General features: G+C 68.0%; 53 protein-coding genes, 2 tRNA genes and 1 riboswitch. Of the genes, 22 read left to right on the top strand and 33 right to left on the bottom strand.

The window, feature by feature from the left end:
* Positions 1–309, bottom strand: a 309-nt coding sequence (locus tag AC07XS_RS09365) for a retropepsin-like aspartic protease (RefSeq protein ID WP_182714218.1), incomplete at its 3' end; no start/stop codon positions are given.
* 211 nt (positions 310–520) lie between these two features.
* Between AC07XS_RS09365 and thrC the strand changes: the two genes are divergently transcribed.
* The gene (thrC, locus tag AC07XS_RS09360) at positions 521–1900 is read left to right on the top strand and encodes a threonine synthase (protein ID WP_182714219.1); all 1380 of its coding nucleotides are present in this window, start codon (positions 521–523) and stop codon (positions 1898–1900) included.
* Here the strand turns inward: thrC and AC07XS_RS09355 are convergent.
* Both AC07XS_RS09355 and AC07XS_RS09350 read right to left on the bottom strand, forming a co-directional pair.
* Complete coding sequence (locus AC07XS_RS09355; protein WP_182714220.1) at positions 1897–2535, bottom strand: hypothetical protein; 639 nt, start codon at positions 2533–2535, stop codon at positions 1897–1899. The genes thrC and AC07XS_RS09355 overlap by 4 nt on opposite strands.
* 68 nt (positions 2536–2603) lie before the next feature.
* Complete coding sequence (locus AC07XS_RS09350) at positions 2604–2918, bottom strand: CsbD family protein (protein ID WP_182714221.1); 315 nt, start codon at positions 2916–2918, stop codon at positions 2604–2606.
* 215 nt (positions 2919–3133) lie between these two features.
* Here AC07XS_RS09350 and AC07XS_RS09345 point away from each other — a divergent pair, with 215 nt between their 5' ends.
* A complete protein-coding gene (locus AC07XS_RS09345) occupies positions 3134–3898 on the top strand; it encodes an SDR family oxidoreductase (protein WP_054766621.1) in 765 nt (254 codons plus the stop codon).
* Positions 3899–4007: 109 nt separating this feature from the next.
* On the opposite strand, the gene AC07XS_RS09340 is transcribed toward AC07XS_RS09345, so the two are convergent.
* The 4 genes from AC07XS_RS09340 to AC07XS_RS09325 all read right to left on the bottom strand — a co-directional run bounded on the left by AC07XS_RS09340 (position 4008) and on the right by AC07XS_RS09325 (position 7513).
* On the bottom strand, positions 4008–4283 hold the full coding sequence (locus AC07XS_RS09340) for a hypothetical protein (protein WP_054766622.1): 276 nt from the start codon (positions 4281–4283) through the stop codon (positions 4008–4010).
* Positions 4284–4570: 287 nt separating this feature from the next.
* Positions 4571–5527, bottom strand: coding sequence for a homoserine kinase (gene thrB / locus AC07XS_RS09335; protein WP_182714222.1), 957 nt, complete (start codon positions 5525–5527; stop codon positions 4571–4573).
* Between the two features lie 3 nt (positions 5528–5530).
* Positions 5531–7267, bottom strand: a complete 1737-nt coding sequence (locus AC07XS_RS09330) for an amino acid kinase family protein (RefSeq protein WP_182714223.1) — start codon at positions 7265–7267, stop codon at positions 5531–5533.
* Between the two features lie 102 nt (positions 7268–7369).
* The gene (locus AC07XS_RS09325) at positions 7370–7513 is read right to left on the bottom strand and encodes a hypothetical protein (RefSeq protein ID WP_182714224.1); all 144 of its coding nucleotides are present in this window, start codon (positions 7511–7513) and stop codon (positions 7370–7372) included.
* Between the two features lie 187 nt (positions 7514–7700).
* Positions 7701–7814: riboswitch (SAM riboswitch) on the top strand.
* A 78-nt stretch (positions 7815–7892) separates the two neighbouring features.
* Between AC07XS_RS09325 and metX the strand changes: the two genes are divergently transcribed.
* The 4 genes from metX (at position 7893) to AC07XS_RS09305 (ending at position 10721) form a co-directional block, all read left to right on the top strand.
* Positions 7893–8933 (top strand): homoserine O-succinyltransferase MetX, encoded by a 1041-nt coding sequence (gene metX, locus AC07XS_RS09320; protein ID WP_182714225.1) that lies wholly within the window; start codon positions 7893–7895, stop codon positions 8931–8933.
* On the top strand, positions 8930–10114 hold the full coding sequence (gene metB, locus AC07XS_RS09315) for a cystathionine gamma-synthase (RefSeq protein ID WP_182714226.1): 1185 nt from the start codon (positions 8930–8932) through the stop codon (positions 10112–10114). The genes metX and metB overlap by 4 nt, the downstream gene beginning before the upstream one ends.
* 52 nt (positions 10115–10166) lie before the next feature.
* Positions 10167–10241 (top strand) — tRNA-Glu (locus AC07XS_RS09310).
* 213 nt (positions 10242–10454) lie between these two features.
* Complete coding sequence (locus tag AC07XS_RS09305) at positions 10455–10721, top strand: hypothetical protein (protein ID WP_152950948.1); 267 nt, start codon at positions 10455–10457, stop codon at positions 10719–10721.
* A 25-nt stretch (positions 10722–10746) separates the two neighbouring features.
* On the opposite strand, the gene AC07XS_RS09300 is transcribed toward AC07XS_RS09305, so the two are convergent.
* From AC07XS_RS09300 to AC07XS_RS09285, 4 genes are all read right to left on the bottom strand, one after another.
* Entirely contained in the window at positions 10747–11691 is a 945-nt protein-coding gene (locus AC07XS_RS09300; RefSeq protein WP_182714227.1) for a hypothetical protein, read from the bottom strand.
* Positions 11692–11695: 4 nt separating this feature from the next.
* Positions 11696–12856: a glutamine-hydrolyzing carbamoyl-phosphate synthase small subunit gene (gene carA / locus AC07XS_RS09295; protein ID WP_182714228.1), complete on the bottom strand. Its 1161-nt coding sequence runs from the start codon at positions 12854–12856 to the stop codon at positions 11696–11698.
* 97 nt (positions 12857–12953) lie between these two features.
* Positions 12954–15173, bottom strand: coding sequence for a glycoside hydrolase family 3 N-terminal domain-containing protein (locus tag AC07XS_RS09290; RefSeq protein ID WP_182714229.1), 2220 nt, complete (start codon positions 15171–15173; stop codon positions 12954–12956).
* 234 nt (positions 15174–15407) lie between these two features.
* A complete protein-coding gene (locus tag AC07XS_RS09285) occupies positions 15408–16187 on the bottom strand; it encodes a ZIP family metal transporter (protein WP_182714230.1) in 780 nt (259 codons plus the stop codon).
* Positions 16188–16254: 67 nt separating this feature from the next.
* Between AC07XS_RS09285 and proB the strand changes: the two genes are divergently transcribed.
* From proB to AC07XS_RS09265, 4 genes are read left to right on the top strand one after another with little or no spacing between them, the layout of a single operon-like run.
* Complete coding sequence (gene proB / locus AC07XS_RS09280; protein WP_182714231.1) at positions 16255–17412, top strand: glutamate 5-kinase; 1158 nt, start codon at positions 16255–16257, stop codon at positions 17410–17412.
* Positions 17409–18680, top strand: a complete 1272-nt coding sequence (locus AC07XS_RS09275) for a glutamate-5-semialdehyde dehydrogenase (RefSeq protein ID WP_182714232.1) — start codon at positions 17409–17411, stop codon at positions 18678–18680. The genes proB and AC07XS_RS09275 overlap by 4 nt, the downstream gene beginning before the upstream one ends.
* A 46-nt stretch (positions 18681–18726) precedes the next feature.
* Positions 18727–18942 (top strand): AbrB/MazE/SpoVT family DNA-binding domain-containing protein, encoded by a 216-nt coding sequence (locus AC07XS_RS09270; RefSeq protein WP_182714233.1) that lies wholly within the window; start codon positions 18727–18729, stop codon positions 18940–18942.
* Positions 18929–19264, top strand: a complete 336-nt coding sequence (locus tag AC07XS_RS09265; RefSeq protein WP_152950956.1) for a type II toxin-antitoxin system PemK/MazF family toxin — start codon at positions 18929–18931, stop codon at positions 19262–19264. Before AC07XS_RS09270 ends, AC07XS_RS09265 begins: the two co-directional genes overlap by 14 nt.
* A gap of 56 nt (positions 19265–19320) precedes the next feature.
* On the opposite strand, the gene AC07XS_RS09260 is transcribed toward AC07XS_RS09265, so the two are convergent.
* Positions 19321–21744 carry a membrane-bound PQQ-dependent dehydrogenase, glucose/quinate/shikimate family gene (locus AC07XS_RS09260; RefSeq protein WP_182714234.1) on the bottom strand — a complete coding sequence of 808 codons (2424 nt, stop codon included), beginning with the start codon at positions 21742–21744 and terminating at the stop codon, positions 19321–19323.
* A 229-nt stretch (positions 21745–21973) separates the two neighbouring features.
* Here AC07XS_RS09260 and AC07XS_RS09255 point away from each other — a divergent pair, with 229 nt between their 5' ends.
* The 5 genes from AC07XS_RS09255 (at position 21974) to AC07XS_RS09235 (ending at position 30113) form a co-directional block, all read left to right on the top strand.
* On the top strand, positions 21974–23401 hold the full coding sequence (locus AC07XS_RS09255; RefSeq protein ID WP_182714235.1) for an NAD(P)-dependent oxidoreductase: 1428 nt from the start codon (positions 21974–21976) through the stop codon (positions 23399–23401).
* A complete protein-coding gene (gltB, locus tag AC07XS_RS09250) occupies positions 23398–27909 on the top strand; it encodes a glutamate synthase large subunit (protein ID WP_182714236.1) in 4512 nt (1503 codons plus the stop codon). Before AC07XS_RS09255 ends, gltB begins: the two co-directional genes overlap by 4 nt.
* Before the next feature lie 44 nt (positions 27910–27953).
* Entirely contained in the window at positions 27954–29267 is a 1314-nt protein-coding gene (locus AC07XS_RS09245; protein WP_182714237.1) for an ammonium transporter, read from the top strand.
* 112 nt (positions 29268–29379) lie between these two features.
* Entirely contained in the window at positions 29380–29802 is a 423-nt protein-coding gene (locus AC07XS_RS09240) for an Hsp20 family protein (RefSeq protein ID WP_182714238.1), read from the top strand.
* Positions 29803–29864: 62 nt separating this feature from the next.
* Positions 29865–30113: a DUF1150 family protein gene (locus AC07XS_RS09235; RefSeq protein WP_054766640.1), complete on the top strand. Its 249-nt coding sequence runs from the start codon at positions 29865–29867 to the stop codon at positions 30111–30113.
* 29 nt (positions 30114–30142) lie between these two features.
* Here the strand turns inward: AC07XS_RS09235 and ptsN are convergent, their stop codons facing one another.
* From ptsN to AC07XS_RS09195, 8 genes are all read right to left on the bottom strand, one after another.
* The gene (gene ptsN, locus AC07XS_RS09230; protein ID WP_054766641.1) at positions 30143–30610 is read right to left on the bottom strand and encodes a PTS IIA-like nitrogen regulatory protein PtsN; all 468 of its coding nucleotides are present in this window, start codon (positions 30608–30610) and stop codon (positions 30143–30145) included.
* Between the two features lie 82 nt (positions 30611–30692).
* Positions 30693–31331 carry a ribosome hibernation-promoting factor, HPF/YfiA family gene (hpf, locus tag AC07XS_RS09225; protein ID WP_054766642.1) on the bottom strand — a complete coding sequence of 213 codons (639 nt, stop codon included), beginning with the start codon at positions 31329–31331 and terminating at the stop codon, positions 30693–30695.
* A gap of 64 nt (positions 31332–31395) precedes the next feature.
* On the bottom strand, positions 31396–32898 hold the full coding sequence (gene rpoN, locus AC07XS_RS09220; RefSeq protein ID WP_054766643.1) for an RNA polymerase factor sigma-54: 1503 nt from the start codon (positions 32896–32898) through the stop codon (positions 31396–31398).
* A gap of 154 nt (positions 32899–33052) precedes the next feature.
* Complete coding sequence (gene lptB / locus AC07XS_RS09215) at positions 33053–33847, bottom strand: LPS export ABC transporter ATP-binding protein (RefSeq protein WP_182714239.1); 795 nt, start codon at positions 33845–33847, stop codon at positions 33053–33055.
* Between the two features lie 33 nt (positions 33848–33880).
* Positions 33881–34390: an LptA/OstA family protein gene (locus AC07XS_RS09210; RefSeq protein ID WP_224762147.1), complete on the bottom strand. Its 510-nt coding sequence runs from the start codon at positions 34388–34390 to the stop codon at positions 33881–33883.
* A gap of 5 nt (positions 34391–34395) precedes the next feature.
* The gene (gene lptC, locus AC07XS_RS09205) at positions 34396–35055 is read right to left on the bottom strand and encodes an LPS export ABC transporter periplasmic protein LptC (protein WP_182714241.1); all 660 of its coding nucleotides are present in this window, start codon (positions 35053–35055) and stop codon (positions 34396–34398) included.
* A 7-nt stretch (positions 35056–35062) separates the two neighbouring features.
* Positions 35063–35677 carry a ribonuclease D gene (locus tag AC07XS_RS09200; protein WP_182714242.1) on the bottom strand — a complete coding sequence of 205 codons (615 nt, stop codon included), beginning with the start codon at positions 35675–35677 and terminating at the stop codon, positions 35063–35065.
* Positions 35678–35790: 113 nt separating this feature from the next.
* Positions 35791–35877, bottom strand: a tRNA-Leu gene (locus tag AC07XS_RS09195).
* A gap of 192 nt (positions 35878–36069) precedes the next feature.
* Between AC07XS_RS09195 and AC07XS_RS09190 the strand changes: the two genes are divergently transcribed.
* Both AC07XS_RS09190 and AC07XS_RS09185 read left to right on the top strand, forming a co-directional pair.
* Positions 36070–36930, top strand: a complete 861-nt coding sequence (locus AC07XS_RS09190) for a WecB/TagA/CpsF family glycosyltransferase (RefSeq protein WP_182714243.1) — start codon at positions 36070–36072, stop codon at positions 36928–36930.
* Between the two features lie 105 nt (positions 36931–37035).
* The gene (locus tag AC07XS_RS09185; RefSeq protein ID WP_182714244.1) at positions 37036–38412 is read left to right on the top strand and encodes an FAD-dependent oxidoreductase; all 1377 of its coding nucleotides are present in this window, start codon (positions 37036–37038) and stop codon (positions 38410–38412) included.
* On the opposite strand, the gene fliE is transcribed toward AC07XS_RS09185, so the two are convergent.
* From fliE to flgB, 3 genes are read right to left on the bottom strand one after another with little or no spacing between them, the layout of a single operon-like run.
* Entirely contained in the window at positions 38393–38695 is a 303-nt protein-coding gene (fliE, locus tag AC07XS_RS09180) for a flagellar hook-basal body complex protein FliE (protein ID WP_054766650.1), read from the bottom strand. The genes AC07XS_RS09185 and fliE overlap by 20 nt on opposite strands.
* 11 nt (positions 38696–38706) lie before the next feature.
* Entirely contained in the window at positions 38707–39093 is a 387-nt protein-coding gene (gene flgC, locus AC07XS_RS09175; protein WP_054766651.1) for a flagellar basal body rod protein FlgC, read from the bottom strand.
* Positions 39094–39142: 49 nt separating this feature from the next.
* Entirely contained in the window at positions 39143–39550 is a 408-nt protein-coding gene (gene flgB, locus AC07XS_RS09170) for a flagellar basal body rod protein FlgB (protein WP_054766652.1), read from the bottom strand.
* A 143-nt stretch (positions 39551–39693) separates the two neighbouring features.
* On the opposite strand from flgB, the gene AC07XS_RS09165 reads away from it, so the two are divergent.
* The 3 genes from AC07XS_RS09165 to AC07XS_RS09155 all read left to right on the top strand — a co-directional run bounded on the left by AC07XS_RS09165 (position 39694) and on the right by AC07XS_RS09155 (position 41203).
* Positions 39694–39969, top strand: coding sequence for a flagellar biosynthetic protein FliO (locus AC07XS_RS09165; protein WP_152950966.1), 276 nt, complete (start codon positions 39694–39696; stop codon positions 39967–39969).
* A 59-nt stretch (positions 39970–40028) separates the two neighbouring features.
* Positions 40029–40811, top strand: a complete 783-nt coding sequence (fliP, locus tag AC07XS_RS09160) for a flagellar type III secretion system pore protein FliP (protein WP_182714251.1) — start codon at positions 40029–40031, stop codon at positions 40809–40811.
* A 113-nt stretch (positions 40812–40924) separates the two neighbouring features.
* Positions 40925–41203, top strand: a complete 279-nt coding sequence (locus tag AC07XS_RS09155; protein WP_054766654.1) for an HU family DNA-binding protein — start codon at positions 40925–40927, stop codon at positions 41201–41203.
* Positions 41204–41239: 36 nt separating this feature from the next.
* On the opposite strand, the gene AC07XS_RS09150 is transcribed toward AC07XS_RS09155, so the two are convergent.
* Entirely contained in the window at positions 41240–44092 is a 2853-nt protein-coding gene (locus AC07XS_RS09150) for a hypothetical protein (protein WP_182714245.1), read from the bottom strand.
* A gap of 119 nt (positions 44093–44211) precedes the next feature.
* On the opposite strand from AC07XS_RS09150, the gene AC07XS_RS09145 reads away from it, so the two are divergent.
* Positions 44212–44598 (top strand): DUF983 domain-containing protein, encoded by a 387-nt coding sequence (locus tag AC07XS_RS09145; protein WP_054766656.1) that lies wholly within the window; start codon positions 44212–44214, stop codon positions 44596–44598.
* Between the two features lie 25 nt (positions 44599–44623).
* Here AC07XS_RS09145 and AC07XS_RS09140 read toward each other — a convergent pair whose 3' ends face one another.
* The 9 genes from AC07XS_RS09140 to AC07XS_RS09100 all read right to left on the bottom strand — a co-directional run bounded on the left by AC07XS_RS09140 (position 44624) and on the right by AC07XS_RS09100 (position 53142).
* Positions 44624–44983: a hypothetical protein gene (locus AC07XS_RS09140; protein ID WP_182714246.1), complete on the bottom strand. Its 360-nt coding sequence runs from the start codon at positions 44981–44983 to the stop codon at positions 44624–44626.
* On the bottom strand, positions 44980–46278 hold the full coding sequence (gene hmgA / locus AC07XS_RS09135) for a homogentisate 1,2-dioxygenase (protein ID WP_321208049.1): 1299 nt from the start codon (positions 46276–46278) through the stop codon (positions 44980–44982). The genes AC07XS_RS09140 and hmgA overlap by 4 nt, the downstream gene beginning before the upstream one ends.
* 87 nt (positions 46279–46365) lie before the next feature.
* On the bottom strand, positions 46366–47529 hold the full coding sequence (locus AC07XS_RS09130) for an acyl-CoA dehydrogenase family protein (RefSeq protein ID WP_182714248.1): 1164 nt from the start codon (positions 47527–47529) through the stop codon (positions 46366–46368).
* Between the two features lie 239 nt (positions 47530–47768).
* The gene (locus AC07XS_RS09125) at positions 47769–49553 is read right to left on the bottom strand and encodes an acyl-CoA dehydrogenase C-terminal domain-containing protein (RefSeq protein WP_054766659.1); all 1785 of its coding nucleotides are present in this window, start codon (positions 49551–49553) and stop codon (positions 47769–47771) included.
* A 3-nt stretch (positions 49554–49556) separates the two neighbouring features.
* Positions 49557–50039, bottom strand: a complete 483-nt coding sequence (locus AC07XS_RS09120; RefSeq protein ID WP_054766660.1) for a MerR family transcriptional regulator — start codon at positions 50037–50039, stop codon at positions 49557–49559.
* Between the two features lie 181 nt (positions 50040–50220).
* Entirely contained in the window at positions 50221–50637 is a 417-nt protein-coding gene (locus AC07XS_RS09115) for a DoxX family protein (protein WP_054766661.1), read from the bottom strand.
* A gap of 181 nt (positions 50638–50818) precedes the next feature.
* The gene (locus AC07XS_RS09110) at positions 50819–51040 is read right to left on the bottom strand and encodes a helix-turn-helix domain-containing protein (protein WP_152950972.1); all 222 of its coding nucleotides are present in this window, start codon (positions 51038–51040) and stop codon (positions 50819–50821) included.
* An 8-nt stretch (positions 51041–51048) separates the two neighbouring features.
* Positions 51049–51576 carry a DUF2975 domain-containing protein gene (locus tag AC07XS_RS09105; protein WP_182714249.1) on the bottom strand — a complete coding sequence of 176 codons (528 nt, stop codon included), beginning with the start codon at positions 51574–51576 and terminating at the stop codon, positions 51049–51051.
* Positions 51577–51699: 123 nt separating this feature from the next.
* Complete coding sequence (locus AC07XS_RS09100; protein ID WP_182714250.1) at positions 51700–53142, bottom strand: protein adenylyltransferase SelO; 1443 nt, start codon at positions 53140–53142, stop codon at positions 51700–51702.
* 283 nt (positions 53143–53425) lie between these two features.
* Between AC07XS_RS09100 and AC07XS_RS09095 the strand changes: the two genes are divergently transcribed.
* A complete protein-coding gene (locus tag AC07XS_RS09095) occupies positions 53426–56068 on the top strand; it encodes a TonB-dependent receptor domain-containing protein (RefSeq protein WP_321208050.1) in 2643 nt (880 codons plus the stop codon).
* Positions 56069–56373 lie beyond the last annotated feature (305 nt).

Here is a 56373-nt window from a genome sequence, read left to right as displayed (position 1 = left end):
CCCGACCCCATAGGCGACCATCGGCAGGGGAAGGCCCTCGCCCAGCCCCAGCCGATCCACCAGGGCGCGATCAATCACCGAATACTGGGCGCCGGAATCGACCAGGGCCCGGACCGGCGTCCCGTTCAGCAGAACCTCCACCGTCGGCGTCGCCGCGCGCGGCTGAGCATAGCCCAGCCAGCCCGAAGACCCGTCCGGTCCAAACCCCGCCTGGGGCTGTCGCCACAGCACATGGTCCCTCAGCCACCAAGCCCCGGCCACGCCGCCGGCGACCAGGCCCAGCCGGATCAGGAGATCGCGTCTTCTCATGTCTGATCACATGGACCGTCCGGCGCTTGGACGCCAGCGGGGACGATGGTCGCAGGGCCGTCCGCCACTGCGGTTTCGCGCGAGCGGCCCTCGAAAATCAGCACGAAATTGTCGCAAACCGGCTCGCCCGCCGCCCATCCGACAATTTCCTCCCGCGCATCGCCAGAAACCGGGTGACGCCGCCGCCCCGTCTGGCTAGGACCAGACCACTATGAGCACCTCCAGCGCCCGTTACGTCTCCACCCGCGGCCAGGCCCCCGAGACCGACTTCGCCGACGCCCTGCTGCGCGGCATCGCCCCCGACGGCGGCCTCTATATGCCGACCGCCTGGCCGAGGTTGTCGCCCTCGGCCTGGGACGCGAGCGCCGACTACAAGTCCATCGCCCTGCAAGCCGTCGCCCCCTTCATCGGCGACGCCCTGCCGGCGGGCGCGCTCGACCGCGCCCTGGACCGGCTGACGGCCGGCTTCGCCCATCCCGCCGTCACCCCCCTGGTGGAGCTTGAGCCCGGCCTGTTCGTGCTGGAGCTGTTCCACGGCCCCACCGCCGCCTTCAAGGATCTGGCGATGCAGCTGGTCGCCGCCCTGACGGACGAGGCCCTGGCGGCGTCCGGCGAGCGTCTGACCATTCTCACCGCCACCTCCGGCGACACCGGCGCCGCCGCCGTGCGCGCCTTCGCCGGCGCCCAGTCCGTCGATCTGATCGTGCTGCACCCGCTGGACCGCGTCTCGCCGGTGCAGCGCAAGCAGATGACCACGGTCCAGGCCGACAATGTGCTGAATCTGGCCGTGCGCGGCGACTTCGACGACTGCCAGCGTCTGGTGAAGGGCCTGCTGGCTGAGGAATCCCTACGCGAACGCGGCCGCCTGTCCTCGGTCAACTCCATCAACTGGGCCCGGCTGGCGGGCCAGATTCCCTATTATGTCTCGGCCACCGCCCAACTGGGCGGCCCGGCCACCTTCGTCGTTCCCACCGGCAATTTCGGCGACGCCTTCGCCGGCATCGCCGCCGCCCATATGGGCCTGCCGTCCAACGGCTTCGTCGCGGCGGTGAACCAGAACGACGCCCTGGCCCGCGCCGTCAACGACGGCCTCTATTCGCGCCGTCCCGCGATCGAGAGCGGCAGCGTCTCGATGGACGTCCAGGCCCCGTCCAACTTCGAACGCCTGGTCTATGAGGCGACCGGCCGCGACGGGGACCGCACCCGCGCCGTGTTCGAAACCTTCGCCCGCGACGGCGCCGTGGCCTTCGATCCGGATCTGCTGGCCGCCCTGCGCGCCGCCGTCTCGGCCGTCTCCATCGACGAGACCGAGACCCGCGCCGAGATCGCCCACGCCCACGAAACCTGGGGCCGGGTCGTCTGCCCCCACACCGCCGTGGCCCTCGCCGCCGCCCGCCGCCTCGACCGCTCGACCGGCCCCGTCGTCGCCCTGTCCACCGCCCACCCGTCCAAGTTCGGCGCCTTCGTCTCCGACGTCCTGGGCTTCGAACCCGAGCCCGCGCCGGTCATCGCCGCCCTGGGCGATCAGGCCGAGCGGATGACGATCGTAGACGCCGACCTGACGGCCGTCCTGGCGGAAATCAAAGCTTAGGACGAGGACGAAATCGCCTGGCTCAACCGGCCCAGGCCGTAGTTCAGGCCGCACTTCACATCATATTGGCGCGCCACGGACAGGATCGGCCGCCAGTCCCAGGTTTTGAACTCGCCGTCGTCGGCCCGCTTCATCAGGGCCTTGGACGCCTCTTCGCGTCCCTGCCACACGGCGGCGTAGATCAGGCCGAACTCGCGCCCGCCCAGGACCGTATCCTCCAGCGTCCGGCGCGACGACTGGGCCAGGGTCGATCCGGCCGAGAACCAGTTGGCGCTAGCGTTGGGCGAGGCCACGCCCCCGATGGCCGCCAGAGCCAGTCCGGCGATGTCCAGGCTGCTGCGGGTCGCATTCCGGTCGATCGAGACGGCGGTCAGATAGCGGTCGCACCGCAGATCGGATTCGGCGACCAGGGCGTAGACCAGCTGCTTGCCCCGGGTCTCGGCGTTCCATTTCGCCCATTGGGCGTCCATCCGGTCCTCGGCGGCCTTGGTCGCCTCGTCAGTGACGACATCGACCCCCAGCACCTGTCCCGTGCCGCCGACGCCCAGTCCGCCCTGGGGCTTCATCTTCAGCGTGGTGCAGCCGGCGGCGGCAAGGCAGGCGGCGATCGCCATGCCCCTCATGGTTATACGCATAGGCGGCCTCCCCTTTGCAGGGGAGACTGCGTCAACAATCAGACGTTGTCAAATCGTTGGTATGCGAACTAGCGGCGGCGGCCGCCCGTCAGCATGCCCATCAGCAGCAGGCCCACGCCCGCGACCGACAGGGTGGTCACCAGCGGCCGCTTGCGCGCCTCGGCGGCCACGGTGCGAGCCTTGTCGCGATAGTCGGCCGGCGCCTTTTCGACCAGCCGATCGACCGCGTCCATCGCCTTGCCGAAGGTCTCCAGCGACCGGCCCTTGGCGTCCTCAAGGGCGCCCTCGACCTGCAGCTTCTGGTCGCCGACCAGCTTGCCGAAACCCTTCTTGGTCTTGCCGGTCGCCTGATACGCGGCGCCCTCGATCCGTTCGTCAGTCATGGTGAAATCTCGTCCTCGGGGAGCACGGCCGTGGCCGCATCTCCACCAAAACCCCAGCCCGCCCTTCAGTTCCAGCGACAAGGCGGCGCAGGCGGCGGATTTTTATAATCCGACAGCCGCTTCCCGCCAGCCGGACATCAACCGGCCCTCTAGACCCGCCGCGTTCGGCCGTGTCGCCCCGCGACCGGCCTCCAAACGCAAAGAGGAGAGCCCCCGTGTACGCTCTGAAAGACAAGGTCGCCGTCGTCACCGGCGCCAGCTCCGGCATCGGCCAGGCGGCCGCCCGACTGTTCGCCCGCCTGGGCGCCAAGGTGGTGGTTTCCGCCCGCCGAGAAGCCGAACTCGCCGCCCTGGTCGCGGCCATACAGGCCGAAGGGGGCGAGGCCTGCGCAGTCCCAGGCGACGTCTGTGACGAGGCCACGGCCGCGGCCCTGACCACGGCGGCGGAGCAGCGGTTCGGCGGCCTGGACATCGCCTTCAACAACGCCGGCGCCATCCCCGAAACCGCCCCGACGCCGGACCTGTCGGTCGCCGGCTGGAAACAGACCCTGGACATCAACCTGACCGGCGCCTTCCTGTGCGCCAAACATCAGATCCCCGCCATGCAGAGGCGCGGCGGCGGCTCGATCGTCTTCACCTCCACCTTCGTCGGCCATACCGTCGGCTTTCCGGGCATGGCGGCCTACGCCTCGGCCAAGGCGGGTCTGATCGGCCTGACCCAGGTCATCGCCGCCGAGTTCGGCGCCCAGAACATCCGCGCCAACGCCCTGCTGTGCGGCGGGGTGGACACGCCGATGGGCCGGGCCGTCGCCGACACCCCCGAAACCCTGGCCTTCGTCTCGGGCCTGCACGCCCTCAAACGCATCGCCCAGCCCGAGGAAATCGCCCAGGCCGCCGCCTTCCTCGCCTCCGACGCCGCCGGCTTCATGACCGGCACGGCGACACGGGTGGACGGCGGCGTCTCCATCTGCCGGACCTGATCTCGGGGCGATGTCTCCTCCCCCTCTGGGGGAGGTGGCGCGGCGCCTCTTCGGCGCCGTGACGGAGGGGTTCTGGACCTAGGGTCCAGTGCGACCGGGCCGGATGCGATCAGCCGCCCCCGGGGCCATCAATGATCACCCAGGTCGCCCCATCCATTGCAACCATGACGTCCTGCCGCACCCACTGACCAGCGGCGTCCCGCTGGCGATAGCGGCATCCGAACTCGGTCGGCTCCTCAGGAATGTCGTGGCAACGCAGCCGGTCGATCTCGGACGACGAAATCGCAAGCACGCCCGCCAGATCCGCGCGGCTTGGACCGATTGGTGAGGCGCACCCGCCGATTAGCAGCAGGATGGCCGACAGGATCTTGAGCAGCTTCGTCATAAGGTCAAGTTGCCAGGCTTTGGGCGGCTAACAACCTCGCACGCACTTGGGCCCCGCCAAAGCCCTCGCCATCCCAATCCCGCAAACAAAACCGCGCCTTTTCAAATCCCTGGCGCCCGAAAACATCCCTCAACCTAACACTCCTCAAACCGTGCCATACTCCCTGCCCGGTCTTTGAAAACTGACGCCACGCCTCCAACCGCCAAAGTCGCTCCCGTCGATTTCGTACAGATCGGACAGATCGGACACATCGGACACTGTTTTTCCCTGTCCGACGTATCGTCCCCTCAGACGGTCTCCACCGCCCGCCAGTGATCCATCCGCCGCAGGAAGACCGCCGGGTCCTTGGGCGTCACCAGTTTGGACGGGTCGTGGAAGATGCGGTCGTGCAGGCGGGTGACGGTGAACCTCAGGGCCGCCGCCTCGCCCAGTCGGGGCAGGGCCGCGCGTTCGGCCTCGTTCAGCGGCCGCACCGCCTCATAGCCGCGCTGGAAGGCCGCCAAAGCGTGCGGCATGGGCCGCCCCTCGGCGTCGAAGCCCCAGGCCGACAGGGCGATGGCCAGGTCATAGACCAGCGGCCCGGTGCAGCCGAAGTAGAAGTCGATCACGGCCGAAACGGTCCCGTTCTCGAACAGGATGTTGTCGGGGAAATAGTCGGCATGGATCGCCCCGGTCGGCAGATCGTCCGCGAACGGATTATCCAGCCGCGCCAGCGCCGCCTCGACCTGATCCAGCAGCACCCGGTCCTCGCCAGAGGCGCCCGCCGCGCACCGGTCCGCCAGCCGCCGCCACATGGCCGGCCCGACCGGATTCTCGCGCCGCCCGGCGAAGCTCTGGGCCGTCTGGTGCAGCCGCGCCAGCACCGCCCCCGCCGCCGCCTGATCGGCCTCGGACGGATGGCGCAGCCAGGCGCCGGTCTTCCATTCGATCACCGCCGCCGCCCGGCCGTTCAGCCGTCCCAGCCATCCGCCCGAACGGTCCTCGATCGGCGTCGGGCAGGGAAAGCCCCGCCCCGCCAGATGGGCCGTCAGCCCCAGGCAGAAGGGCAGAGACGCCTCGTCCGTCCGCGCCTCGAACAGGGTCAGGACGAACCGTCTGCGGCTCGCCCCGTCCTGGGTCTCCAGCCGGTAGTTGGTGTTCTCCACCCCCTCGGCGATGGCGGCCAGTTCGACCACCTCGCCCAGGTCGTAGCCGGCCAGGAACGCCCTGGCCTCGTCCAGCGCAACGGGGGTGAAGACGGCCATGGCCTAGTTCAGGCCCGCGTCGGCGCGGCGCGCGCGCACGATCTCGGCCAGATCGGCCATGATGCTCTCGGTCGTGGCCCAGCGCCCGGCGCCCCGGCCCCGGCAGCGCCACACCCGCCCGTCGGCGCCGTAAACCTTCAGCGCATTGCCCTCCCCGCGCAGGCTGGAGAACAAGGGGTCGCCGTGCTCGGCCGTCAGCTTGACCGACGGCGTGATGACCCCGTCCTTCAGATGGGCGGCGCCGATCTGGCGCACCCCGCCCTCGGCGGACGTCGCCTCCGTCAGGCAGTCGCGCGGCACCTCGCCATCGGGCGAGCGGCCGAAGGCCTCGTGGCACAGCAGCCGCACCTTGGCGGCGGCGTCCAGCCCCTCCAGGTCCGCCGACGGATCCTCCTCGGCAAAGCCCGCCGCTCGGGCGTCGGCCAGGGCCTCGGCGAAGGCCGCCCCGTCGCCCAGCCGCTCCAGCATGAAGTTGACCGTGCCGTTCAGCACCGCCTCGAACCCGACCACCTCGCCGGCGGCGCGGGCCGCCCGCACCGTCTCGATCATCGGCGAGCCCCCGCCGACCGAGGCCGACCAGAAGATCCGTCGCCCCTTGGCCTTGGCCAGATCCTGAAGCCCGCCGGGATCGCGGCTGACCGCCTGTTTGTTGGCGCTGGCCACGTCGCAGCCGGCCTCCAGGGCGGCGCGGATCACCGCATGGCCCGCCTCGCCTTCCGACAGGGCCTCCAGCACGATGTCCGGCTTCTTGGCCCAGAGGACCGCCGGGTCGGCGGTGAACAGGGACTGCGGGCAGGCCACGTCGCGAACCTTCTTCGGGTTGCGCACCAGCACCCCCACCACGTCATAGCGCGGATCGTTCAGCAACCGCGCCAGGACCCCGCCGCCCACCACGCCGCAGCCGGCGACCGCCACCTTCAGCGGCGGCAGGGCCGGCGCCGGTCCGGGGGGCGCCGACCGCTTGCCGATCACCGTGCCGTCGGCCCGGTCCAGGGCCGCGACCTCGATCTCCACGCCCCGGCTCTCGCCCAGGTCGATCGCGTCGTGCTGCACCAGGGCGCCGCCCAGCTTGCGCGCCACGTCCCAGGACGCCCGGCGATAGCGCAGGGCCGGGGCCGTCCGGTCGTTCGGATCATGGTCGTACAGGCCGTCGACGTCCTTCACCAGCCGCACCCTCTTCAGGCCCAGTTCGGCAGCCAGGAAGACCGCCGTCAGGTCCGACCCGCCCCGGCCCAGGAGGGCGATCCGCCCGTCCGGCCGCACCGCGCCGAAGCCGGGAACCACCACCACCTCGTGCCGGTCCAGCGCCTGTTTCAGATGGTCGGGCCGCAGGCCGCAGGGGCGCGAATGCTCCGGTTCGCCCTCGGCGACGATGCCCAGCTCTCGCACCGACAGGGCGCAGGCGTCCAGGCCGATCCGGTCGCAGGCGATGGCGACCAGGGCCGCCGACTTCTCCTCGCCCAGGGCCACATAGCCGGGCAACAGTTCGTTGGAATGGGCCAGGCCCAGCGCCCGCGCCTCGCCCAGCATCTGGTCGGTCGCCCCGCCGAAGGCCGAGACCACCGCCACCACCTTCCGTCCCGCCCGCACATGGCCGTAGACGGCCGAGGCCACCAGCGGCGCCTCCGCCGGGGTTCGCAGGATCGATGAGCCGAACTTCAGCACCACAACCTCGGCGGCGGGCTGTTTACTCGGTTCGAGGTTCTCGGATTTCTCTACGACGGCGAGGGAGGCTGACATTGGGTTTCTCGGGCGATGTTCGGAAGGGGTGGGGTGAAATGAAAAACCCCGCCTGGCGGACCGGGCGGGGTTCGGGTTCTGCGGTTGCCGGCGTCCGGCGCGCTAAACTCGTCCCGCCCGTGAGGGCATGGTGGTGGTGGCGCCGGTGGTGCCGCCAATAATCGAGCCGCCAATGGTCATGCCGAAGGCCGTCGCGGCGAGGCCGGCGACGGTCGAAACTTCGGCGATGAGCAGGTGCTGGCGCACAGATCTGATCCGGTTGAAATCTGAGCCTAGGGTGATCGGACCCCACCCTCGCTGTCAAGCCGCATTGGATGATTTTTTCGCAACGACGACTTTGGAGGTCGTTTCAGACCAGCCAAGGCCGCGGGAACTATCAACTTGGGTTGAATTTTTCGCTTGACCGGCTCCGCTTGTTTGATCAACGTAAGATCACTCATCAAGACCGGCTGAGGGATTAGGCCCTTTGACGCCGGGGCAACCATCGGGTTCCGCCCGAAACGGTGCCAACTCCTGCGGGGTCCTTCGGGGTCGCGAGAGATGAGTGGAGCATCGACGAGGCGACGCTCCACGATCTGTCACCGCATCGAGCCTTGCTGAGCGAGAACGATGCGGACGACGATAGATGACCCTGGCTGAAACATCCCTGCTCGAAGAACCCGACTGTCGGCCCCAGCCGACTGCCAAGCCTGTGCGCGAACGCGGCGGCGCCCGCGACGTGATCGTTCCCCTTCCCGCCGACTTCCGCCTCGCTTCCGGCGAAAAACTGAAACAGCCCAACGTCATCGGCCGCCTGCACGGCCGCGCCGGGGCGCCCGTCGTCGTGGTGGCCGGCGGCATCTCGGCCGGTCGGTTCGTCCACCGCACCGAGACCAACGGCCTGGGCTGGTGGTCGGGCGCCGTCTCCGTGCGCGGCCCCATCGACCTGTCGCGGCTCCAGGTCCTGGCCGTCGACTTCGCGCCCGGCCAGGAGTTCCAGGATGCGCCCGTCACCATCACCACCCACGACCAGGCCCGCCTGCTGGCCCTGGTTCTGAACCATCTGCGGATCGAACGGGTCGCCGCCTTCGTCGGCTGTTCCTACGGGGGCATGGTCGCCCTGGCCTTCGCCGAACTCTATCCCGACTGGGCCGAACAGCTGATCGTCGTCTCGGCCGCCCACCGCGCCCATCCCCAGGCCACGGCCTGGCGCGGCATCCAGCGCCGTATTCTTCAGTTCGCCGTCGACGCCGGCCGACCGGAAGAAGGCGTCGCCCTGGCCCGCGAACTGGCCATGACCACCTATCGCACGGCGGAAGAGTTCAACGACCGGTTCGACACCACCGCCCCGGCCGCCGTCGGCGGCGCCTATCCCGTCTGCGACTATCTGACGGCGCGGGGCCAGGCCTACCGCACCCACACCACCCCGACCCGCTGGCTGTCGATGTCGGATTCGCTGGATCGCCACAGCGTGACGCCCGAGGCCATAACCACCCCCGTCACCCTGATCGGCTTCACCTCCGACCGGCTGGTGCCGATCGACGACATGCGCGAACTGGCTGCGCGCCTGCCGACCCTGTGGCGCTTCGTCGAGGCGCCCTCCCTCTACGGCCACGACGCCTTTTTGAAGGAGGACGCCTTCGTCGGCGAAGTCCTCCGCGCCGCCTTCAAGGATATCCAAGCATGACGACCCGCCCCGCCAGCCCGCACACCATCGCCGCCCGCACGGGCGTGGATACGGACACGGCCCACGGCGCGGTCATGCCGCCGCTCTATCTGTCGTCCAACTATTCCTTCGCCGGTTTCGACCAGAAGCGGAAGTACGACTACAGCCGATCGGGCAATCCGACCCGCGACGTCCTGGCGGAGACCCTGGCCGAGCTGGAGGGCGGCGCCGGCTGCGTCATCACCGCCACCGGCATGGCGGCCGTCGATCTGCCCCTGGCCCTGCTGGAGCCCGGCGACCTGCTGATCGCCCCGCACGACTGTTACGGCGGCACCTGCCGCCTGCTGAACGCCCGCGCCCGCAAAGGCCATTTCGAGCTGCTGCTGGTCGATCAGGGCGATCCGGAAGCCCTGGAGGCCGCCCTGGCGCTGAAGCCCAAGCTGGTCTTGGTCGAGACCCCGTCCAACCCGCTGCTTCGTCTGGTCGATGTCGCCGACATCTGCACCCGCGCCCATGCGGCGGGCGCCAAGGTCGTCTGCGACAACACCTTCCTGTCGCCTGCCCTTCAGAACCCGATCAAGCTGGGCGCCGACTTCGTGGTCCATTCCACGACCAAGTTCATCAACGGCCATTCCGACGTGGTCGGCGGCGCGGTCGTGTCGGCCGACGCCGAGGATCACCAGACCCTGGCCTGGTGGGCCAACTGCACCGGCGTGACCGGCTCGCCCTTCGACGCCTATCTGACCCTGCGCGGCGTGCGCACCCTGTTCGCCCGGATCGAGCGGCAGCAGGCCACGGCCGGCGCGATCGCTGAAAAGCTGGCCGCCCACCCGGCGGTCAAGGCCGTCCACTATCCGGGCCTGAAGTCCCACCCGAACCACGCCCTGGTCGCGGCCCAGCAAGCGGGGCCGGGCGCCATGCTCAGCTTCGAACTGGCGGGCGGGACCGAGGCGGTGCGGACCCTGGTCGAAAGCCTGGACGTCTTCACCCTGGCCGAATCCCTGGGCGGGGTTGAAAGCCTGATCGCCCATCCCGCCACCATGACCCACGCCGCCATGACGCCGGAACAGCGCGCCACCGCCGGCATCGGCGACGGCCTGGTGCGCCTGTCGGTCGGGCTGGAACATGTCGAGGATCTGATCGCCGACCTGTTCCCGGCGCTGGACGCCCTCTCGCCGGCCGCAGCGGCCGCGGCGGCGTGATTTTTCGCTTGCAGAAGGGACCAATCCGGGGCAAATGCGCCGCCCCGGCCGCGGTCCCTTCGTCTATCGGTTAGGACGTCAGGTTTTCAACCTGAAAAGAGGGGTTCGATTCCCCTAGGGACTGCCACCGGCGCCGTTCATCGGCGGCATGACGAGGCGTATTGAGAAAGCGCTCCGCCTCCAGATTAAGATTTCAGTAAGCATTTTGTTCGGATCGAGACACCAAGTCATTCGAATCACGGACTTTTTTCGGGCGCAGTCAGGAACTATCCACAGGCGTTGTGGTTAATTCCCCGTTAGCGCGGCGCAGAAGCGCCTGTCCTTCTGAACCGAGATCCTGATGTATATCGCCATCGCCCGTCCGGCGGTGGAGCCCCAAGGCCCCGACGCCGTCGCCGTCCCCGGCTCTCCCGCCATCGTCGAACTGTCGCCCCGCGCCCTGCATGCGCGCCTTCTTGAGAACGCCGCCCTCAGGCGGATGCGCGGCCTGGAGCGCCGCCGCGAGCATCGGCTGGAAGACGCCGACTACTGGCTGCACGCCGCGCCGATGGCCGTGCGAAAGGCCAGCGCCCTGCGCGAGGACAAGAGTTTCGCCCCCCTGCCCTGATCCGTTGGCGGGTCGCCTGGCCGGATCAGCGGAGCTCCGGCGTCCGACGTCTCAGCGAGGCCGCCAGCTTGTCCAGCTTTTGGCGGGCGGACTTGGGACGGACGCGTTTGCGGTGCTCGAAACCGCCACCCCACCGCTGATGCATCGCCGCGTCCAAATGGGGATGGCGGTCATGCTGGTGCACGACGGCGCTGGCCGTGCCGTCCGGGTTGACGACCCGGCCGCCTTGCACCGACAGAAGGTCGCCCGGCGTCAGGCCCAGGGTCGCCACACGGCCATAGTTGGGCTGGACCGTCGCCGTCGCCAGACCCTGATGGATCGCCATGTTGAAGGCCGCCTGATCCGCGCCGAAGGCCCCGCCGATTTCGGAACGCGGAATGGCGGCCAGCGACAGGATCAGCCGCGACAGGCGCGACACCTCGACCCGCGGCCCCACGAGGGTGCCCACGCACAGGCAGGAACGATCCGCCAGGGCCGTCGCGGTCGCCTCTCCGAACAGGGCGCGCAGATATTTCATGTTGAAGGCATGAGCGCCCAGGGGGGCGTCAGCCTCGATGAAGACTTCCAGCCCGTGCGGATGGGGCGCGAGCGGCGGGGCCTGGAAGACGACGTCACGCACGTCGCAGGCCAGGGCCGCGCCCGACCGATCGCCCAGCAGGCCGGCGAAGGCGACGAACCTCTGCATCACCGGATGGGGCGCCCAGCCGCGCCAGGTCGGCGCGTCCACGGCGGTCACGTCATTCTGGGCCAGGAACTCGCGCAACTCGGCGTCCGTATCCACCACCAGGGCGACAGAACCGTCGAACACCGCCCGCAAGGACCGCACGAAGGGCGCGACATCGGCCGCATCATAGCCGGTGGCGTAGCCGACCACCACATCGCCGTCAGGCAAGGGGGTCATCCCGCGCTCCGCCTCCAGCGCCTGGGCCAGCCAGTCCAGATAGTCCGACCGGGCCGCTGCCTGGTTCATCGGCTCAGCGCGCGGCCATCAGATCGGCGAACCGGTCGAACAGATACAGGCTGTCCGTGGGTCCGGGCGAGGCTTCGGGGTGGTGCTGAACGCTGAAGATCGGCTTGTCCTTGACGGCGATGCCGCAGTTGGTGCCGTCGAACAGGCTGACGTGGGTTTCGGTGACGGCGTCGGGCAGGCTGTCGCGATCGACCGTGAAGCCGTGGTTCATCGAGACGATCTCGACCTTGCCGGTGGTCAGATCCTTGACCGGATGGTTGGCGCCGTGGTGGCCCTGCTCCATCTTCACCGTCTTGGCGCCCAGGGCCAGGGCCAGCATCTGGTGCCCCAGGCAGATGCCCATCAGGGGCTTTCCACTGGCGACCAGCTTCTGGATCTCCGGCACCGCGTATTCGCCGGTCGCGGCCGGATCGCCCGGACCGTTCGAAAGGACGACGCCGTCGGGATTGCGGGCCAGGATCTCTTCCGCCGTCGTCGTGGCCGGGACCACGGTGATCTTGGCGCCGGTCGAGGCCAGGGCGCGCAGGATGTTGCGCTTCACCCCATAGTCGATGACCACCACCTCCTTGCGGCCCTGGGTCTTGGGATGACCTTCCGGCCATTCCCACAGACCCTCGTTCCATTCGAAGGCCTGCAGCGTCGAGGCGGGCTTGGCCAGGTCCAGACCCACCAGCCCGGTCCAGGCCTTGGCCTGGTCGACCAAGGCTTCTAGGTCGAAGTTTCCGTCCGGATCATGGGCGATCACGGCGTGGGGCGCGCCCTTGTCTCGGATGATCTTGGTCAGGGCGCGGGTGTCCACCCCGGCCAGACCCACGACGCCGCGACGCTTCATCCAGGCGTCGAAGCCCGCATCCGAGCGATAGTTGGCCGGATCGGTCGGAACGTCGCGGAAGATGGCGCCCCGCGCCGAGGTGTCGGACCCGCCGCCCATCTGTTCGATGTCTTCGACATTGGTCCCCACATTGCCGACGTGCGGGAAGGTGAAGGCCAAGATCTGGCTCATGTAGGACGGGTCGGTCAGGATTTCCTGATAGCCGGTCATGGCGGTGTTGAAGACCACCTCGCCCAGGGCCGATCCGACCGCCCCGACTCCGATTCCCTGAAGGATCGTGCCGTCTGCAAGCGCGAGAACGCCTGTGGCGCCCGGAAGAATCTTGGTCGTCATGGGCGCGCTCCTAAACACGAATCCAGCCCGAAAGGAGGCCGAAGACAAACGGCGGGCTCGTTAAGCCCTGCCGTCCGCTCCGTCAACGTCCGCAGGATCAGGCCGGGCCGATCAGACGGAACTGAGCCGCCGAACCGCCCTGGGCGTGCGGGGCCAGCCACAGGTCGAACAGGCCGGGTTCGATCCGGTAGGCGCCGTCCTCGCCGATGAAGCCCAGCTGACGCGGGTTCAGGGTGAAACGCACCGTCTGGCTCTGACCGGGACGCAGGCTGACCCGTTTGAAATCCTTCAGCAGACGGCCCGGCTGGGTCAGGCTGGCGACCCGGTCGTGGATATAGAGCTGCACCAGTTCCTCGGCCGGGTGAGCGCCCCGGTTGGTCACGGTGACGGCGACGTCCAGCGTCCCGTTCCACGGCAGTTGATCGCTCGCCATCTCAACCGGCCCATAGACCACATCGCCGTAGGTCAGGCCGAAACCGAACGGATAGAGGGCCGTGTTGGTCGTCTCGCGATAGCGGGCCTTGTATTCCTCGACCGGCAGGTCCGGGTTGGCCGGACGTCCCGTGTTCTTGTGGTCGTAGGAATAGGGCTGCTGGCCCGACTTGTGCGGGAAGCTGATCGGCAGGCGGGCCGAGGGGCCATGCTCGCCGAAGATCACGTCGGCGACGGCGTGGCCCATCTGCTCGCCCAGGAACCAGGTCACGACGACGGCTTGGGCGTTCTTGACATTGCCCTCCAGCGCCAGGGCCCGGCCGTTGCGCAGCAGGATGACCATGGGCTTGTTCAGGGCGGCCATGGCGTCGACCAGAGCCATCTGCGGCGCCGGCACGACGATCTCAGTGCGGGACTGTGCCTCGCCCGACATCTTCTGGCTTTCGCCGATGGCCAGCACGATGACATCAGCGTTGGCGGCCGCACGGACAGCCTCGTCGATGCCGCCGTCCAGCGCGCTCTCGACGCCCGAGCCGCGCGCGACGGTCAGGGCTTGCGGATCGCTCATGGCGGCGCGGAAGCCGGCCTCCAGCGAGACGCGACGCTCAGGCGCGCCCCAGATGGTCCACGGCCCCCAGACATTGTCCACGTCGTCGGCGAACGGGCCGATCAGGGCGATCTTCTGGCTCTTGTTCAGGGGCAGAAGGCCGTTGTCGTTCTTCAGCAGGACCACGGACTTGCGACCCGCTTCGCGCGACAGGGCGATATGATCGCGCGAGCCGACCACGGCCTTCTCACGCGCCACGTCCGTGCCGCGATAGGGATCGTCGAACAGGCCCAGCGCCGCCTTGGTGTGCAGCAGACGGCGCACCGCCTCGTCAAGCCGAGCCATCGACACCTCGCCCGAGGCGACCAGGCTGGGCAGATGCTCCAGATAGAGGCCCGAGACCATCGACACGTCCACGCCGGCGTTGAAGGCAAGGCGGGCGGCGTCGCGGCCGTCCTCGGCGAAGCCGTGGGCGATCAACTCCTGTTCGGAGGTGTAGTCCGAGACGACGAAGCCCTCAAAACCCCATTCGCCGCGCAAAATGTCGGTCAGCAGTTTGCGGCTGCCTGAGGCCGGCACCCCGTTCAGATCGTTGAAGGCGCTCATGATCGACAGGCAACCCGCATCCACCGCCGCCTTGAACGGCGGCAGGAAGACCCCGCGCAGGGTCTGTTCGCTCATGTCGGTGGTGTTGTACTCGACCCCGCCGACGGCGGCCGAATAGGCGGCCATGTGTTTGGCGGTGGCCAGGACGGCGTCGCGATCGTCCAGACCCTTTTCGCCCTGGAAGCCGCGCACACGGGCGGCGGCCAGCAGATTGTTCAGCAGAACGTCCTCGCCCGCGCCCTCGACGTTGCGGCCCCAGCGCTGGTCGCGGGCCACGTCCACCATGGGGGCGTAGGTCTGGTGCACGGCCGAGGCCGCCGTCTCCACCGCCGCCGCCCGGGCGGTGCGATAGGCCAGTTGAGTGTCGAAAGCCGCCGCCTCGGCCAGGGGCACGGGGAAGATGGTGGACAGGCCGTGGATCACGTCCGCCGCGAACAGCAGCGGGATCTTCAGCCGGCTCTCTTCCATCGCGACCTGCTGAATGCGGCGGCCGGCCTCGGCGCCGATGCCGTTGAACAGGCTGCCGACCTTGCCCTCGCGGATCATGGCGGTGACGCGCGCCGGGTCGCCCGTGCCGTCCAGCGGGTTCACCGCCGTCGGCATCCAGCGGAACGGATCGGCGAGCAGATTGAGCTGGCCCGCCTTCTCCTCAACCGTCATGGCCGAAATCAGATCCTCGATCCGCTGGCGGTGACGCTGAACGGCGCGGGCGGTTTCGGCGGAAGCAGGCATGGAATACACTCCGGCGCCCATCAGGGCGAGAAGCCCGAGGCCAGACAAGAAGTTTCGACGGGAAGCCGAAGGCTTTTCAGGTCGCGTCTTAATGGGGCGCTCCTTCGGGGCAGATGGATCGGCGAACTGGTGGCCTAACCTCTGGCGACCGCCCCCGTCCAGACCCGCGCCGCATGTAAATGATGTAACAGGCGCCCGAAGTCCTTCAACTCGAGAGCAGCCTAAAGGCCAAGCTCAGCCCAGGGCGATGTCCAGGAACATCATCCCCACCAGACCGACCATCAGCCCGATCAGGGAGCCGTCGCCGGTCGATCGCTCACGCGTCTCGGGAATGATCTCTGCGGTGACGACATAGATCATGGCTCCGGCCGCCAGACCCAGGCCCCAGGGCAGTGCGCCGGGCAAGGCGCCGACCACGCTCGCGCCGATCAGCCCGCCGACCGGCTCGACCAGACCCGAGGCCAGGGCGCCCGCAAAGGCGGCGATGCGGCCATACCCCAGCGAGGCCATGGCCGCCGACACGGCCAGGCCTTCGGGCATGTTCTGAATCCCGATGCCGAGCGTCGTCGCCAGCCCCTGGTGCAGGTCGCCGCCGCCGAAGCTGACGCCCACGGCCGCGCCTTCCGGAAAGTTGTGCAGGGTGATGGCGATGATGAACAGCCAGATGCGGCGCGCCAGATTTTTCGACTGGGCCGGTCCGATCGCCAGCATGTCCACCGGCGCGAACCGGTTCATCAGGCCGATGACCGTGGCCCCGATCAGCACCGCCGCCGCCATGGTTCCCGCCGCCCAGCCGCGCGACGCCCCGCCCGTTTGCAGCACCTCCACCCCCGGCATGATCAGCGAGAAGAAGGAGGCCGCCAGCATCACCCCGGCGGCGAAGCCTAGGAGCACGCTCTGGGTCTGCTGACCGGGCCTTTTGACCACCAGCATCGGCGCCGCGCCGACCGCCGTCATCAGACCGGCCGCCAGACTGCCCAGGGCGCCTGCGGCGATAGGGGACAGGGATTCCATCATCGCCCTGCTGTGACGGCACAGACGACAAGAGACAAGCGGCGATCGGCCGTTTAGAGAAACCTTCATGTCCCAGGCCGCCTCCCCCGCGCCGCGTCCGGACGCCGCCTCCGCCCTGGGGGCCGCCCGCCGGGTCGTGGTCAAGATCGGATCGTCTCTGTTGATCGACGCCGAGACGCGGCGGCCGACGCGCGACTGGCTGGCCGCCATGGCCGAGGATCTGGCGCGGCTGAGGACCGAGGGGCGCGAGGTGATCGTCGTCTCGTCCGGTTCGATCGCACTGGGGCGCGGCCGCCTGCCGAACCTGGGCGCGCGGCTGGAGGACAAGCAGGCGGCGGCCTCGGTGGGCCAGTCCCTGCTGATGGCCGCCTGGTCCGAAGCCCTGGCCCCTCACGGCCTGGTGGCCGGGCAGGTCCTCTTGACCCGAGACGACACCGAACGGCGTCGGCGCTGGCTGAACGGCCGCGCCACGGTCGAGGCCCTGCTGGCCCACGGAGTGGTGCCCATCGTCAATGAGAACGACACCGTCGCCACCGAAGAGATCCGCTATGGCGACAACGATCGGCTGGCGGCGCGCACGGCCCAGCTGGCGCGGGCTGATCTGCTGATTTTGCTGTCCGACGTCGACGGCCTCTACACCGCCGATCCACGGCGAGACCCGAACGCCGTCCACCTGCCTCTGATCGAGAGCCTCGGCCCCGACGTCCTGGCCATGGGCGGCGGCGCCAACGCCCAGGCCGGGGTCGGCACGGGCGGCATGGCGACCAAGCTGGCGGCGGCGCAGATCGCCCGCTCGGCCGGCTGCGCCACCGTCATCGCCTCTGGCCAGACCCTGTCGCCTCTGAACGCGGTTCGCACCGGGGCGCGCGCCACCCTGATCACGGCGCCGGACACCCCGATGGCCGCCTATAAGCAGTGGATCGCCGGCAGCCTGTCCCCGGCCGGCGCCCTGACGCTGGACGACGGCGCCGTCGCCGCGCTGAAGGCCGGCAAGAGCCTGTTGCCCGCCGGGGTCACGGTCGTCTCGGGCGACTTCGAAAAGGGCGACTGCGTGCGCCTGATCGACGCCGAAAACCGGCCTGTCGGGGTGGGCTTAGCCGCCTACGCCGCCGAAGAGGCCGCCCGCATCCGGGGCCGCCGCAGCGATGAGATCGAGTCCGTTCTGGGCTATCGCGGCGCCTCGGTCCTGATCCACCGCGACGACCTGGTGCTGGACGACCGATGACCGAGACCCTGACGCTGAACGAACAGATGCTGGAGCGGGGCCGATGCGCCCGCGCCGCTGCGGCGGGTCTGCGCGACGCCCCGGCCGGCGCCCGCACCCGCGCGCTGGACAGCCTGGCCCGACGATTGACCGCCGCCGAGGCGGACATTCTGGCCGCCAACGCCCGAGACGTGGCCGCAGCCCGTGCGAACGGCATGGCCGAGGCCCAAATCGACCGATTGCTGCTGACGCCCGCCCGCGTCGCCGGCATGGCTCAGGCAGTGGCGACCATCGCCGCCGTGCCCGATCCCCTGGGCGTCGAGACCGAGCGCTGGACCCCCGCCAACGGTCTGGACATCGCGCGGGTCCGCACCCCGATCGGGGTGCTGGGCGTGATCTATGAGAGCCGGCCCAACGTCACCGCGGACGCCGCCGGACTGTGCATCCGCTCGGGCAACGCCGCCATCCTGCGCTGCGGATCGGACTGCCTCCAGTCGTCGCTGGCCATCGCCGGCCTGATCGCGGAATCCCTGGCGGAGGCCGGCCTGCCGGCGGATGCGGTGCAACTGGTCGATACGCCCGACCGCGAAGCCGTCGGCCTGATGCTGGGCGGGCTGGACGGGGCGATCGACGTCATCATTCCGCGCGGCGGCAAGAGCCTGGTCGCCCGCGTCCAGGCGGAGGCCAAGACCGCCGTGCTCAGCCATCTGGAGGGGCTGAACCACACCTATCTGCACGAAGCCGCAGACCTGGACATGGCGCGGGCCGTCGTGCTGAACGCCAAGATGCGGCGCGTCTCCATTTGCGGCGCAACCGAGACCCTGCTGGTCGATCGCGCGGCGGCCGAGCGCCTGCTGCCGCCGGTGGCGACGGACCTGATCGCGGCAGGCTGCGAACTGCGCGGCGACGCCGAGGCGCGGACCCTGGTCCCGGAAATGGTGCCCGCCGAAGAGGCGGACTGGACCACAGAGTATCTCGCGCCGATCCTTTCGGTGCGGGTGGTGGAGGACCTGGACGCGGCGACGGCGCACATCGCCCGCTACGGCTCAGGCCACACCGAGGCGATCGTCACTACCGACGCCGAGGCGGCCGAACGGTTCGCCGCCCGTGTGGACAGCGCCATCGTCCTGATCAACGCCTCGACCCAGTTCGCCGACGGGGGAGAGTTCGGCTTCGGCGGCGAGATCGGCATTTCGACCGCCCGCCTGCACGCCCGCGGCCCGGTCGGGGCGGAACAGCTGACCACCTACAAATACGTCGTGCGCGGACGGGGCCAGACCCGACCCTGAGTGCTGACGGGTTGCGAACGGTAAGGAAATTCCTTACCGTCTCGCCATGATCAAAAGCCGCCTCACATCCAAGGCCCAGACCACCATCCCGCAGGCCGTCCGCACGGCGTTGAATCTGCAGGACGGCGACGAGATCCAGTATGATCTCGAGGGCGACCGAGCCATTCTGCGCAAGGCCTGGCGCGCGCCTGCGGACGATCCGTTCAGCGCCTTCGTCGAATGGGACACCGAGGCGGACCGCAAGGCCTATGCCGGACTTTGAGCGCGGAGACGTCGTCCGCGTCCCTTTCCCCTACACCGATCGGAACACACGCCAGCACCGCCCTGCTCTGGTCGTGTCCAACGGTCCGCTTGGCGAGTCGGACCGGCTCTTATGGGTAGTGATGATCACCAGCGCCGAGAACCGCAGATGGGCGGAGGATGTGCCGCTGGACGAGGACTATGCCGCTGCCGGTCTGCCGGCGCCGTCGTTAATTCGTCCGGTCAAGATCGCCACCATAGATGCAGCCGTGGCTAAGAAGCTGGGGCGGATCGATCCGGACCGGCTGGCGCGAGCGATGCAGTCGGTGCGCGCCAAGCTCTGAACGCCGACGCGATGAACCTCTCCCCTCCGATCCGGAAGGGAGAGGGTCGTCCTGTCTCAGGTCGGCAGAGCATAGGCGATCACATAGTCGCCGCGGGGCGTCTCCATGAAGTGATGGCCGCCCGCCATGATGACGAGATACTGGCGGCCGTTCTGCTCATAGATCATCGGATTGGCCTGGCCGCCGGCCGGCAGGACGTCGGACCAGACGGTCTCGCCGGTTTCGATGTCGATGGCGCGGATCAGGTCGTCGGTCGCCGCGGCGATGAAGATCAGGCCGCCGGCCGTCACCACCGAACCGCCGTTGTTCGGCGTGCCGATCTCCAGCGGCAGGTGCGAGGGGATGCCCCACGGCCCGTTCTTGCGCGCCGTCCCGAAGGGACGGTCCCACAGGGTCTTGCCCGAGCGCATGTCGATGGCGGTGATGCCGCCGTAGGGAGGCTCCTTGCACAGCAGACCCGTCCACTTCACGCGCCAGCCGGCGTTGACGTCGATGGCGTAGGGGACGCCGATCTGCGGATCGCCGGCGCCTTCCCCCTTGGACAGGCTGCCGCCGCGCACGCTCGCCTCCTGCTGCTGGGCGATGTAGCGGGGGTCGTCGCGCGGGAACCAGCCCCGCTCATTGGCCTCTTCGCGCGGCACCAGCCGGTTGTAGTTGGGCATGTCGTTGTAGTTGGCGATGATCACGCCGCGCACAGGATCGACCGCCACGCCGCCCCAGTCGGAGCCGCCGTTATAGCCGGGATAGTTGATGTAGTGGTTGGTCGATGGCGGGGTGTAATAGCCCTGATAGTCGGCCTTCCTGAAGTTGATGCGGCAGAACATCTGGTCGATGGGCGACATGCCCCACATGTCCCGCTCCTCCAGATTGGGCTTGCGCAGGGTGGCGAACAGCGAAAAGGGCTGGGTGGGCGACCGCTGCCCCTGTTCGGTTCCGCCCGTGGTCGGGACCGGACGTTCCTCGACCCCATGCAGCAACTGGCCGGTGGCGCGGTTGAACACATACATGTCGCCCTGTTTGGTGGGCAGCAGCAGGGCCGGAACCACGCCGCCCCCCGTCGGGAAGTCGATTAAGGTCGCCTGAGAGCCCAGGTCGAAGTCCCAGACGTCCTTATGCACCGTCTGGAAATGCCAGCGGGGCTTGCCGGTCGTCACGTCCAGCGCGACCAGGGCGGTGGAGTATTCATTCTCGGCCGGTCGCCGCGAGCTGGACCAGTAGTCGGCGGACGAATTACCCATGGGCAGATAGACTAGGCCCAGCGCCTCGTCCCCCGTGGCCGTGGTCCACATATTGGGCGTGCCCGGCGTATAGGTCTCTCCTTCCGGCGGCAGGCCGTTGCGGTCGGGGCGCATCATGTCCCAGGCGAAACGCAGTTCACCCGTCTCCACATCGAAGCCCTGGATCACGCCCGAGGCGTTCCAGCGCTTCTGGCCGTCCAGCACCTGATGCCCCGTGACGATCACCCCGCGCACGATCACAGGGGCGGAAGTTATCGAGACCATGCCCGGATAGGGCTCGCCCATGCCGCGCTTGATATCGACGGCGCCGTTCTGGCCGAAGGCGGGACAGGGGCGTCCGGTGCGCGCATCGACAGCGATGATGCGGCCGTCCAGAGTGCCCTCGACGATCTTGGTCGCGCACGGCTCGGCCGCGTCGGCGCCGGCCCGCGCGTGGTAGGTCACGCCCCGGCAGGCGGCCGTATAGGGGATGTTCTCGTCGGCGACCTGAGGATCATAGGCCCACTTCTGTCGCCCCGTGGCGGCGTCCAGGGCGAACAGTTTGTTGCGGGCCGAGCAGAGATAGACGGTGTCGCCGATCTTCAGAGGCGTGGTCTCCGCGCCCCACCGTTCTTCCGGCAGGTCTCCGGTGCGGAAGGTCCAGGCCCGCTCCAGTCGACCGACATTGTCCTTGTTGATCTGCGTCAGAGGCGAGTAGCGCTGGGCGCTGTCCGTGCCGCCCCAGGCCGGCCAATCCGCTCCCGTCTTGAGCAGGGCAGGATCATTATAGGCGCCGCGTGGGCCCGGCGCCGGGCTGGCGATCTGACCGCGGTTGGCCTGGGCCACGGCGAAGCCGAACACCACCGTCAGGACCGCCAGTCCCAAGGCGCCGCCGCCCGCCAGCCGTTTGCCGCCCCGCCCCATCAGCACGGGCAGGCTAGCCAGAACCAGGAACATCAGAACCAGCGGGCCGACCAGACGCGGGACCAGGGCCCATCCGTCCAGCCCCTTTTCCCAAAGCGCCCAGACCAGGGTGAACAGGAAGGCGCCGCCGTAGATCCAGGCGCCCCGTACGTCGCGCAAGACCAGCAGCACGCCCGAGGCGATCAGCAGCAGGCCGACGATCAGATAATACCAGGAGCCGCCCAGGGCCGCGAGCTGCGCCCCGCCGAAGGCGAGGATCGCTCCGATCAGGGCGATCAGGAGGCCGAGGAGCAGCGTCAGCCATCCTCCCAGCCCAGTCGGCGTGGTCCATCTCGGCATGGAGCCCCCGTTTTCGATTGCGGTTGAGACGAGCTCAACGAACGGACGCCGCCCAGGTTCCGAATTTGGCGCCTACAGACCCTAAAGCCGTTCCAAGTGGAGCGGCGGGCGCACACATTTATCGCCACATTGCGCGCATATCTGATCATTTGTTGCGATTTTCTCGAGCAATAGCCCGTAGCGGCAATAATATTTGCCTCACACCGCCGCTTTGCTGCATATGCGAGGGATGCATAAGACCCTGAAGCAAGGCGGGACTTTCGTGGTCGAACCCCGCCGCCTGTCCAAGGCCTCCGCCGAACTGCGCACACGCGGTTTCGGTGAGATCACGATTCCGCCCTCGACCGAGACGGCGGAGAAACAGGCGTCGCGCTGCACCGACTGCGGCGTGCCGTTCTGCCAGAACGCCTGCCCGCTTCAGAACAATATTCCCGACTGGCTGCGCCTGTCGGCCGAGAACGAGCCGCGTGAAGCCTGGCGCGTGGCGTCCCTGACCTCGACCATGCCCGAGATCTGCGGCCGCATCTGCCCGCAGGACCGGCTGTGCGAAGGCGGCTGCACCCTGAACCAGTCCGGCTGGGACGCCGTGACCATCGGCTCGGTCGAGGCCTGGCTGGGCGATCAGGCCTTCGCCAACGGCTGGGTCGAACCGATCCGGCCCCAGGCCGAACGCGGCGAGAGCGTCGGCATCGTCGGCGCGGGTCCGGCCGGCATGGCCGCCGCCGACCGTCTGCGCAGCGAAGGCTATCAGGTCACGGTCTATGACCGTCACGACCGGGCCGGCGGCCTGCTGATCTACGGCATTCCCGGCTTCAAGCTGGAGAAGCACGTGGTCCAGCGCCGCGTGGACCGTCTGATCGACGGCGGCGTTCAGTTCGTCCTGGGCTGCGAGGTCGGCAAGGACGTGACCCTGACCGAGTTGCGCGACCGCCATGACGTGGTCCTCCTGGCCATGGGCGTCTATCAGCCCCGCGTCCTGTCCGCGCCGGGGCGGGGCCCGGGCTCCACTGTGGCGGCCCTCTCCTATCTGACCCATCAGAACCGGCGCGACCTGGGCGACGCCGAACAGGACGGCTGGCACGAGGCGCGCGGCAAGCGAGTGGTCGTGATCGGCGGCGGCGACACCGCCATGGACTGCGTCCGCACCGCGATCCGCCAGGGCGCGGCCAGCGTGACCTGCCTGTATCGCCGCGACCGCGAGAACATGCCCGGCTCGGCCCGCGAAGTGGTCAACGCCGAGGAGGAAGGCGTCGTCTTCGAATGGCTGGGCGCGCCCAAGGCCCTGCTGTCCCAGGGCGACCGCGTCACCGGCGTCCGCGCCGCGCGGATGCAACTGACCGAGGCGGCCCCCGGCGAGCGGCGCGACATCGTGCCCGTGCCCGGCGCCGACTTCGATATTCCGGCCGACATCGTCATCGAGGCCCTGGGCTTTTCGCCCGAGCCCTTCGCCGCGCATGAGCCGAACCTGACACTCCGCGACGACGGCACGATCAAGGTCGGCGCCGTCAGCTTCGCCACCAGCCTGCCCGGCGTCTTCGCCGCCGGGGATGCGGTGCGCGGGGCCTCGCTGGTCGTCTGGGCTGTGCGGGAAGGCCAGGACGCCGCCGCCGAGATCGATCGTTACCTGAAGACCCGCACCGAGGAGGTCGCGGCATGACCGATTGGCTGAACAAGTACGAACAGACCCGCGACCGGCTGGAAGCCGAAAACGCCTATGACCGCAGCGCCGAGCGCGACGCCTGCGGCGTGGGCCTGGTCTGCTCCATCGACGGCACGCCGCGCCGCGACGTGGTCGAATATGCGATCCGCAGCCTGAAGGCCGTGGCCCACCGCGGCGCCGTCGATCCCGACGGCCTGTCTGGCGACGGCGCCGGCGTCATGTGCGAACTGCCACAAGGCTTCTTCGCCGACCAGGTGGCCTCGATCGGTCAGTCCGTGCGGCCCGGTCCGATCTGCGTGGGCCAGGTCTTCCTGCCGCGCACGGACCTGGGGGCCCAGGACCGCGCCCGCGCCATCGTCGAGACCGAGGCCCTGCGCGCCGGCTTCTGGATCTACGGCTGGCGTCAGACGCCCATCGACCTGTCGGTCGTCGGGACCAAGGCCGGAGCCACCCGGCCCGAGATCGAACAGATCATGCTGGCCCCGCCGCTGGACGACGCCGGCCAGCCGCTGGACGGCGAGGCGCTGGAGCGTGAACTGTACCTGTGCCGCCGCCGCATCGAAAAGACGGTCAAGACCGAGAACTTGGCGGGGGTCTACATCTGCACCCTGTCCGCGCGCTCCATCGCCTACAAGGGGATGGTGCGGGCCGAACTGCTGGGGAACCTGTATCCCGACCTGGAGGATCCGCGCTTCGTCTCGGCCTACGCCGTCTTCCACCAGCGCTATTCCACCAACACCTTCCCGGAATGGAAGCTGGCCCAGCCCTTCCGCATGCTGGCCCACAACGGCGAGATCAACACGCTGAAGGGCAACCTCAACTGGATGAAGTCGCACGAGATCCGCATGGCCGCCCAGGCCTTCGGGGATCGCGACCGCGAGGTGAAGCCGGTGGTTCAGCCGGGCGGGTCCGACTCGGCCGCCCTGGACAATGTCATGGAGGTGCTGGTCCATGCCGGTCGCCCCGCGCCGATGGCCAAGGCCCTGCTGATCCCCGAGGCCTGGGCCAAGGACGACGTCGTCATGCCGCCCGAACACCGGGCCTTCTACGCCTATTGCAATGCGGTGATGGAGCCGTGGGACGGTCCGGCCGCCATCTGCGCCGCCGACGGCCGCTGGGTGGTGGCGGGCAAGGACCGCAATGGCCTGCGCCCCCTGCGGGCGGTCGAAACCGTGGACGGCCTCTTGATGGCCGGGTCCGAAGCCGGTCTGGTGCCCATCCCCGAAAGCCGGGTGAAGCGGCGCCTGCACATCGGCCCCGGCAAGCTGATCGCCGTCGATATGAAGCATGGCCGGGTCTATGACGAGCATGAGGCCGTCGACGCCCTGGCCGCAGCCCACCCCTATACGGAGTGGCTGGACAATATGGTCGATCTGGAGCCGATCATCGGCCCCGGACCGGAACCGCGTTCGGCCTCCGGCGAGGATCTGACCCGCCGCCAGATCGCCGCCGGCTACAGCCGCGAAGATCTGGATCTGCTGCTGGACGCCCTGGTGCGCGACGGCAAGGAGGCGGTCGGCTCCATGGGCGACGACGCCCCGCCGGCGGTTCTGTCGGCCCTGCCGCGCCCGCTGAGCCACTATTTCCGCCAGAACTTCAGCCAGGTGACAAATCCGCCCATCGACCCCCTGCGCGAAGCCGGGGCGATGAGCCTGAAGACCCGGTTCAAGAACCTGGGCAACATCCTGGCTCAGGAAGAGGCGCAGACCGACGTCTTTGTTCTGGACAGCCCCGTCCTGACCAACGGCATGTACGAGCGGATGGTCGCGACTGTCGGCGCGGGTTCGACCGTGGTCATCGACTGCAGCTATGACGTCCCGGCCGACGACGCGCGGCCCGGCGCGGGACTTCGCGCCGCCCTGGACCGGATCATGGACGAGGCCGAGGCCGCCGCCCGCGACGGCGCCGCCCTGATCGTGCTGACCGACCAGCAAAGCTCGGCGACGCGACTGGCGGCCCCGATGATCCTGGCCACCGCCGGGGTTCACGGACGCCTGACCGCGGCGGGTCTGCGGACCTATTGCTCGATCGTGGTCCGCACCGCCGAGACCCTGGACCCGCATGGGTTCGCGGTTCTGGTCGGGGTCGGCGCCACCACCGTCAACGCCTGGCTGGCCCAGGACCTGTTCCAGGAGCGTCTGGACCGGGGTCTGTACCCCGGCCTGACCCTGCGCGACGCCTGTCTGAACTACAAGAAGGGCATCGAGGCGGGCCTCTTGAAGACCCTGGCGCGCAAGGGGATCAGCGTCATCTCCGCCTATCGCGGCGGATGCGAGTTCGAGGTGTTGGGCCTGTCGCGGGCCCTGACGGCCGAGTTCTTCCCCGGCGCCCCGTCGCGCATCTCCGGCATCGGGCTGGCGGGTCTGGAGCAGGCGGCGCTGAAGCGGCACAAGGTCGCCTGGGGCGAGGCCCAGCCCTCCCCCGCCATCGGCGGCTCCTTCAAGATCCGTGCGGGCGGCGAGGCTCACGCCCACGAGGCCAAGACGATCCATCTGCTGCAGGACGCCTGCAACCGGGGCGACTACCGCCGGTTCAAGCAGTTCTCGGAAGCCGTCAGAAACCAGCCGGACCTGTCGCTGCGCGACCTGCTGGACTTCCGCGAAGGGACGCCGATTCCCATCGATCAGGTGGAGAGCGTGTCGGACATCCGCCGCCGCTTCCTGACACAGGCCATGTCCCTGGGCGCCCTCGGCCCCGAGGCGCATGAGACGCTGAACATCGCCATGAACCGCATCGGCGCCCGCTCGGTCTCGGGCGAAGGCGGCGAGGATCCCGAACGCTATCACCCGCGCCCCAACGGCGACGACGCCAACTCGGCGGTGAAACAGGTGGCCTCGGGCCGGTTCGGCGTCACGGCCGAATATCTGAACCAGTGCCGCGAGATCGAGATCAAGGTGGCCCAGGGCGCCAAGCCCGGCGAGGGCGGCCAACTGCCCGGCTTCAAGGTGACCGAGTTCATCGCCCGGATGCGCCACGCCGTGCCCGGCACCACCCTGATCAGCCCGCCGCCGCACCACGACATCTATTCGATCGAGGATCTGGCCCAGCTCATCTATGATCTGAAGGCCATCAATCCCGATGCGCGGGTGACGGTGAAACTGGTGTCCGCCTCGGGCATCGGGGCCATTGCGTCCGGGGTGGCCAAGGCCAATGCCGACGCCATTCTGATCGCCGGCCACAACGGCGGCACCGGCGCCTCGCCCCAGACCTCGATCAAACACGCAGGCCTGCCCTGGGAGATCGGGTTGGCCGAGGCCCACCAGGTGCTGACGCTGAACAATCTGCGCGGCTCGGTGACGTTGCGCACCGACGGCGGGGTCCGCACCGGCCGCGACGTGGTCATCGCCGCCATGCTGGGCGCCGAGGAATACGGGGTCGGCACCGCCGCCCTGATCGCCATGGGCTGTCTGATGGTGCGCCAGTGCCATTCGAACACCTGCCCCGTCGGCGTCTGCTCCCAGGACGATCGGCTGCGCGAAAAGTTCACCGGCACGCCGGACAAGGTGGTCAACCTGTTCACCTTCATCGCCGAGGAGACGCGCGAAATCCTGGCCTCGATCGGCGCCCGGACGATGGACGAAATCATCGGCCGCACCGACCTGCTGCGTCAGGTCCGGCGCGGCGGGTCACACTTGGACGACCTCGATCTGAACCCCCTGCTGGTCCAGGTCGACGAGGGCGCCGCCGGCAAGTGGGCCGACAAGGGGCGCAAGCCCATCGCCGACAGTCTGGACGCGCGGGTGCTGAAGGATGCGGTGCGGTTCCTGGATCGGGGCCAGACGCTGGAACTGTCCTATCCGCTGAACAACACCCAGCGGACGGTCGGCGCCGCCGTCTCGTCCGCCATCGTGCGGCGTTTCGGGTCCCAGGGTCCGGCCGGACGGCTGAAGCTGCGTCTGGAAGGCATCGCCGGCCAGAGCTTCGGCGCCTTCGCCGCCAAGGGTCTGGAACTGCACCTGACGGGCGAGGCCAACGACTATGTCGGCAAGGGCCTGTCGGGCGCCGAGATTTCAATCCGCACGCCCGAATGGCGCGAGGATCAGCTGATCTGCGGCAACACCACCCTGTACGGCGCCACCTCGGGCCGGCTGTTCGTCGCCGGCGCGGCGGGCGAGCGGTTCGCGGTGCGCAACTCGGGCGCGGAAGCCGTGGTCGAGGGCCTGGGCGCCCACGGCTGCGAATATATGACCGGCGGCCGGGTGGTCGTCCTGGGCTCGGTCGGCTGGAACCTGGCGGCGGGCATGAGCGGCGGCGAGCTGTTCGTGCTGGACCAGCCGAGCCACGCCGCGCGCGCCCTGAACGGCGATCTGGCCGGCGTGACCGACATCGACGCGGCCGCGGCCGAACGACTGCGCGAACTGGTCGAGGCGCACCTGGCCGCGACGGCCTCGCCCTTGGCGCGGCGCCTGTTGAGCGACTGGGACAACACGCTTGACCGTTTCGTTCGCATCGTACCGCTCACGGACATTGTCAGGGCGGAGGAACGGCTTAAGACTTCGGCCTGAAGCCTGGTTGCGCCGTCCTTCCTCTCCTCCCCGAGACGCCTGAAATGACCCGAACCGCCGCCCTTTCCGCCTTCACCGCCATCGGGGCGGCGTCGCTCGCCTCACCGGCCCTGGCGGCGCCTACCCTGCTGGCCCACCAGGCGCCGCTGGTCATCGACAATGCGGCGACGGCCTGGATTCTGACATCCACCGCCCTGGTTCTGCTGATGACCCTGCCGGGCCTGGCCCTGTTCTACGGCGGCATGGTCAGGAAGAAGAATATCATCAGCGTTATCGCCCAGTCGGCGGCGGCCTTCGCCCTCGTCTCGGTGCTGTGGTTCCTGGTCGGCTATTCCCTGTCGTTCGGCGCCGCTCCCGACGCGGTCAACGGCCTTATCGGCGGGGTCCAGGCGGCCTTCCTGAACGGGGTGACGATGCAGACGGCACACAGCCTGCTGCCGGGCCTGCCGGAACTGCTGTTCGTCAGTTTCCAGATGACCTTCGCCATCATAACCCCGGCCCTGATCGCCGGCGCCTTCGCCGAACGGATGAAGTTTTCGGCCAGCCTGCTGTTCTTCGCCCTGTGGCACCTGATCGTCTATGCGCCGATCTGCCATCAGGTCTGGGGCGGCGGCTATCTGGGCGGACTGGGGGTGCTGGACTTTGCGGGCGGAGCAGTGGTTCACGTCAATGCGGGCGTCGCCGGCCTGGTCTGCGCCCTGGTGCTGGGACCGCGCCACGGCTTCGGCCGCGACAACATGGCTCCCGCCAATCTGGTTTACAGCGCCATCGGCACCGGCCTGCTGCTGGTCGGCTGGATCGGCTTCAACGCCGGGTCGGCCGGGGCGGCCGACGCCCTGGCCGCCACCGCCGCCTTCAACACCATCCTGGCCGCCGCCGCCGCCGCCCTGGGCTGGATGGCGATCGAATGGTTTGACCGCAAGCGCCCGACCCTGCTGGGCCTGCTGTCCGGCATCGTGGGGGGTCTGGTCGCCATCACGCCCGCCGCCGGCTTTGTCGATCCCAAGGGCGCCTTCTTCATCGGCCTGATCGCCGGCCCGGCCTGCTACGCCGGAGCGGTCTGGCTCAAGCATGCGCTCAAGTACGACGACAGTCTGGACGCCTTCGGCGTGCACGGGATCGGCGGCATCGTCGGCGCCCTTTTGACCGGCGCCTTCGCCACCACCAGCGTCAACGCCCTGGCGGAGGGGGCGACCGTCTGGAAACAGGCCGTCGGCCTGGCCGGCGCAATCGCCTGGAGCGCGGCGGGCACCTTCCTGGTCCTGATGATCTGCAAGTTCACCACCGGCCTGCGCGTCGCCAGGGACGAAGAGGTCGAGGGACTGGACTATACCCAGCATGGCGAAGCCATCCACTGAGGTCATGGACAGGGGCGGTTGATCCCGTCCCCGTCCGCCCCCATCTTCATCTGTGATCGAAGGTCTTGCCGTTTGCGGGAGACTGTCGGTCGGTCGCTTTTCGAGGACCCAGATGACGACGACCCGCACCGTTCTGTTCGACAGCCCCTTTCTGCTGGGCTTTGACCATACTCGCGCCCTGATCGACCGCGCCGCAAAGGCCGCCGCCGAGAGCTATCCGCCCTATAATGTCGAGCAGATCGCCGACACGGGGGTTCGGATCAGCCTGGCTGTCGCCGGCTTTTCGCCGGACGAGCTGGCCATCACGCTTGAGGGGCGTCAGCTGATCATCGCCGGCAAGCGCGACGAGGCCGGCAAGGGCGAACAGGCCTTCCTGCATCGCGGCATCGCCTCTCGCGGCTTCGTCAGGAGCTTCGTCCTCGCCGACGGGCTGGAGGTTCAGGGCGCGCGGCTGGAACACGGTCTGCTGCACGTCGATCTGATCCGGCCCGAGGCGGAACGCCAGGTGCGGCGCATTCCCATCACGGCGAGCTGAAAAGCGCGGCCGTTCGAACCGCCCGGCGATCCGGGCGTTGTGAAATCAAAGGAGGCGGTCCTATGACGCCGATTATGACCAAGGAAGATTTTGCGGGCCTGGGCGCCCCTGACCTCGTCTATGTGCGCGAGGTGAAGGCGTCCGACCTGCTGGAAGAGGCGGTCGAGATGAAGGACGTCGCCTTCGACCCGAACCAGTCGCTCTACGCCGTCCACAGCGCCGACGGCGAACGCCTGGCAGTGATGCTGGACCGCGACACCGCCTTTGCGGCCGCCGTCGCACACGAGCTGGAGCCCGTCTCGGTTCACTGAGCGGAAAGGGAAGAGGCCGCCGCCTGCTGTCAGGCGGCGGTCGCGGGAGCGTCGTCCTTGACGAACAGGGCGCGGATCGCGTCGGCGGTGTGCGCCTGACGCAACTGCTCCCTCAGCTCGGCTGAACGCAGGGCGCGAGACGCCGCGGCCAGGGCGCGCAGATGCTCGGCCCCATCCTTGGGCGGAGCGAACAGGGCGAACAGAAGATCCACCGGGCGATCGTCGACGGCGTCATAGGCGACCGGCGAATCCAGCCGCACGAATACGGCCGTGACCCGGTCGATCTCCTTCAGCCGGGCGTGCGGCACGGCGACGCCCGACCCAAGGCCGGTCGAGCCCAGGGCTTCACGCTCCAGCAGGGCTTCGAACACGCGAGTCTGATCCACGCCCATGGCCTGGGCCGCCGCCTCAGCGACCGCGTGCAGTGCTTGCCGCTTGGAAGAAGCGCCGCCGCGCAGCACTACGCCGTTGGGCGCCAGGAGGTCTGCGATATGCATTGTAGCCGACTCCAGACAGGCGAATGGCTGTCGCGGGCGCCCCTTTAGAGGCTCCCGCGACAAAGTCAAACTCGGCCTTTACTTAGTGACCGTTGGTCTTGCCGGTGCGCTCGGGGTCGATCCAGCCGACATTGCCGTCAGGACGGCGATAGACGACCGACAGACCGCCGTGGGCGGCGTTGCGGAACAGGACGACCGGATAGCCCGTCATGTCCAGTTCGAGCACGGCCCGCCCCACGGTGATGGTGCGGATCTCATGCTCGGTTTCGGCGATGACCATGCCGACCGGGGGCGGACCGTCGCTGTCGCCGGCGTCGCCGAAGACGTCGTCCTCCACGCTGTCGGGATCCCGCAGCACGATGCTGCGGGCGACTTCGCGCGCGGCGTCTTCGGTCTTTTCAGGCGACAGACCCTTGGGTCCGATATGGTGGTCCTTGAGCCGGCGCTTATAGCGGCGGACGCGCTTTTCGAGACGGTCCAGCGCCTCGGTGAAGGCGGAGTGGGCGTCGCCGCCCATACCCGTCGTCACCAGAGTCTGGCCCGACGCGAGGCGGACCCAACAGTCCACCTTGAAGCCGTGGCCGTCCTTGGACACCACGACCTCGGCGTCGTCACCGCCGCGGGCGAAGTATTTTCCGACCCCTTCTTCGAGTTCCTGGGAGATGCGCGAGCCTAACGCTTCGCCGACATCCACTTGCTTGCCGCTGACTTGGACTTGCATGCGGATAGAACGCTCCCGCTCGCTTTTGGTGTCAATCGGGATCACCGATTTGTGGTCACGCTTGTCAGGCGCCCCTAACCATTCTGCGACGTTCGACGGACGACGGAATTCTCAAGGCTTCCCGATACTTGGCGACTGTTCGGCGGGCGATGTCGATGCCGGTTTCCTTAAGGATTTCGACGATTCTGTCGTCGGACAAAATGTCCCCCCCCAGGCTCTCGCCGTCGATCATGGTTTTTATCTTATGACGGACGGCTTCGGCCGAATGGCTGGCGGCGCCGTCCGTCGATTGGATGGCGGCGGTGAAGAAGAATTTCAGTTCGAACACCCCGCGCGGGGTCGAAACATATTTGTTCGAGGTGACGCGGCTGACCGTCGATTCATGCATGCCGATGGCGTCGGCGACCGTCTTCAGGTTCAGGGGCCGCAGGAACTCGACCCCGAAGGCCAGGAAGGCGTCCTGCTGACGCACGATTTCAGAGGCCACCTTCAGGATGGTCTTGGCCCTCTGATCCAACGACTTGACCAGCCAGCTGGCCTGGGCCGCGCATTCGGCGACGAAGGTCTTTTCCGTTTCCGACCGCGCGCCGGCCTGGACCAGTCCATGGTAGCGTTTGTCGATCAGCAGGCGCGGCAGGGTATCGGCGTTCAGTTCGACCCGCCAGCCGCCCGCCGGATCGGGCCGCACATGGACGTCCGGGACCACCGTTTGGGCGGGTTCGCCGCCGAAGCCGGCGCCGGGTCGCGGTGTCAGGCCCTTCAGCTCGGCGATCATCTCGTTCAGATCCTCGGCGTCGACGCCGCAGACCTTCTTCAGCCCCGCCATGTCCCGACGCGCCAAAAGGTCCAGATTGTCCAGCAGGGCCGCCATGGCCGGATCGAAGCGATTGCGCTCGATCAGCTGCAGCTTCAGGCATTCGGGCACGGAACGGGCCATGACGCCCGTCGGCTCGAACCCGTGGCAGACGGCCAGAACCGCCTCGATCCGCGCCAGATCGACCCCCAGCCGATCGGCGAACTCCGCCAGTTCGCCGCGCAGATAGCCCCCTTCGTCCGTCGCATCGATCAGGGTCAGGGCGATGCCGTGGTCGGCCGGCGACAGGCCCGCCGAAGAGGCCTGGGCCTGGAGATGCTCCCACAGGGTGGGTTCATGGGCGTCGGGACGCTCGCCGTCGCCTTCGAACACGACGCCGCCCTTGCCGGCGCTGGACCAGTCCGACAGACCGGGCTGAGCCTCGTCGGTCAGGCGGTCGCTGGTGCGTTCCCCAGGCGCGGCGTCGCCATAGACGTCGTCGGAACCGGCGTCCATCGCCGCGACCGAATCCTGGCCCACCCCTTCGCCGAAAGACATTTCCTGATCGGCGACGGGATCGGCCGCCCTTTCGGGCGCGTCAGCCTCTCCGCCCTCGGGCTCGTCGCGTTGCAGCAGCGGATTACGCTCCAGCTCGGCCTCGACGAACTCCTCCAGCTCGAGATTGGACAGTTGCAGCAGCTTGATCGCCTGCTGCAGCTGGGGCGTGATGACGAGCCCCTGCCCCTGTCTGATCTCTAGACGCTGCCCGATCACTTACGGTTTTCCTGCGGGCGCCAAAACTGGCCCGGAACTTGCTGTCGAGAGTGCCGCTCATTGGTTAACACCCGACAAACGGGGGGTACGGGCCCGTCCCGACCCGCACGTCTGAGCCTTGGCGACCGGCGGGCAGAGCGCCGCCGCCCTTCGATCAGATGTAGTTTTCGCCCAGATAGACCCGCCGCACCTCGGGGTCGTTGATCGCCTCGTCCGCCGTGCCTTCGAACAGGACCGCGCCGCCCGAGATGATCGAGACCCGGTCGGTGATGTCCAGGGTCTCGCGCACATTGTGGTCGGTGATCAGGACGCCGATCCCCTGCCCCGCCAGATAGCGGATCACCGAGCGGATGTCGGCGATGGCCAGGGGGTCGATGCCGGCGAAGGGTTCGTCCAGCAGGATGAAGGAGGGGCGGCCCGCAAGCGCCCGGGCGATCTCGACCCGACGCCGCTCGCCGCCCGACAGGGCGGTGGCCGGGGCGTGACGCAGATGGTCGATGTGCAGTTCACCCAGCAGCCGCTCGGTCTCCGCCTCGACCCGGTCGCGGGGATAGTTCAGCTCGGCCACGGCCTTGATGTTCTGCTCCACCGTCATGCCGCGGAAGATGGAGGCCTCCTGGGCCAGATAGCCCAGGCCCATCCGGCTGCGCTGATACATGGGCTGGCCGGTGATGTCCTCGCCGTCCAGCCAGATCGAGCCGGAGTCGGGCGGGATCAGGCCGGTGATCATATAGAAGCAGGTCGTCTTGCCGGCGCCGTTGGGGCCGAGCAGGCCCGCGACCTCGCCGCGCTGGACGGTCAGGGAGACGTCGCGCACCACCTGCCGGGCGCCGAAGGCGCGGGCGATGTTGCGCACCCGCAGGCCCTTTTCCGCGCGCGCGGCCTCAGGCGTCGGCTCGGGCGCCGGCCGATCGTCCAGATTCAGGGCTGAGAGTTCTTTACGCGCCAAAGGTCGAGATCCGTGCTCAGCTGGGCCGCGGCCTCAGTTGGTTCCGTCGGGATAGAAGACGCCCTGGATACGGCTGCCGGCGCCCTGGCCTCGCGGGGCGCCCGACATGGCGGCGGCATCGGTGTTGACGTTGTAGGTCAGCCGGCCGCCGGTCAGAACGTTCTTGCCCTGGTTCAGGACGACATTGCCGGTCACGATCAGTTCGCCGTTCGAGGGCGTATAGACAGCCTGGTCGCCGCGCATCGACTGGGTCGGGGTGACGAAATAGACGGTCCCCCTAGCCTCGACCCGGGTGATCTGGCCCTGGGCGTCGCGATAGGCGGTCATGGCCTCGGACCGCAGACGATTGTCGCCCTGGATGATTTCGACGCGGCCGCGCAGGCTCACGCGATCGGGAGCGGCTTCGCCGTCGTCAGCGCCGATGGCGATCGGCTGGCGAGAGGTCGTGCGGGCGGTTTGCGCGTCGCCCACGGCCGGCAAGGCCAGAAGGGTCAGGGCCGTGAGGGCTGCTGCGGTCCGGACGTAAGGGGTTTTCGCTGTCATCGCCGTCATTCGCCTGATCCCGAGGGATTGATGGTTCCGCTTATCTTGGTGTCGCCGGAGCCTTTGAACACCACGCGCTCGCCCTGATCATAGATCGCATAGGACGAAGCGTTGATGGTTCCAATAGGGCCCGCGCCCTGAACGCCTTTTGAACCGGTGATGATTCCGGTCGAGGTGTCGACCACCGCCTCGGGCGTGGTCAGCACAAAGCCCGTGCCCCCGTCCGAAATCCGCACATTGGGGCCGATGGTCACGGTCTTGGCCTGTTCGTCATAGGTCCCGCCGTCGGCGGTCATCTCCGTGACCTTGCGTCCGCCCAGGTTCAGCTTCAGCGCCGGGCCGATCAGGCGGAAACGGCCGGTCGCCGCATCGCGCACGGCGCCCTGGGCGCCGACGGTGAAGGCCCGACCCTGGGCGTCCTGGCCGTGGAACAGCGGCTTGTCCAGACGGATCTCCTGGCCCTGATTGGCCTTGCGCTCCACCCCCGACATGACGGTGCGGAAGACCGTCCAGGTCAGGACGCCCCCCGCCAGCACCAGGATGATGATCGGCAGGACGCGGCGATACAGTTTGACCCGGCGGGAATGGGCGCGCCAACGCGCCCCGGCCAGGGCGACCCGCTGTTCGTCCGCCTCGATGCGGGTCTGTTCGCCGGGTTCGGTCAAGACGGCCTCAGCTGTGGGCGAAGATGTCGACCTCGTCCCATCCGGCGAGATCGAGCGCCGAACGGCTCGGCAGGAAGTCGAAGCAGCGGGCGGCCAGCTCGGCCCGCCCCTCGCGCGCCAGCATCTGATCCAGACGCGCCTTGGCCGCATGCAGATAAAGAACGTCGGAGGCGGCGTAGTCCAGCTGGGCCGGGCTCAGCTCCGCCGCGCCCCAGTCGGACGACTGCTGCGCCTTGGACAGGTCCACCCCGACCAGTTCGCGCACAACGTCCTTCAGACCGTGGCGGTCCGTATAGGTCCGGGCCAGTTTGGAGGCGATCTTGGTGCAATAGACCGGCCGGGTCTCCACCCCCAGGTGCAGCTGGAACATGCCGATGTCGAAGCGACCGAAGTGGAAGATCTTGGTCACGGCCGGGTCGGTCAGCAGCCGCTTCAGGTTCGGACAGTCGTAGGCGGGACGGTTCAGCCGCACCACATGGGCGTTTCCGTCGCCGGACGACAGCTGGACCACGCACAGGGGATCGCGACGGAAACGCAGGCCCATGGTCTCGGAATCGATGGCGACTTCCGTCCCCAGGTCCAGGTCGTCGGGCAGGTCGCCCTCATGCAGATAAACGGTCATGGGCAGGTTCTTACACGGCGAAGGCGCGCGGCGAAACGGCCTCGCGACAGGCATGATGAGGGGCCGGAAACGACGACGGCGCCGTGTCCGAAAACACGGCGCCGTCTGAAAGATGGTGCCCAGAAGAGGACTCGAACCTCCACGGCCGTTAAGCCACTGGCACCTGAAGCCAGCGCGTCTACCAATTCCGCCATCTGGGCCCCGTCGGCAGCGCCTTGCGGCGTTTCCATCGGGAAGGCGCGGACCTCTAAGGGAGGGTCCGGGCGGGGTCAACAGAGATTTTTCATCGGCGGGCGGTTTTATTTTCCAAGCGTCGCCGCAGGGCGGCGTCCAGCCTGCGTTAAGCCTGTTCGCTTACCCCGCCTTGAGGCGAGCCGGCCTAGCGTCCGCCCATGGCCCAGCCGACCCTGACCCAGACGACGCCCGATCGGCGCGCGGCCGTGCGGCGTCCCTACCGCCGTCAGCGACGGCCGGAGGAGCGGGTGCGCCTCTTGGGCGAGGCGGTCGATCTGGTCCGGCCCGAAGAGGTGCTGCACCATGTTCAGGCGGCGGTGGCAGAGGGCCGCAAGACCCTGATCGCCAACCACAATCTGCACAGCCTGCATCTGATCCAGACCCAGGCGGAGATGCGGGCCTTCTATGACCGCGCCGACCTGGTCCAGGTTGATTCGACGCCTCTGATCTGGTTCCTGCGCGCCCTCGGCCTGCCCGGTCGCGGCTTTCACCGATCCACCTATCTGGACTGGCGGGACCATTTCTGGAGCGTCGCCGACCGCCGGGGCTGGCGCGTCATGTCGATCGGCGGGGCGCCCGCCGTCGGCCCGGAGGCGGCCCGACGCCTGGCCGAACGCTATCCTGGCGCAGAGATTCGCACCCGCCACGGCTTCTTCGACGCCCGCCCCGGATCTGCGGACAACGCCGAACTCCTGGCGGACATCCGCGCCTTCTCGCCCCACATACTGTTCGTCGGCATGGGCATGCCTCGCCAAGAGTCGTGGATCGCGACTGTGTTCGACGATCTGCCCGCCTGCGTCGTCTTTTCGGTCGGGGCGGCCTTCGACTATGAGGCCGGGGTTCAGAAGTCGGCGCCGCGCTGGATGGGCCGGGTCGGGCTGGAATGGGCCTATCGCCTGCTGCACGATCCCCGGCGCCTGTTTCACCGCTATTGTGTCGAACCGTGGAGCCTGGCGCCCCTGGCCGCGCGTGAACTTGGCGCCGCCTTCGCCCTAAGGCGACGACGCCAAGCGGATTGATCTAAATCCTACTTGGCAGATAGATATTTATCGGCATGATCGACTTCCGCCTCCGCCCGTTCTGTCGGGGCGGAGGGTCGCCCCACGGGCATTACGGGAGCATCGATGTCGCAAGACCATGGACCCAGGGTGGCGATCATCGGCGCCGGCTTCAGCGGCCTGCTGACCGCGATACAGCTTTTGAGGCGGTCGCCCATCGTGCGGGTGACGCTGATCGAGCGGCGCGACGCCTTCGGTCCCGGCGTCGCCTATGACACCGGCAATCCCGGCCATCTGCTGAACGTCCGCCTGGACAATATGAGCGCCTTTCCCGACCGACCCGACCATCTGGCGAACTGGCTGGCGGAACAGCCGTCCTGGCGCGCCCAGGACGGCTTCATCACACGCGGCGTGTACGGCGACTATCTGCGGCATCTGCTGGCGGAAACGCTCGAAGGCAATGCGGACGAGGCGGGGCGAATGACCCTCGTCCACGGCGAGGCCCAGGCGATCGACCGCCGCGACGGCGGTTGGCGGATCATGGTTGGTGCGGAAGTCATCGCGGCCGATGCGGTGATCCTGGCCCTGGGCAATCTGGAGCCCGCCTCCCCGCCGGGGATCGATGCGGCGGTCCGCGCCTCGGCCGTCTATGTCGAAAACCCGTGGCGTATCGACACGGCTGCGGTCGGGGCTGCGCGCAACATCCTTCTGATCGGCTCCGGCCTGACCATGGTGGATGCGGCCCTGACGCTTCGGCGACCGGGACGGCGCTTCACCGCCTTGTCGCGACACGGCCTCCTGCCCCGCGGCCACGCCACGGTTCCGCCGGCGCCCTTCGACGGCGCCTTTTCCGGCGGTCCGTCCGAAGTCCTGTCCCAAGTGCGGCGCGCCGTCCTGACCCACGATTGGCGGGCTGTGTTCGATCGCCTGAGGCACGGCGCCCGCGACCTGTGGCGCGCCTGGACGCCGCAGCAGAAGCGCCGCTTCCTGCGTCATCTTCGTCCCCTCTGGGACGTTCACCGCCACCGGACGGCGCCGGGCGTGACGCGAGAAATCGCCGCCATGCTGGCTGCGGGGGATCTGACGGTGCTGGCGGGCAAGCTGACCGGAGTGGTGCTGGACGACGGTTCGATCGAGGCCGCCTGGCGGCCGCGCCACCGTCGCCGCCCGATCCGGGACAGGTTCGACCTGGTGATCAACTGCACCGGCCCGCTGGGCGTCATTCAGCACAGCGCCGAGCCGGTGATCCGCAATCTGCTGGCTCAGGGCTACGGTCGGCCCGATCCGATCGGCCTGGGGCTGGAGGTCGATCAGGGCGGGCAGCTGATCGGGGGCGAGGGCGCCCCAACCCCTGACCTTTACGCCATCGGCCCTTTGACCCGCGGCGCCTTTTGGGAAATGACCGCCGTGCCCGATCTGCGAGGGCAGGCGCGGGACTTGGCGGCGGTGGTGGCCGACCGACTGACGAACGCCGACGGCTCGGTCAGATCGGCATGGCCATGATTTCCTTATAGGCCGAGATGACCTGGTCGCGGACGGACATCACCGTCTCCAGCGACGCCTCGGCCGAGCTCAGCGCCGTGACCACGTCGATCAGATTGCCCTGGCCCTGAATCGACTTGGTCATCTGGGTCTCGGCCGCCCGCGTCTGGTCGGCCAGGCCGGTCATGGCGGTCTTGACCAGGTCGGCGAAGCCGTTGTCGCCGGCGGCGGGCGGCTGGGCGGCGACGGGCATGGCCCCGCCCTGGACGGCGGCGTAGGCCTTGGCGGCCATCATCGGGTTCATGGCCTAGTCCCTCAGCGTTTGATGATGTCGAGGGTGCGGCTGTCCATCGACCGCGCCGTCTCGATGACGTTCAGATTGGCCTCATAGGCCCGCTGGGCCTCGCGCATGTCCATGGCCTCGACCAGGGTGTCGACATTGGGTCGCATCACATAGCCCTGGGCGTTGGCCGCCGGATGGGAGGGGTCGTAGTCCATCTTGAAATCGCTGTCGTCGGGGCGGACCTCGGCCAAGGCGACGCCGGTCGCGCCGTCCACCTCTCGTGCCTGAAAGACGGGGATCTGCCGACGATAGGGCTCGCCGCCCGGCGTGCGGGCCGTGGACTGGGCGTTGGCGATGTTCTCGGCGATCACCCGCATGCGCGACTGCTGGGCCTTCAGGGCCGAGGCCGCCACGGCCATGGCGCTGTTCGAGGGTGGGACGGGATCAGGCATGGGTCAGGCCTCCGGTTCAGGCCGCGCCGGGCTTGCGCGCGGCCATGCGGATCATCGACATGGATTTCTGGTAAAAGCCGATGGCGGCGTCATAGGCCATGCGGCTCTCGGCCATCTTCAGCATCTGCTCTTCGACCACCACCGAGTTGCCGTCCAGGGTCGTCTCAGAGTCCGGGGACTTGGACGAATCAAAGCGGGGCGGCGCGACTGCGGGCGCCATATGGGCCCGGTTGGTCCGCACCATCGGCAGTCCGCCGCCGGAGCGCAGGGCCGCGGCGAAGTCGCTGGGCTGTTTCAGGTCGCGGCCGACGAAGCCGGGGGTGTCGGCGTTGGCCACGTTTTCGGCGATGACCTTCTGGCGGGCGTCCAGCCAGCCCAGCCGGCCCTTGATCTGTCCCAGCAGCGGAATGTCGGCGACGCCCATGGCGGTCTCCCGTGCGGCGCAAAAATGCGCGATGGGCAGAAAATGCCGCCTGCATGGTTAATAGGGCGTTATCTCAACGCCTCGTTAACCAGGCTGATTAAGACTTGGGGTCACAGCGCCGACTGCGCCGGGGCCCAAAGCGTATGAACTTCCTCGATCTCGCCCGCGCCGTCTTCGGCCTGGCCTTCACCCTGGGGCTGATCGGCCTGGCGGCCTACGCCGCGCGCCGCTACGCCCCCCAGCTGCTGGCGCGACTGAACGCCGAACGCGGCGAACGGCGGATGCAGGTGGTCGAGACCCTGGTTCTGGACCCCGCCCGCCGTCTGGTCCTGGTGCGGATCGACGACGAGGAGCGGCTGATCCTGCTGGGCGAAGGCCGCGAACTGATCGAGCCGCGCCAGCCGGGGATTTTCAAGTGAAGGGCGCAAAACCGCTTCCCCCCCGCCGGAGCCGGGAGAAGGTCTTCACGGTTCCCGCCATCTCCGAACTGAAGCGCGCGGCCCTCTTGTCGCTGATCACCACCCTGGTCTGCCTGGCCTGGCCGATCGCGGCCCTGGCCCAGGAAGCCGCCCAGTCCGGCTCGGCCATCAACATCGACCTGGGCACCGGGGCAGGCCTGACCCAGCGGGTGGTCCAACTGGTCGGACTGATGACCGTGCTGTCCCTGGCGCCGTCCATCGTCATCATGACCACCAGCTTCGTGCGGATCGTCGTGGTCCTGTCCCTGCTGCGCACCGCCCTCGGGATGCAGCAGTCGCCGCCGAACGCCGTTCTGGTGTCCCTGGCCCTGTTCCTGAGCGCCATCGTCATGGCCCCGACCTGGCAGGACGCCTATGATTCGGGCATCCGCCCGCTGCTGGATCAGCAGATGGAACTGCCCCAGGCCTTCGACGCGGCGTCCGAACCTGTGAAAACTTTCATGCTGGCCCAGGTGGACCGTTCGGACCTGGCGCTCTTCACCCGACTGAGCCGCGTCGAGCCCCCGACCAACCTCCAGGAACTGCCCCTTCGGGTCGTCACACCGGCCTTCATGATCAGCGAGCTGAAGAAGGCTTTCGAAATCGGATTTCTTCTTTTCGTTCCGTTCCTTGTCATCGACCTGGTGGTGGCCAGCGTACTGATGTCCATGGGTATGATGATGCTTCCGCCGGTGGTGGTTTCCTTACCTTTCAAACTGATCTTCTTCGTCCTGGTGGACGGCTGGAGACTGGTCGCCGGGAGCCTGGTGGAGAGCTTCCAGCGGGCGTCCGGAACCGGATAATCCCCGCCCCATAAGGCTTTGCGCCGTTTCCCCGCTTGCAAAGCCAAGCGAAATCCGTGTTGATCCCCCGGTCCTCGCCCTGAATCGGGCGACTAACACTGGAAATGTCTCTTATGACCACTCAAGCCGAACTGATCGCCGCCGTCGCCAAGGACGCCGGTGTCTCGCAGGCCGACGCCGGCAAGGTGCTGACCGCCATCGTCGAAAACATCCACGCCAGCCTGAAGGCCGGCGGCGACGTGCGCATCTCGAACCTGGGCGTCTTCGACACCGCCGATCGCGCCGAGCGTGAAGGCCGCAACCCGGCCACGGGCGCGACCATCAAGATCGCCGCCTCCAAGGCCGTGCGCTTCCGCGTCTCCAAGCCGCTGAAGGACGCCGTCAACGGCTAAGACCTTCGGGTCCAGACTGCGGATCTGATCTGCGGATCAACGGGCGGGGGGCGCTGGGCGTCCCCCGCCCGCTTCTTTTCTGAAGTCCTGTTTGGCGGCATTGACCCAGCCGACGAAGGTGTCGGCATTGGCCGACAGGCCGGCGAAATCGGCCGCGCCCGCCACCCCCGACAGGTCGTCGTCCAAGGCCACGCGAATCGCATTGGCCGAACGCGCCCGGGCGATGAAGGGCGAATACTGACCCCGAAGTCGATCCAGGGCCGCGCGGTTTCCACTCAGCGAATAGCCGACCCCGGCCCGGATCAGCCAGCTCTCCTCGGCGGGCGTCAAAGGTGCGTCCGTCTGTTTGTGGCGATCGCCCAGACGCGCCTCATACAGGGGGGCGGCGTCCGCCCACTTCTGCTGTTTCCAGAAGACGTCGCCGCGCACTTCGCGCGCGGGCGCCGACTGATCCCGATCCAGAACCTCAAGCGCGTGATCGTAACGCCCCAGGTCCATCAGGGCCCGCGCTTCCAGGGCGCGGCGTTCGCTGTTGACGGCGGTCGGCAAGAGGGTGGTGCGCGACCCCCAGATCGCCTGAAGCGCCTTCTCCGGCTGACGGTCCATCAGATAGACGGTGGCCAGATCGGTGGCGACCTGCGCCTTGGCCACCCCGTCCAGCCGCTCGTCCACCTGGTGTTTCAGCAGTTCGGCGGCCTGATCCAGCAGATCGACGTCGATCAGGCGGCGCGACAGGCGGCGCACCATTTCATCGCCGTCTGCGCCGATCGGCGTCAGTTCGCGGAAGTCATAGAAGAGGGCCAGGGCCTGAACGGGTTGCAGGCCGTCGGCGGCGCCTTCCAGGAACAGGGCGCGGAAAGCCTTGGACTGGTCCGCCTGGATCTCGGCGGCGCCCGGCACGTTCGCCATCCGCTTGCCGGCGCTGCGCAGGGCGTCCAGCGCCTCGCGATAGCGGCCCTGTTGCAGATAGAGGTCCGCCAGTTTGCGGATCACCGCCAGTTCGGTCGCATCGCCGCGCCAGCGCCACTTCAGCAGCTCCAGCTGCTGGGCCGCCTGGTCGGGCGTCAGGGCGCCCTTGTCCAGCTCCAGGCTGATGGCGCCCAGTTTGGCGGGGGTGGCGATGCCGTCCAGCGGGGCGCGCGCCACCGCCTTATAGACCGCCAGCGCCCGCGCCTTGTCGCCCGTCAGATCAAACAGACGCGCCTGAACGACCCGCGCCGCCAGCTGGTCGGCCGCCGAGGCGTTCTGGCTGAACACATAGTCCAGCAGCTGGCGCGCGGCGGGCAGATCGCCCGTTTCGATCGCCGCCAGCGCGTGGGCGGCGCCGAAGCGGGCGCGCCATTCCTTGGGGAAGTCGTCGATGACCGAGGCCCCGGCGGCGAAGGCGCGGCGCGCCCCCTCCCAGTCGCCCTGTTCGGCGGCGATATAGCCCTGCCACACCTTGGCGGACGGGTCGTTGGACAGGGCGGCGCCGGCGAAGTCGACCTGGGCCTCCTCCAACCGGCCGACGCCGACGCGGGCCGCGCCGCGCAGGCCCCGCACCTCCGGCTCGCCCTGCATATTGGGGGCCTGGGCGATCAGGGCGTTCAGCACGCCGATCGCCTCATAGTTCAGGCCCGAACCGACCAGAAACCGCGACAGGGCCAGGCGAGCGCCGATCGGGGCGCGGGGATTGTCCGTCGCGGCCAGACTCTCCTGGGCCGCGGCGTCCTGAAGTCGGCGATAGCGTTCGGAAAAGCCCTCGGTCGCCGCCCATTCCTCGAGGATCAGGCTGGGATGGGGCGCCCGCTTCGGCGCGTCGGCCTCACGCTCGCCCGCCTCCAGGGTCGCCGACGGCGGCGAAAGGGTCAGGCCGTTCGGGCGGCTGAGGGTGACCAGATCGCCTGCAGCCTCGATCTTCAGATCGTCGGTCGACGTCTCCACCGCCAGACCTTGAGCCGTCGGGATCAGGCTGAGGTCGATCGTGCTGCGCGAGCCCGAGAAGCCCTTGCCGGGCGCAAGGGCGGTGACGGCGGCGAACCGGTCGCCGACGAGGGGATCGGTCAGCCAGACCGTCTTGGTGGCTCCCGCCATCCGGGCCACCAGGGCGTCGGAGCCGTCGTCTGCGCGGTCCACCTCCACGCCCGAGGCGCCGGTCGGCGGCCCGCCGATGGTCACGGTCCAGGTCCCGCCCTGCCCGTCCGCCGCAACCGCCAGCCCCTCCGGCGCCGCGATGCGGACGGCGGTGTAGTCGCCGCCGGCGGCCCAGCGCGCGTCCTTGGCGGGCCCCAGCGCCTTGGCGCCGGCCATATCCATCTTGGCGGCGGCGTCGAAGACGATCCAGACCGCCTCGCCCCGGCGGAAGACGGCGGCGCCGACCGGCGCCCCCCACTGGAAGGTCAGGACCGTCTTCTCGTCGCTGGAGACGGCGCGAACCGGCACGACGGCGTTGATCTTGGCCCCGGTCTCTTGCGCCGGCGTCTCCGGCGCCTTGCCCGGCGCATAGAGGTTCAGCCAGACGGCGCCGTCGGCCACGCCGGACCGGGCGTCGGCGCCCTCGGCCAGGGTGATGACCAGGTCGGTCGCCCCGCCGCGCGCCATTCGGGTCTCGACCGCCTTGACCCCCTGCGGCGGATCGACACGCAGACGCGAAATGTCAGGGGCGGCCGAGACGCCCAGGCGGACGATGACCTTGTCGGCCTCACGCCGCACCTGGCTGCGCACGCCGATGACGCCGGCGAATTCGACGCGGGTGAACTCGCTGGATTGGCCGATGCTGATCGACAGGGGATCGCTGGAGCGGCCGGCCTCCTGGGCCAGGGGCGCAAGCGGCGCAAAGGCGACCGCCCCGGCCGCGGCGGCGGCCACGGTCGTCTTCAGCAGGCGCTTGCTGTGCGGGGTCCCGGACATATCCGCCCAGCCATGACCCGAAAGCTCTTTAATCGCGGTTAACCGGCCTTCACCGGGATTGTACGGATAGGACGGTTCGTCCGCGCGACAGGACGGACGATCTGGCGCATCATGGGGGCATGACCGATTATCCCCGCCTCAGCACCCTGAAGACCGGCCTGGGCTGCAAATGCCCGCGCTGCGGCCAGGGCCCTCTGTTCAAAGGGTATCTGACCCTGCGCGAAGCCTGTCCGAACTGTGGGCTCAGCTACGGCTTTGCGGACCCTGCGGACGGCCCGGCCTTCTTCGTCATGTCGGCGGTCGGCCTGGTCGGCATGATCCTGTTGATGGTCATCGACTTCACGATGAAGCCGCCCATCTGGGTCCACGCAGTCGTCACCCTGCCGATCCTGATCGCGCTTTGCCTGGGCTGTCTGAGGCCGTTCAAGGCCTGGCTGGTGGCGGAGCAGTATGTGCACAAGGCTGCTCCGCCGGAGTTCTCCAGCAACGGCAAGCACGGGGATTGAGGGCGGGGTGCTCGCCCCCTGCCCCTCAGTCGATGCAGAGGGTCGCGCCCGCCTTGCCGTCCTGGACCGGCGTGTTGCAGCCGAAGCGGTCGCTGGTCGCCTGACAGACGCCGGTTGCGGCGGTTCCGGGCGCGATCCCGCTGTTGCCCTCGATCCGGCAGTCGCCCTGGCACTGGTCGCCGTCGGTGCAGCGCTTGCCGGCGTCGGCGTAGTTGATCACGCACTGCCAGGATTGCAGCCGTCCGACCTGTTTCATCGTACCGCCGCGCGAGGCGCAGGCCGAGGCGTCGGCGCTCTGCATCGGGGCGTCGGAGCCCGCCGTGGTCTGCGCGGTGCAGGCGGCCGCCAGAAGGGCGGCGGCGGCGAGAAGAGGGATACGGATCATTCGATCTGTCCTTTGGCGAAGCCCGACCAGACGTCGTCGTAGTCGAGCTGCATCTGCGGCGATTCCGACGCCCATTTCGTGACCCGGATCGGCGCCCGAGTCTCGAACATGAAGGCCAGGGTGTCAGTGATCTTGTGCGGCTTCAGTTCCGCATTGATCGCACCCTCGTAGCTGGCCTGGTCCGGGCCGTGGCCGCTCATCCGGTTGTGCAGGCTGGCGCCGCCGGGGGCGAAACCGCCGGCCTTGGCGTCATAGGCGCCGGTCACCAGGCCCATGAATTCGCTCATGACGTTGCGGTGGAACCAGGGCGGGCGGAAGGTGTGTTCGGCCACCATCCAGCGCGGCGGGAAGATGACGAAGTCGATATTGGCCGTACCCGGCGTCTCCGACGGACTGGTCAGGACGGTGAAGATCGACGGATCGGGGTGATCGTAGCTGACCGTATTGATCGTGTTGAACCGCGCCGTGTCATAGCGGCAGGGCGCCAGATTGCCGTGCCAGGCTGCGACGTCCAGCGGGCTGTGGTCGAAGGTGGTGGCCCACAGGCGTCCGCCGTATTTCTGGACGCACTGGGTCGGGCGATCCACGTCCTCATAGGCGGCGACCGGGGTTTCGAAGTCGCGCGGATTGGCCAGGCCGTTGGCCCCGATCGGCCCCAGATCGGGCAGGCGGAAGGGGCTGCCGTAGTTCTCGCAGACATAGCCCCGAACGGGCCCGTCGATCTCGACGCGGAAGCGGACGCCGCGCGGGATCAGGACCACGTGGCCAGGCTGGGCCTCGATCACCCCCATCTCGGTGACGAAGCGATGCGCCCCCTGCTGGGGCACGATCAGCAGTTCGCCGTCGGCGTCGTAGAAGACCCGGTCCGTCATCGACCGGTTTGCGACATAGAGGTGAACGCCCGCCCCGGCCCCGGCGTCGGGATCGCCGGCGCCGCCGTAGGTGACCAGACCCTCGACCCAGTCGGTCGCGGTCTCGGGGATCGGCAGCGGGTCCCAGCGCATGCGGTTGGGGTTGGGCGGGGTCTCGTCAAACGGACCGGAGCGGACGCGCCCCTGGTCGAAGGCCACATAGGGGCCGTGCTGGGCCGAGGGGCGCAGACGGTACAGCCAGCTGCGCCGGTTCTCGGCGCGCGGAGCGGTGAAGGCCGTGCCGGACAGCTGTTCAGCGTACAGGCCCATCGGCGTCTTCTGCGGCGAATTCTGGCCCTGCGGCAGGGCGCCTGGCGCGGCCTCGGTCGCGAAATGATTGCCGAAGCCGGTCAGATAGGCGGGCGCGTTGGATCGCGTCGTCATGTGCATGTCTCCCTTGGCGGGAGGTTTAGAAGGTTCGGCCGCAGGCGTCATCCACTCGTCTGCGACATGGGACGACGGAGAAGACCGTCAGAGCGTCCGCGCGATCAAGAGCTTCATGATCTCATTGGTGCCGCCGTAGATCCGCTGGACCCGGGCGTCCTTGTACAGCTGGGCGATCGGATATTCGTTCATATAGCCGTAGCCGCCGTGCAGCTGCAGCATCTCGTCGATCGTCTCGCCCTGGATGTCGGTCACCCAGTATTTGGCCATGGAGGCGGTGGCGGCGTCCAGCTGGCCCTTCAGGTGCAGGCCGATGCAGTGGTCGACGAAGACCTTGGCGACGGTCAGCTTGGTCTTGACCTCGGCCAGTTTGAACTGGGTGTTCTGGAAGTCGATGACGCGTTTGCCGAAGGCCTTGCGTTCCTTGACGTAGGCGAGGGTGGCCTCCAGCCCGCGCTCGGCGGCGGCGACGCCCTGGACGGCGATGTTCAGCCGTTCCTGGGGCAGTTGCTGCATCAGCTGCACGAAGCCCTGGCCCTCGACCCCGCCGATGACGTTGTCGCCGGGTACCTTCACGTCGTTGAAGAACAGTTCGGAGGTGTCGTTCCCCTCCATGCCGATCTTGTGCAGGTTCCGGCCGCGTTCGAAGCCTTCGGCGCCGTCCGTCTCGACCACGATCAGGGACGTGCCCTTGGCGCCCTCGGCCGGGTCGGTCTTGGCCACCACGATGATGAAGTTCGCCAGCTGGCCGTTGGTGATGAAGGTCTTGGAGCCGTTGACGACATAGCCGTTGCCGCTCTTGATCGCCGTGGTCTTGACCCCTTGCAGGTCCGAGCCCGCGCCCGGCTCGGTCATGGCGATGGCGCCGACCAGTTCGCCGGAGGCCAGACGGGGCAGCCAGCGCTTCTTCTGCTCCTCGGTGCCGTAATGCCAGATGTAGGGCATGACGATCGCATTGTGCAGGCTGATGCCGAAATGGTCCGCGCCCTTCCAGCCCAGCTGGCGCATCAAGACGACCTCGTGCCGATAGTCGCCGCCAAAACCGCCGTCCTCTTCGGGCAGCGACAGGCCGAGCAGACCCGCCTCGCCCGCGTCGTTCCATAGCTGGCGCGGCACCGAGGAGTCGGCGATCCACTGCTGCACCTTGTCCAACGGCGCGTGCTCGTCGATCCATTTGCCGACGCTGTCCGAGAAGAGGGTGATCTCCTCTTCCTGCATGAAATCGGGATCAGGGCTGCCCAGCACGTTCATCGGTTTTGTCCCTTGTCTCTATGATTGCAGTTGGGCTTCTGCGTCCCAACCGTCAGGTCTTGGTGTGGATTGCGACCACCACTGAAGGCCGGCCGCAATCCATTTCTGACGAAGCTCGGCGTGTGTCGCCTTGGCGTCATCGTAACCAAAGTGTGTCCCGCAGCAGGGGCAGATTTCGAACGACTGTGTCGGTTCGAAATCCAGCTCCCATTTGCAGACAGGACAGGCCGCCACAGTCCTCAGAACGCCTCGACCGGCATGGCCATCAGCACGTCCGCGCCGGTCTTCATCTTCTTCAGATGGGCTTCGGCGTCGGGCAGGATGCGCTCGACGAAGTAGCGGCCGGTCTGAAGCTTGGCGGCGTAATAGGGGTCGGTCGAACCGGCCTCGATCTGGGCCTGGGCGACCTTGGCCATCAGCGCCCACATATAGGCCAGGGCCGTCAGGCCGAAGACGTTCAGATAGTCGGTCGAGGCGGCGCCGGCGTTGTCCGGATTGGCCATGCCGTTCTGCATCAGCCACATGGTGCCTTCCTGCAGCTTGGCCTTGGCGTCGGCCAGGCCGTCGACGAAGGGCTTCAGCGTTTCGTCGCCGCCGTTCTCCGCCACGAAGGCGTCGATCTCGCCGAACCAGGTCATGATGGCGCGGCCGCCGTTAGCGGGCAGTTTGCGGCCGACCAGGTCCAGGGCCTGGATGCCGTTGGCGCCCTCATAGATCATGGTGATCCGCGCATCCCGCAGGTACTGCGAGGCCGGGAAGTGTTCGGTGTAGCCCGAACCGCCGTGGACCTGCATGGCCAGGGAGGCGACGTGGAAGCCCTTGTCGGTCAGATAGGCCTTCAGCACCGGCGTCAGCAGGCCCATGTAGTCCTTGGCCTTGGTCGCCACGGCCTCGTCTTCCGACTTCTCCAGATCGGCGTGAAGCGCGGTCCACAGGATGAAGGCCTGGCCGCCTTCGACGAAGGCGCGGGCCTCCAGCAGCATGCGGCGCACGTCGGGATGGACGATGATCGGGTCGGCGGGGCCTTCCGGGTTCTTCGGCCCGGTCAGGCTGCGGCCCTGCAGGCGGTCCTTGGCGAACTCGACGGCGGCCTGATAGGCGGCGGTGGCGATGGCCAGGCCCTGCAGACCCGTACCCAGGCGAGCCTCGTTCATGACCACGAACATATTGTTCATGCCCCGGCCTTCCTCGCCGATCAGCCAGCCCTTGGCGCCGTCGTACTGCATGACGCAGGTGGCGTTGCCGTGGATGCCCATCTTGTGTTCCAGACCGGCACATTCGAGCTTGTTGCGCTCGCCCAGCGAACCGTCCTCATTGACCAGATATTTGGGCACGACGAACAGCGACAGACCCTTGATGCCGGGCTGGGCGCCTTCGATCCGCGCCAGGACGGTGTGGATGATGTTGTCGGAGAAGTCGTGCTCGCCCGCCGAGATCCAGATTTTCTGGCCGGTGATGGAGAAGCTGCCGTCGTCGTTACGCACGGCCTTGGTGCGTACCATGCCCAGGTCGGTGCCGCACTGGGGCTCGGTCAGGTTCATCGTGCCGGACCATTCGCCGGACACCATCTTGGGCAGGTATTTGGCCTTGATCTCGTCCGAGGCGCTGGCATGGATGCCGGCATAGGCCGAGGCGGTCAGGCCCGGATACATGGAGAAGGCCGCCGAGGCGCCGGCGGTCATCTGACCGAAGGCCGAGGCGACGATCGAGGGCATGCCTTGGCCGCCGTAGGCCGGATCGGCGGCCAACGCCATCCAGCCGGCTTCCGACATGGCCTTATAGGCTTCCTTCCAGCCCTTGGGACCGGTCACGACGCCGCCCTCGGACCAGTGGCAGCCTTCCTTGTCGCCGGGGTTGTTGATCGGGGCGATGACCTCGTCGGCGAACTTGGCGCCTTCCTCCAGGATCTGGTTGACCAGGTCCGACGAGACGTCCTGGAAGCCAGGTTGGTTCGTGTACCGGTCGATCTCCAGCACCTCGTTGAGGATGAAGGTGAAATCGCGGACGGGCGACTTGTAGGCCATGGATCAGGCTCTCGCTTTGAAGGGGTGGTGGTGGTCTTGGTTGAGACGCGCGCGCAGCAGCTTCTCGTAATCTTCGGCGCCGGGCAGCAGGTCGGGACGGTGCTCGCTCAGCTTGGACTCCATCCAGGCGCAGGCGTCCTCGGCCGTCTGAATGGCGCCTTCGATGTCTTCCAACTGCTGTTTCAAGGCCGCGATCTGGGCGCGGTGACGCCGCAGGGCCACGGCCATCTGATGGACGTTGTGATCCTTGCGGTCGTACAGATCCAGCATCTCCTGGATCTCCTGCAGGGTGAAGCCGATGCGGCGCCCCCGCAGGATCAGCTTCAGACGGGCGCGGTCGCGGGCGTCATAAACGCGGGTCTGACCCTTGCGCGCAGGGGTCAGCAGACCCTTGTCCTCATAGAAACGCAGCGCCCGCGCCGTGGCGTCGAACTCGCGGCACAGCTGGCGAATGGAATAGGTGCGATGGTCGTCGGCGGTGGCCATGAAGACACCATAACTTGACGTGCGCGTAAAGGAAAGAGTTTACGTGCGCGTAAGGGTAAGCTTTTCGTCGCCGCCCCTCCCTCGCGGCGCGCTAGGCAAAGAAAAGCCCGGAGCCTGGGGAAGGCTCCGGGCGCGACACGCCGGGGCGGAGGGGGGAGAGGCCCCGGCGATCGATCCTGTTTCAGGCGCGCCGCCGTCCTAAGAGGACGGGAACGGTGAGCGCCAGGAGAATGAGGTTCACCACCGCCAGGCCGATGTCGCGGCTCAGGGCGTGGACCATCAGCATGGTCGCCTCCATCACGATCAGTCCGGCCGAGGCGCTCAGCAACAGAGGGCGCCCCACGCGCCAGGAGATCAGCGGCGCCAGAACGCTCAGACCCAGCGCCATCTCCACTAAGCCCAGTCCGCGCACCATATTTTCCGGCGCGACCGCAGGCCAGCCCATCAGGGCGATCAGATTGGTCATCGGCTCGGTCAGCTTGGCGTAACCGGCGGCGATGAAGAACATCGCGATCCAGCCCTGGAAGGTCCACAGTGTTACGTTCTTGTAGACGGAGCGGGTGCGCGACTGGGCGACGGGCAGAGTGGTGGAGGTCATCGGGGAGCGCCTGATTGGTAACAGTTGCGAGATCGGATCGAGCAACTCCGTTCGCAAGGGGTATGTAGCGCAGCCGATGCATTTTGTCATCGCCGGATGACATCAGTTGATGACATCGGCTGATGACTTATTGTTTCTGTGACATCCACGCTACAGGCGACCCGTCGCCCTTCCCTGAGGATCACCCCTCTTCCGACTGAGGTCCCGGCGTCTGGACGATCAGATCGCCCGGCTGGCAGTCCAGCTCTCTACAAAGGGCGTCCAGGGTGGAGAAGCGCACGGCGCGGGCCTTGCCGGTCTTCAGGATCGACAGATTGGCCATCGTCACCCCGACGCGGTCGGACAGTTCGGTCAAGGACATGCGGCGCTCCAGCAGCAGCCGGTCCAGTTGGATCATGATCATGGCGCGCCTCAGACCGTCGCCAGCTGTTCGTCGCGCATGGCCGAGCCCTGGCGAAACACCTCGGCCAGGATGAAGACGACCAGAATGCCCAGCCACGATCCTAGGCTGAAGTCATAGTCGGAAACCGACTCCCCCATGACGTGCGGCGCCACAAGAGCCAGCATCAAGGCGGTGAGCTGGATACCCATCAGGCCCAGCCCCACGCCCTGCAGCCGCTTGACGTTGGCGAACTCGAAGGCGTCGCCCTGATTGACCGAAAGCAGGATGCGGCGCAGTCGGTTGATGATCCACCAAGTGAAGCCGCAGGCCAGGAAGGCGCCGAGCAGGGTCAACCGTTCCGGCCAGTGCAGGTCACGCGCGTCGCTGCTGTCGAGGTTCCTCATTCCGTCGACGAACCCCGCCGCAAAGTCGGGCGATATGATGCTGGCGGCCAAGCAGATCGCCATGATGCCGGTGGCCAGCATGACGAAGACGTTGGCGAACCCCAGGCACCAGCGCAGGGCGCTTGAGATAGAGTATTTTCCGATCAGTCTCATGTCGAACAGCCCTTTCTTCGGCGTCGCCCTCCGCAGCGCCTTAGTGACTATCGATATGGATTTATCGAGAAGCAGGCAATATCTTTATCGATAAACGAGATGAAGCTTTCGTAAGGTTCTGCATCAGGCGGTAAAGCCCCAGCCTATCCGCGCGGCCTCCAGCCGGGCCAGCTTGGCCTGGAACGGCGCCCAGTCGTCCTGAGCGTCTATCGCGGCCCAGATCGCCTCGACCTCCTCGATCAGCATTTCCTCGGGTTCGCGGGCGGCGAACATCGGATGCTCCAGCCGTTCGATCCGGTCGGGCTCGTGCGCCATCAGGGCGAAGCGGAAGGCGTCGAAGGCCTCGCCCTGGTACAGTTTGGCGCGCGGACCCGACAAGGCGCGCGCGGCCGAGGCGAAGCCGCCGAACCAGTCGAAGAACAGCGGCTCCCAGCGCAGCCCCTCCCCGCCTTCGCGCAACAGGGCCAGGGCCGTGTCAACCAGCCTCTGGTCCGCCGCCTCTCCCAGGCTCAGCACGCCGAACCGCATCAGAAAGGCCGCGCGCAGTTCGCGGATATAGGCGGGGCCGAAGCCGTTCAGGGCGTCGGTCAGGGGCTCGACCTCGGCGACCAGTTTCAAACAGCCGGCCAACTGGGTCAGGTTCCAGAACACCGCCTCCGGCTGGCGGGCGAAGGCGTAAAGGCCGGTCTGGTCGAAATAGGCGGCGGTGAAACCCGGCTGATAGGACGGCAGGAAGCGCCAGGGGCCATAGTCGAAACTCTCGCCCGTGACGTTCAGATTGTCGGTGTTGAGCACCCCGTGGACGAAACCCGCCGCAATCCAGCGCGCGGTCAATTTGGCCGAGGCCTCGACGACGGCGCGCAGCAGGCCCGGCGCGTCCCCCGCCGCGACCTGTGGGTGATACAGGCTGCGGACGTGCGCGATCAGCGCTTCGATATGATCGACCCGCCCCAGATAGGCGGCGCGCTGAAAGGTTCCGAACCGAACATGGCTGTGCGACAGGCGCGCCAGGACGGCCGAACGGGTCGGCGACGGCTCGTCGCCCCGCTCCAGCGCCTCGCCGGTCTCGATCAAGGAGAAGGCGCGGCTGGTCGGAACCCCCAGGGCCTCCAGCATCGCGGCCGCCAGAACCTCGCGCACCCCGCCTTTCAAGGTCAACCGACCGTCGCCGCCGCGCGACCAAGGGGTCTGGCCCGATCCCTTGGTTCCCAGATCCAGCAGACGGGGCCGCTCGCCGCGCCGCGCGGCCGTCGCCTGCGGCGTCTCCCACATCTGGGCCGCCAGAAAGCCGCGCCCGTCGCCCAGGTCGGGGTTATAGTGACGGAACTGATGGCCGTGATAGCGCATCGCCAACGGCCCCGGCTGGCCCGGCAGGGGTTCGAACCGGCCGAAGGCGGCGATCCATTCGGCCTCGCTCAGGCTGTCCAGCCCCACCTCGGCGGCGGCGCGCTGATTGCGGAAACGCAAATCGGCGTTGGGAAAGCGCGCGGCCTCCACGGCGTCGGCGAAGTCCGGCCCCAGATTGAAAAAGACGGGAGCGGGGCGGTAGTCGGCGTGGACGGGCATGGCGGTCAGTTGCGCCCGCCTGGACGCTTTCGCAAGGCGCGGACTCGTCGCTGATCGGCTGAAGACTGACCTAGCGTCAAAATTTTCTGTCTCTTCCGTGTCACAGAAGGGCCGAACTAGGGCGAAAAATGGTCGCGGGTATCAGCGCTCGCTTGTCGTTCGGCGGGAAGCAGGCTTAGCCTCACCTTACTGAACGCGCCTCCACGCAGAGGCGCGTCGATTGGGAAATAGGAAACGCTTCGGTCGCCCCGCGACCGAGCTTCAGAGCCGGGAGGACGCTTCGTTGCGCCACACTAACCGCTACCTCAGAACCACCGTGTCCGCCGCCGTGGTCGGCGCCGCCGCCTTCGGCTTCGCCGGCATGGCCGCCGCCCAAGAGGCGCCGGCGACCGTGGATGACATCATCGTCACCGCCCAGAAGCGCGAACAGAGCCTGCAGGACGTGCCGATCGTGGTCACCACCCTGTCGCAGGAGGTGCTGGACGGCGCGGGCGTGCAGGACATCAAGGATCTGCAGATCCTGACCCCCGGCATGACCGTCACCTCGACCCAGTCGGAAGCCTCAACCACCGTCCGTATCCGCGGCGCCGGCACCGTGGGCGACAACCCGGGCCTGGAAAGCTCGGTCGGCGTGGTCATCGACGGCGTCTATCGTTCGCGCAACTCGGTCGGCTTCGGCGACCTGGGCGAACTGAGCCGCATCGAGGTGCTGAAGGGGCCGCAAGGCACCCTGTTCGGCAAGAACACCTCGGCCGGCGTCATCAACATCATCACCGAACGTCCGTCGTTCGACCCGTCGATCTCGGCCGAACTGACCGCCGGCAACTACGGCGCCGTCGGCGGCTCCGTCTCGGTGACCGGCGGCCTGACCGATCAGATCGCCGGCCGCCTGTTCGTCGCCCATCGCGAGCGCGACGGCTTCTATGACGTCAATCTGGGCGACGGCCCCCGCACCCTGACGGAAGACAACACCCAGGACTACTGGACCGGCCGTGGCCAGTTGCTGATCCTGCCCAGCGACGAGGTGTCGATCCGCCTGATCGCCGACTACACCAAGCGCGACGAATTCTGCTGCGCCGCCGTCCAGACCCGCGTCGGCCCGACCCAGGCCTTCATCGCCGCCCTGACGGCGCCGAACGGCCCCGGCCAGCGTCCGCCGGTCGCCGGCTTCGGCACGGTGCCCTTCAGCCGCACCGCCTATTCGAACCGCGAGACCCCGCAAGAGATCGAGGACATGGGTCTGTCGGCGGAGGCCACCATCGACCTGCCCAGCCTGAACGCCACCCTGACGTCCCAGACCTCGTGGCGCGACTGGTCGTTCCAGCAGGGGATGGACCTGGACTACACCGGCGCCGACATCCTGTACCGCGCCAATGACGGCTCCAACGGCTATGGGGTCGGCAACCTGACCCAGGAACTGCGCCTGGCCGGGACGACGGACAAGTTCGACTGGCTGGTCGGCCTGTTCGCCACCAAGGAGGAGGTCTATCGCGACGACAGCTATGTCTACGGCGCCGACTACAACGCCTTCGCCTCCCTGCTGCTGACGGCCTCCCTTCCCGCCTCCGTGGGCGGCCCCAGCCCCAGCCGCCTGGGCTGTTTCACCAATCCCCAGGGCTTCCTGGTCGGCACGGCCGGTCCGGCCGCCGGACAGCCGCTCTGCGTGATCGGCGCCGTGCCCCCCAGCGCCGCCGCCCCGACCTTCGGCACGGGCAAGGCCTATGAGGACCACTATTCCCAGAAGTCCGAATCGGTCGCCGTCTTCACCAACAACACCTATCGGGTGACGGAGGCGTTCGAGATCAACCTGGGTCTGCGCTACACCTATGACAGCAAGCGCCTGCTGGGCCTCCAGGACAATCTGGGGACCAACGGCGCGGCCTGCGGCGGCGCCCTGGCGAACCAGAACCCGGCCAATCGCGCGGTCTCGCCCATCCCCGGCACGGCCAATGTCGCCACCCCGACCTCGGCCCTGGGCCTTCTGTGCCTGCCCTGGTCCAACCCGCTCTACGACAACCGCCGCATCCAGGAGAAGTTCAGCGATACGGATCTGAGCGGCACGCTGAAGGCCTCCTACCGCCTGAATCCCTCGGTCATGGGCTATGTCTCCTACGCCCGCGGCTACAAGGGTGCCGGCTATAATATGGACCGGGTGCAGACGGGGGTGACGCCGGACGCCTCGCTCTTCTTCGACGCCGAGACGGTCGACAGCTATGAGGCCGGTCTGAAGACGACCCTGTTCAACCGCACCATGCTGTTGAACATCACCTACTTCGACCAAAAGTTCGAAAACTTCCAGCTGAACACCTTCCTGGGCACCGCCTTCGTGGTGGAATCGATCCCGGAACTGACCTCGCGCGGCGTCGACGCCGACATGGTCTGGTTCACCCCGATCGAGGGCCTGTCCTTCCAGGGCGGCGTCACCTACACCGACGCCAAGTACGGGGACTTCACGGCGGCGGACCTGTCGAACCCGGCGCGTTTCGCCCAGCTCTCGCTGCTGCCGGGCGCCCGCGCCTCCTTCGCCCCGGAATGGTCGCTGACCGGCGCCCTGGCCTTCGACCGCTCGCTGGGCGGCGGCCTGCGCGGCGGCTTCAACCTGTCGGCCAAATATTCGACCGAGTACAACACCGGCTCGGACCTGCTGCCGTACAAGAACCAGGAGGCCTTCACCGTCGTGAACGGCCGCATCACCATCGGTTCGGAAGACGAGCGCTGGACCGTGGATGTCTGGGGTCAGAACCTGCTGGAGGAGGAGTACACCCAGGTGGCCTTCGCCGCCCCGCTGCAGGGCACGGCCTTCACCAACACCACCACGCCCCAGGCGGACGGCACCTACTATAACATCGCCACCGACACCGCGACCTACAACGCCTATCTGGGCGCCCCGCGCACTTGGGGCGTGACGCTGAAGGTCAAATACTGATCGTCTGAACCGCCGCGGCCCCAAGGGCTGACAGGGCGGAACGACGAAGGGCCGACCGGGAAACCGGCCGGCCCTTTTTCTTTGCAGGGGGACGGGATGGCGGCGGAGGCGGCCGCCGCCCCTTCGACCGGAAGGCGCTTACTCCCCTTCCGTCATCCTCGGTTTGCCCCCGTCATCCTCGGGCTTGACCCGAGGATCGAGGGGGCCGCCGCTTGTGCGAGACCCCGGACGCAGCGTCCGATCCGGGCCCGATCCTCGGGTCAAGCCCGAGGATGACGGGGGGGGGGGGGGCGGCGGGGGGTTTG

Source organism: Brevundimonas sp. GW456-12-10-14-LB3 (assembly GCF_059424365.1).
The sequence above is the reverse complement of the archived record's forward strand: the minus strand, read 5'-3'. Positions and strand labels throughout refer to the sequence as shown.

Bases quoted from the DNA above. Each gene is read 5' to 3' on its own strand.
- AC07XS_RS09105 (WP_182714249.1), bottom strand. From the start codon at position 51,576: ATGAGACTGATCGGAAAATACTCTATCTCAAGCGCCCTGCGCTGGTGC.
- flgB (WP_054766652.1), bottom strand. From the start codon at position 39,550: ATGGGCGTCGCCGACATTCCGCTGCTGGGACAGATCAAGGGCCGGCTG.
- AC07XS_RS09185 (WP_182714244.1), top strand. From the start codon at position 37,036: ATGTCGCAAGACCATGGACCCAGGGTGGCGATCATCGGCGCCGGCTTC.
- AC07XS_RS09120 (WP_054766660.1), bottom strand. From the start codon at position 50,039: ATGGCCACCGCCGACGACCATCGCACCTATTCCATTCGCCAGCTGTGC.
- hpf (WP_054766642.1), bottom strand. From the start codon at position 31,331: ATGCAAGTCCAAGTCAGCGGCAAGCAAGTGGATGTCGGCGAAGCGTTA.
- fliE (WP_054766650.1), bottom strand. From the start codon at position 38,695: ATGAACCCGATGATGGCCGCCAAGGCCTACGCCGCCGTCCAGGGCGGG.
- AC07XS_RS09150 (WP_182714245.1), bottom strand. From the start codon at position 44,092: ATGTCCGGGACCCCGCACAGCAAGCGCCTGCTGAAGACGACCGTGGCC.
- AC07XS_RS09240 (WP_182714238.1), top strand. From the start codon at position 29,380: ATGACGACGACCCGCACCGTTCTGTTCGACAGCCCCTTTCTGCTGGGC.
- AC07XS_RS09270 (WP_182714233.1), top strand. From the start codon at position 18,727: ATGATCAAAAGCCGCCTCACATCCAAGGCCCAGACCACCATCCCGCAG.
- AC07XS_RS09145 (WP_054766656.1), top strand. From the start codon at position 44,212: ATGACCGATTATCCCCGCCTCAGCACCCTGAAGACCGGCCTGGGCTGC.
- AC07XS_RS09210 (WP_224762147.1), bottom strand. From the start codon at position 34,390: ATGACAGCGAAAACCCCTTACGTCCGGACCGCAGCAGCCCTCACGGCC.
- AC07XS_RS09140 (WP_182714246.1), bottom strand. From the start codon at position 44,983: ATGATCCGTATCCCTCTTCTCGCCGCCGCCGCCCTTCTGGCGGCCGCC.
- AC07XS_RS09330 (WP_182714223.1), bottom strand. From the start codon at position 7,267: ATGTCAGCCTCCCTCGCCGTCGTAGAGAAATCCGAGAACCTCGAACCG.
- AC07XS_RS09350 (WP_182714221.1), bottom strand. From the start codon at position 2,918: ATGACTGACGAACGGATCGAGGGCGCCGCGTATCAGGCGACCGGCAAG.
- AC07XS_RS09285 (WP_182714230.1), bottom strand. From the start codon at position 16,187: ATGGAATCCCTGTCCCCTATCGCCGCAGGCGCCCTGGGCAGTCTGGCG.
- carA (WP_182714228.1), bottom strand. From the start codon at position 12,856: ATGACGACCAAGATTCTTCCGGGCGCCACAGGCGTTCTCGCGCTTGCA.
- AC07XS_RS09290 (WP_182714229.1), bottom strand. From the start codon at position 15,173: ATGCCTGCTTCCGCCGAAACCGCCCGCGCCGTTCAGCGTCACCGCCAG.
- AC07XS_RS09255 (WP_182714235.1), top strand. From the start codon at position 21,974: ATGCATAAGACCCTGAAGCAAGGCGGGACTTTCGTGGTCGAACCCCGC.
- AC07XS_RS09130 (WP_182714248.1), bottom strand. From the start codon at position 47,529: ATGAACGTGCTGGGCAGCCCTGATCCCGATTTCATGCAGGAAGAGGAG.
- AC07XS_RS09165 (WP_152950966.1), top strand. From the start codon at position 39,694: ATGAACTTCCTCGATCTCGCCCGCGCCGTCTTCGGCCTGGCCTTCACC.
- AC07XS_RS09305 (WP_152950948.1), top strand. From the start codon at position 10,455: ATGTATATCGCCATCGCCCGTCCGGCGGTGGAGCCCCAAGGCCCCGAC.
- thrB (WP_182714222.1), bottom strand. From the start codon at position 5,527: ATGGCCGTCTTCACCCCCGTTGCGCTGGACGAGGCCAGGGCGTTCCTG.
- AC07XS_RS09125 (WP_054766659.1), bottom strand. From the start codon at position 49,553: ATGGCCTACAAGTCGCCCGTCCGCGATTTCACCTTCATCCTCAACGAG.
- AC07XS_RS09260 (WP_182714234.1), bottom strand. From the start codon at position 21,744: ATGCCGAGATGGACCACGCCGACTGGGCTGGGAGGATGGCTGACGCTG.
- AC07XS_RS09245 (WP_182714237.1), top strand. From the start codon at position 27,954: ATGACCCGAACCGCCGCCCTTTCCGCCTTCACCGCCATCGGGGCGGCG.
- AC07XS_RS09155 (WP_054766654.1), top strand. From the start codon at position 40,925: ATGACCACTCAAGCCGAACTGATCGCCGCCGTCGCCAAGGACGCCGGT.
- AC07XS_RS09300 (WP_182714227.1), bottom strand. From the start codon at position 11,691: ATGAACCAGGCAGCGGCCCGGTCGGACTATCTGGACTGGCTGGCCCAG.
- thrC (WP_182714219.1), top strand. From the start codon at position 521: ATGAGCACCTCCAGCGCCCGTTACGTCTCCACCCGCGGCCAGGCCCCC.
- AC07XS_RS09100 (WP_182714250.1), bottom strand. From the start codon at position 53,142: ATGCCCGTCCACGCCGACTACCGCCCCGCTCCCGTCTTTTTCAATCTG.
- metB (WP_182714226.1), top strand. From the start codon at position 8,930: ATGACGACCCGCCCCGCCAGCCCGCACACCATCGCCGCCCGCACGGGC.
- AC07XS_RS09110 (WP_152950972.1), bottom strand. From the start codon at position 51,040: ATGATCATGATCCAACTGGACCGGCTGCTGCTGGAGCGCCGCATGTCC.
- flgC (WP_054766651.1), bottom strand. From the start codon at position 39,093: ATGGCCGTGGCGGCCTCGGCCCTGAAGGCCCAGCAGTCGCGCATGCGG.
- AC07XS_RS09340 (WP_054766622.1), bottom strand. From the start codon at position 4,283: ATGACGAAGCTGCTCAAGATCCTGTCGGCCATCCTGCTGCTAATCGGC.
- gltB (WP_182714236.1), top strand. From the start codon at position 23,398: ATGACCGATTGGCTGAACAAGTACGAACAGACCCGCGACCGGCTGGAA.
- AC07XS_RS09265 (WP_152950956.1), top strand. From the start codon at position 18,929: ATGCCGGACTTTGAGCGCGGAGACGTCGTCCGCGTCCCTTTCCCCTAC.
- metX (WP_182714225.1), top strand. From the start codon at position 7,893: ATGACCCTGGCTGAAACATCCCTGCTCGAAGAACCCGACTGTCGGCCC.
- AC07XS_RS09200 (WP_182714242.1), bottom strand. From the start codon at position 35,677: ATGACCGTTTATCTGCATGAGGGCGACCTGCCCGACGACCTGGACCTG.
- AC07XS_RS09275 (WP_182714232.1), top strand. From the start codon at position 17,409: ATGACCGAGACCCTGACGCTGAACGAACAGATGCTGGAGCGGGGCCGA.
- ptsN (WP_054766641.1), bottom strand. From the start codon at position 30,610: ATGCATATCGCAGACCTCCTGGCGCCCAACGGCGTAGTGCTGCGCGGC.
- AC07XS_RS09115 (WP_054766661.1), bottom strand. From the start codon at position 50,637: ATGACCTCCACCACTCTGCCCGTCGCCCAGTCGCGCACCCGCTCCGTC.
- AC07XS_RS09235 (WP_054766640.1), top strand. From the start codon at position 29,865: ATGACGCCGATTATGACCAAGGAAGATTTTGCGGGCCTGGGCGCCCCT.
- AC07XS_RS09355 (WP_182714220.1), bottom strand. From the start codon at position 2,535: ATGCGTATAACCATGAGGGGCATGGCGATCGCCGCCTGCCTTGCCGCC.
- hmgA (WP_321208049.1), bottom strand. From the start codon at position 46,278: ATGACGACGCGATCCAACGCGCCCGCCTATCTGACCGGCTTCGGCAAT.
- proB (WP_182714231.1), top strand. From the start codon at position 16,255: ATGTCCCAGGCCGCCTCCCCCGCGCCGCGTCCGGACGCCGCCTCCGCC.
- AC07XS_RS09190 (WP_182714243.1), top strand. From the start codon at position 36,070: ATGGCCCAGCCGACCCTGACCCAGACGACGCCCGATCGGCGCGCGGCC.